Genomic DNA, 57,671 nt, shown 5'->3' on the forward strand with positions numbered 1-57,671 from the left:
TGGCTAACCTTATAATACGAAGAGGCAGGTTAGTTTAAGGTAATCTTTCTCAATCTGCATTTTTAGTGTAAGATAGGGTAATTTTCCAGGTTAATGCATCTAGCTAGCAAATATCCATTGCCTCCATTGACCCCCACCATTAGGCAGGGGATGCATGTATTTATCGTTTACCCCTTACGAAAATTCAGTCGTCAAGTGAGAATTCTTGCTAGACCGAATGCAACTGCTGCAGCAAGTCCTCCAGTAATCATTGTTTGAAAAGCACTCTTCACCGGAGAAGTTCCAGTAAATCGTCCTTTTACATATCCAAAAATCAATAAGGCGATAAGTGTGACAATAACAGAAACCATTAACGCTGTTGCAGGTTTATGAAAGATGAAATAGGGAAACAAAGGGATTAGCCCTCCGACAATATAAGAAATAGCAATGGTAATCGCACTGTTTCTAGCTCTTGTCGGCTCCGGCTTTTCTAGCCCCAATTCAAATTTCATCATAAAATCCACCCATTTTTCAGGGTTCTTTTTCATGGTTTTAGTAATCGATTTGATTTGGTCTTCTTCCAGCCCATATTCCCTGAAAATTTCAGATACTTCCTCTTCTTCACGATCAGGTAGTTCTATTACTTCGCGCCGTTCACGGGTTAGCTCAGATTCGTAATGTTCCGCATCTGTTTTTCCTGCCAAATATCCGCCAAGTCCCATTGCAATTGATCCTGCTGCAATTTCAGCGCCTCCGGCAGTGAGAATCAATGTTGTTGTATCAACAGCACCGGACAAACCAGCCGCTAATGCAAACGGTACGGTTAATCCGTCTGACATACCAATGACAACATCTCGAATCAAGTCAGATCCTGAAAAATGTTCTTCTACGTGATGTAGATGTTGATCCATTTTTTCACCTCCAATTTAACTATGTAAAACTAAAAGAATAAAAATTGATTATCACCACAAGTTTTAATTAAATGGGGGATTTAAGTTAAACAAGTGAGGCTGTCTAGGTAGAAATCCCAATTCTTATTATGCTAATAAAAACATGTAAATATCTCAGATTTAGGAGAATTTAGTTGGATTGTAATATGTTTCACTTAAACTAAAATGGTGCTTGAGTTGAAGAAGGAGTTGCGGTGGCAGCTCTTTTTTTGTTCTACTAAAAGTTCAGTCAGAAGAAAGGTTTACACTTCCAGAGCTATTATTAATGGTATCATTCCATTTATAAAAATAACAAAAACTAAAGCCATTTTTTTATTTATTATCAGAGGTTAACAATATTTATATTGTGTCAGTTCAATACTGTAAAAAGAACCAATTGTAATATGAGGTTACTCTAGATATTTAGGGGGATAAATGATCAATGGACAAGTTAAACATGTTGTTTCTTCATAGAATAGGTGTCCCAAAAACTGAGAATGTGACCTTTGAAAATTTGGATAGTATTCTTGAAAAGACTGCTAGAGCCATCCCATTTGAAAATTTGTGTGTCATCAAGAACAGGACAACTGACATTACAAAAGGGAATTTAATAAACAAAGTACTTACTCGAAATGAGGGTGGGCTGTGTTATGAACTAAATTCTATTTTTTATTTATTCTTAGTTGAGAATGGCTTCAATGCGAACCTTTTTCGGGGTGTCACATATGACCCTATCGTTCAACAGTGGAGTAAAACGGGAAGAACACATGTAGTCATTATAATAACTTACAAGGGTCAACAATATTTGGTCGATACAGGATTCGGAGGTAACTTACCATTAAAACCAGTGCCACTAAATGGGGACACAGTTAAATCGAGTAATGGCGAATTCAGAGTGGAAAAGGCCAACAATGAGTATGGCAATTACGTTTTATATATGAAGTTAAAACATAAGCACGATGATTGGAAGATTGGTTATACTTTTGATTCTACAAAAGTAGTTAAGAATCTCTTAGAACTAAATGAAGTACAAAAGATCATATTGGAGCATCCCGCATCTCCGTTTAATAAGAAACCATTAGTGACTAGGCTAACAGAACGAGGAAACATCATTATAACGGATACCTCGTTCACAGAATGGATAGATGGAAAAGTACTAACAAAAGAAATCGACAACACTATGTTCAACGAGCTGATTAAAGGGAATTTTGGCATGGAAAGTCATTGAAACCCACTTAAACTTATCTAGCATTATGGGACTAAGTGGTGCTTTTGTTAAGGGTGATGGTCACTTAGGTGATCCTTTTTTTTTGATCTAACGGATTAGTCCATCGAAAAAAGAAAGCAGCTCTAAACAGGATAATTGTGTTTTAAAGTTATATTAGAATTATTTTGTAATGAAATTAACATATTGTTGTGATGAGTCTGTTATACCTTTCTAGTATAGTGAACCTATCAACTCACACTAGGAGGAAACAATCATGCTAAAGAAATTAATTATAGCCGTTACCATTCTAGCTTCTTGTGGCTCTTTGTTCGCCGCCAAGGGTGAAAAAGCGGAAGCAGCTACTTATAATTATCATACAGCAGCCATTTCAATTGCAAAATCTAATATTGGAGTTCCTTATCGATGGGGAGGGATCAGCCCAAGCGGATTTGACTGTTCAGGACTTGTGAAATATTCTTACGGAAAAGCGGGAAGAACACTCTATCGCACTGCTGCTCAAATGTACTATGGAAACGGATATCGGCCATCTAATTTGCAGATAGGTGATTTACTGTTCTATGCTCCTACCAAAGCAAGTGCCCCAACTCATGTTGCCATCTATATAGGATACGGGAAAATGATCATGGCATCCTCCTCAAAAGGGGTCATTATCACCTACACAAGCAACCCATATTGGCATTCTAGATATATTGGAGCAAAGCGAGTGTAAAGATCATCGGTGACGATGGTCTCTTTTTTTATTTAATATTTTTTTCTTTTCTGAAAATCCTATCCTAAAATAGGGTAATTGAAATTTTTACTTTGTTCTTAGAGGTGGTATATCCATGAGAAGAGATAGCTGGATGGAATAACACATTTCATTGATAGTAATCACCAAAGTTAAAAATTTCCACTACAGCTACCACAAAAATGAATAGGAATTAATTCATTCATTTTGAGGAAAATTAATAAAGTTACGTTCTGAATTAAAGTGATAAAATGGTAAAAAAGGACCATTCCCAGGACTTGATAATTCTTGAATTCCTGGTCATGTCTAACAGAAAAATTCAAAATTTAAACAAAGGGGTTAAAAACATGGCAAAGTCTTTTAGAGATATGGTCACAGAAGCACGAAATAATGTCCAAGGAATTTCATCTCAGGAGGCAAGAGAAAAAATAAATAAAAATCCGAACACATTGGTTATTGATGTGCAGGATGCAGCTGATGCGGGAGCATGTGGGCTTATTCCGAGTAGTGCTAATATTTCGTTAGGAATGCTCCCAATAAGAGCAGATTTGCTAGTACCGGAGCATCTGCGTGATGAAAGGTTAGCGGATAGAAAACGTCCTGTTATCATCACCTGTGGAGCTGGAGGACAGGCAGCACTAGGTGCCTATCTCTTAAAACAGATGGGGTTTGAAGATGTTGCTTTTATAGAAGGCGGAACAACTGCTTGGAAAGAAGCAGGATTTGAAGTCGAGTAGTTTTTTATACACTTTTAAAAAATCAAGAATTAGCGGGCATGGTAGTGCTCGTCTTTTTTATGGTCGATATTGTGAATGATTGCACTTAAAATCTAAACGAGAATATAAAGCGTCTTGAACAAATTGGTGTTCCTCTTGTAAAGGTTGTTCTACTAACGTGGCCGATTAGTGGAAGAATGATTTACACAAATGCCCAACCAATTTGGAAGGGCATTTGTGGTCATTTTTGTTTCGCGCGCTCTGTTCTATTAGGTGCAAGTGGAGGTTGTTCTAACCATCTGTTTTTTACCATAATATCAAACCAGCTTTTTGTAACCATTAGATTTTGTAAAATGGTTGACTCGTAAGTGGTGACAAGGTCTGTTCTCATAGATAATGCCAGCCCTGCCCCATGATAATTTTGTGCAGCTTGAAATAAAAATCCCATGTGATACATTAATAATTTTTCGGAAAATGGAGAGTCAGTTGACATTGAAACTTCTGTTTCCCAAGATTTTGGAACTGGTAGGTTATCCGCTTGCATAATCTTTGCAAAAGCTTTTATTTGTCCATCAGCAGTTTTTACAGAATCCTTTAAAAATTTTTTAACTTCTTTCGATTTCGCTACCTGGCTGAATGCAATAGAAAGAGTTTTTGCCATAATACTTTTTTTGAGGTTTAAAGAAATACTTATGATTTCCGTTGCTGAAAGTGTTCTGCCTTTCCCAAAATAACCATCTTTGAAATCTTTGCTTAATATATATTCAGGATGGTCATACGAATAATATAAAGGGTCTCTTTGGAAAAGTCCTTTTTCAAGCAATAACTCAATAGTTTGATGATATAGTTTTTTAGCATCGTTATCGCATGCGTCGTAAAAATCCCTTAGGTCTTTTCTTACAGAAATGCCTAATGCAGTACTGTGCCCTAATAATCCATGTATAGTCATTATGTTTAAATAATTCAAGCAAAATGCATCCGTAAACAATCTCTGTTTTCCTACAAACAGGTCGGTTTCATTAAATCCAATTGGAACAGGAAACCCTTCATTTTCAATAAAAGTTTTCATCTGTTTCTTCTGTTTTTCGAATGTCTGAATAGCATCATGAAAAACCGCTTTTATTGCCTCATCTTCAATAATTGAGTACATATATCTATTTACTACATCTGTGGCTGTTCCGTTAATATACTCACCCCATAAGGAACCTATTTCAGAAGATGTAAGTTTTAATTTTTCCGTTTCCACATCATCACCTCCAAAGTATTATTTGCAATTTCAGAAGTGAGTATGATTTTCTTAGTTTATTTGGAGGAATAAACATATGTAGTTGATAGAAGAATTGCGGACAGAACAGGATCGGAAAATTGGGTATTACTGAAAACTGGCCGCTGCTTATGGGCAGTATAAGTATAATCGATCTTTTAAACCTTCTGAGATTTCTTTTGGCATTTCCCTGACCTTGATATCCTCACCTAGAAAAAGCAGCCAATTTGTTATTTCGGTCAATTCTTCGGGCTTACTAACATTAATAAAAGTCCTTAGAATGGCTGTGGATTGATAAGGATTCGTATAGGAAATTGAAACTTTTAAAGGGTGGTATTTTTTGAACTGGGCAATCGCTGTTGGACCAAGTTCAAGGACAAGATTGATTACTTCTTCCTGCTGACCTAGAATTTCTAAAATCTTTTTCTTACTTAATCTTTTTTTGGTCGGGTAGGGTTCGACCTGGGTGAGATTGTCGACAGGAAAAATCTGCTTCTTTTCTTCCTTTAAGTCAAAGCCTTCAATCAGCCAAAGGCTTTTTTCCTGATAAAGGTGCAAGAGATAAATTGGATAAGACTTGATTACCTTCTCTTCTTGAATGGTAACCAATAAATACCGATCCAAAAGAAGGATTTGAATGAGTTTTTCTAACATGGGATGAGGGAGGTCTGACAGATCAAGAAGGTCAGGATTCTTAGGGTTGGTCCCTTCAAATAGCAAGATTTGATTTAAAAGAACAAGGTCCTCTTGCTGATATTCTGAAAGCAGGCCTAGTAATTTTTCAGCTAAAGACTGACGACTCTTTAGATAGGGGAGTTGTTGATTTCTTGTGGCCATAAAGGCAATAAAAAGAGCTTTGACCTCATTATCTGTAAAGTGAACATCGGGGAGGACAGAGTTGTGCATGACAAAATAACCCCCATCCCTTCCGACTTCAGCGACAAGAGGCATTCCCATGGTCTCAATTTCTCTGATATCTCTAATAGCTGTCGAACGAGAGATATTAAATTCTTGCATGATTTCAGAAATGGTAAAGTGGGAGCGGTTGTTGATATACCGCATGATCACATTAATCCGTTCAACTTTTTTCATTAGGACTCCTAAACAGTATCATTTTTTGACATGATTTAAGGCTATGATATATCTATCAAGTGAAGAAGACAAATCATTTGATTAATTTAAAAAAAAGGAAGGTTTTGAATATGGCAGATTATACCCTTGTAGAAAAAGACAGCTTTACCGTTTTAGGTTTTGGAACGGAACTTAAGAGCGATTACAGAGACTTTGCTGGCATAAACAAGGAAAAATCAGACTTTTGGCAGGCCTTCAGCCAAGATGGAAGGCTTGACGCTTTAAAGACAAGAGCCACAAATGACTACGTTTTTGCCGTTAACGAAGCAGTGAATAATAAGATGATGCATTATGCTGGCGTCATGATAGAGGCTTCTGAACCAGCACCAGAAGAAGCCAGAGTTATCCAATTTCCTAAGGGGGAATACCTAGTAGTTAAAGGGGAAGCGAAGTCGGCTGATGAATTGAATAATAAACTTACTGGCATTGCTTTTGGTCAAGTCTTGCCAGAAGCAAAGAATTTTACCTATGTCGGCGGGCCAAACGCAATGGTTGAGATGGGGCAGCGAAACGGCTTAATTTTTGGTGAATTCTGGATTCCTGTTGTTAGGAAATAAATAGAGAGCTGGAGGGATGGAAATGTCTTATATCATTGATTTTAAAAATGTGTCTACGGTTGGTTTCGAATCTTCACCTGTAGTAGAAGCGCTTGCTGGTTTACGTGCTAATGAAGCCCGTTACTTTATGAATAAATATAAGCATGAATTTACGGTTGAGCCAGCTAGTGAAAGCCAGGAGACCCTTGATTATGTGAACCGGATTTTGAAAGAAGAACGTGATATTGAGTTTGCGGCCAAACCTTTAGAAACGTCGCGTTTTCAAGTGGAAAATATTAAATTTGCCTATGTCTTTTATGAGGACGGTCTTGGGATCAACGTTATGTATACGGTTGATGACCCTAAGAAGCGGGCCGTTGGTTTTAAGCTTTCTGAGGGGATGGAGGTACCAAAGGAGTTAGAAGGGAAGTTTAAGTTTGCTAGGCAGAAGTCTAAACTAGCTGGAACCATTCGGGGCTCATATTTTGTAATAAAAGGAGAATATTAAAAGAGCAAGTGGAGAAATCCAACCATTTTATGTATTTTCTCATCCTTTTTCTTCATTAAAATGAGTGAAAGCTATTTTCTCTTTAGGAAATAAAATAGCTTTCACCCTCAACAATCCCAATCCCTTCAATGCTTTAATCTATTGGACCAATAATCACTGGCAATCTTAATAAGTTCTTTAGCAGGATTACTTAAATAGGTGCCTTTTTTATAAGAGGCACATACTTCCCAAACAGGTTTTTGTTTGATTAAAAAATAAGAGACGTTAGAGTTAGGTTGGGCATAAGCCATTGGAATGATGGAACAGCATATTCCTTCAGCAACCATATTGTATAAGTTATGGCCGCTCCTTGTTTCTAACAATATATTTGGATTAAAATCTTCGTCGGTAGAGAGATGATCATAAATTTCTCGAAGAGTGGATCCTTTTTGCATTAGGGCAAAGGTATCGTTTTTAAAACGGTATAAGCTTATTTCGGGCAGTTTATCACCAAGTTTTCCTCCTATATGGGAAAGGGGATGCGCTTTTGGAACGGCTAAAATAATATCTTCCGAACAGAAATAGATATATTCATCATTGGTTTTTTGTGAATGTTGCAAGGTTAAAAATCCAATATCAAGATTCCCCATGGATATTTCATGCTGTTGTTGTTTCACCGGCATTTCAATGGGTTCCACTTTTATATTTGGATACTTTTTATAAAAAGCAGGATAGATAGAAGCAAACATTTCAGGACCGCGTTCAGGAGTTAAGCCAATACTAAGCTTTCCTTTTTTTATATCCAGTAGATCATTAATTTGGTTATAGGTATCTTTTTTCAAACGTACCATTTTTTTGGCATTCTTAATATAAATTTCTCCTGCCTGTGTTGGATGCCAATTGGTTCTTGAACGAACAAAAAGCTGCGTTCCCAGCTCTTTTTCTAATTTTAAGAGCTGCTGATTTAATGCTGATTGTGTGATAAATAGTTTTTCGGCCGCTTTTGTAATATTGTTTTCCTCAGCGATTTTAATCATATATTCCACCTGTTTTAAATCCATATGAAATTCTCCTTATTACTCTTAGTTTTTTTAATAGAATTCTAAAAATAACCACTTTTACTTTATTTATGATCTAAGAGTACAATGGTTTTAAGAATAGAACAAGAGTTTAGGAGGAGTCGCAGTGGGAAATCGTTATATAAAAATCAATGAGAATGATAACGTTGCCATTACGGTAAATGCCATCCCAGCAGGCACCATTGTCATGGATGCTATTCCAGCAAATCAGGATATTGCTCAAGGGCATAAAATTGCCTTATGCAATATTGGAGAAGGTGAACCGATCATTCGATATGGCGTCACATTAGGATATGCCTTACATTCTATTAAAAAGGGCGACTGGATCAATGAACATATGTTGAAGCTCCCAATCCCTCCAGCATTGGATGAGATGGAGTTTGCAACCAATTTGATTAAAGATCTGCCAGAACCGCCAGTTAGAACGTTTATGGGGTATCCAAACAAAAACCGTGGGTATGCAGGCACAAGAAATATATTGGGAATTGTTACTACTGTTCAATGTGTAACAGGTATTTTAAATAACGCGGTAAAGCGAATCAAACAAGAACTTCTTCCAAAGTATCCAAATGTAGATGATGTGGTAGAGATCAATCATACCTATGGATGCGGTGTCGCCATCAATGCCCCTGAAGCAAAAATCCCGATTCGAATGCTGCAAAACATGGTCAAACATCCGAATTTCGGTGGAGAGACGATGATCATCTCTTTAGGATGTGAAAAACTAACATTAGAAATGTTGTTGGATGAGGAATATAACACTCCCGACAATGTAGTAATATTTCAAAATGAAATGGGCCATCAGGCTATCATGGCAGAAATAATTCGAATGGCAGAAAACAAATTGAAAAAATTGAATGAAAGAGTTCGTGTTGAGTTGCCTCTATCTGAGTTATGCATTGGATTACAATGCGGTGGAAGTGATGCTTTCTCAGGTGTAACAGCGAACCCTTCCGCAGGTTTTGCTGCCGATATGTTAGTCAATGCAGGTGCGACCGTTATGTTTTCTGAAGTAACTGAGGTCCGTGACGGCGTCCATATTATTGCAGAGCGTTGTGTGAACGAAGAAGTTGGCAAAAAATTAGCTGATGAGATGAAATGGTATGATCAATACCTAAATAATGGTCAAGTCGACCGTTCAGCGAATCCAACACCTGGAAATAAAAAGGGTGGTCTATCAAATATTGTGGAAAAAGCAATGGGTTCGATTGCTAAATCTGGTAAATCTCCGATTGTAGAAGTTCTTTCACCAGGAGAACGACCAACGAAAAAGGGGATGATTTTTGCTGCCACCCCAGCCAGTGACTTTGTATGTGGCTCTTGCCAGTTATCTAGTGGAATTACACTCCAAGTTTTTATGACAGGACGAGGAACTCCGTATGGATTAGCAACTGCTCCAGTGATTAAAGTATGTTCAAGAAATGACATGAAAGATATGTGGCAAGACTTAATTGATGTGAATGCAGGGCCAATTGCTACAGGTGAAGCAACCATTCAAGAAATTGGAACTCTATTATTCAATGAAATTATCGATGTTGCCAGCGGAAGAAAACAAACTTTTGCAGAAGAATACGAAATTTATAATGATTTTACCCTGTTCAATCCAGCACCAATAACCTGATTAAAGGATGAATACTTTTTGATTGGCTGATCAACATATGCTATTACCTTTTGAAAAGAGGTATTGAAATGGAGAAATTATTCAGAGGTATAAACATCCCAAGAATGATTAAAATCAAAAGAAAAGCTTATCAAGGTTGAAAAATCGGAAGAGTATTTAAAATCCCTTCATATCCGCCAGGTGAGGGTACGGATACATCAGGATATTGCTAGTATCGAGGTAGAACCGGCTTATATGAAGATAATTCTTGAAAATCATGACTCGATTGAAAGAAAACTTCAAGAATTCGGTTACAAATATATAACGTTGGATTTAATTGGTTATCAGAGCGGCAGCATGAACAAAGTTCTTGGTGGAAAATAAGTTAACTTATTTTCCCTCTACTCGATTATATAAATTGTGTAGGGTACTACTAGACAAACTGTGAAGCCTCTTTTGCTATGTTGGGAAACCCAATAAGGCAAAAGAGGCTATTTTCATGGAGGTCATGCAAACAACCACAGGATATTCGTTTAGGAAGGTATAAGTTCACAAATGAGAGAAACGTGAAAGAATCGTTTGAAATGTTTATATGAGCGAAAGTTTCAAGTATAATGAACCATATTCAGATTATGCATATGATATTTCTTTGAGAGAAATCTATAGATAAGCGGGATAAAAATAAATAAACGAGGTCTATACATGAGTGAAACCAGATTTGACGATTATAAATTAAGTGTTGAAATCAAAAGATCTTTGAGGATATTAAAATACGAAGCTCCGACAGAAGTTCAGAGCAAAGTGATTCCATTAGCTTTGGAAAAACATGATCTTGTTGTAAAATCGCAAACAGGCAGCGGCAAGACTGCGTCCTTTGGAATTCCTCTTTGCGAAATGATTGAATGGGAAGAAAAATCGCCACAGGCCATAATTCTTACCCCGACCAGAGAGCTGGCTGCTCAGGTTCGCGAAGACATTACGAATATCGGAAGGTTTAAAAGGCTCAAAGCAATGGCAGTTTACGGAAAAGAACCTTTTACGAAACAAAAGGAAGAGTTGAAACAAAAAACCCATGTAGTTGTTGGTACCCCAGGACGTGTGTTGGATCATATTGAAAGAGGAACCTTGGTTTTAGATAAAATTAAGTATCTAATTATTGATGAAGCAGATGAAATGCTTAATATGGGTTTTATTGATGAAGTAGAAGCAATTATAAATGAACTCCCTTTAAACAGAGTAACTATGGTTTTTTCGGCAACATTGCCTAAAGATGTTGAAAATCTCTGCTATAAATATATGGAAAATCCTATTAATGTCGAGATTGAGGCTGCCGGGATTACGACGGATACAATAGAACATCGTCTAATCGAAGTGATGGATGATGAAAAAATTACACTCCTGAAAGGCATTACCGTGGTTGAAAATCCAGACAGCTGCCTTATTTTTTGCCGAACAAAAGAACACGTCGAAACTGTCTTTGCCGAATTGGAAGAAGCTCATTATTCTTGTGAAAGACTCCATGGCGGATTAGAACAACAAGATCGATTTGCAGTAATGGACGGTTTCAAAATGGGGAATTTCCGTTATTTAGTTGCCACCGACGTAGCTGCACGTGGAATTGATATTGACAATGTGACACTTGTTATCAACTATGATGTTCCAATGGAAAAAGAGAGTTATGTCCACCGAACAGGCCGTACCGGTCGCGCAGGTAATAAAGGAAAAGCGATTACGTTTGCGACACCTTATGAAGGGAAATTCGTCAAAGACATTGAACGGTATATTGGCTTTGAAATTCCCATAATGGATGCACCCAAGCCACATGAAATTGCTGGTAAGAAGGCTGCTTTCGAAGAAAAAATCAGCGGCCGTCGAGTCGTAAGAAATAATAAAACAGCAAGAATAAACCAAGATATCATGAAACTATATTTTAGCGGTGGAAAAAAGAAGAAGATCCGAGCAGTAGATTTGGTTGGAACGATTGCGAAAATTCCAGGAGTAACTGCAGATGATATTGGGATAATTACAATCCAAGATCAAATGTCCTATGTTGATATACTGAATGGAAAAGGCTCGCTCGTTTTACAAGCGATGGAGAACGCAACCATAAAGGGAAAGAAGTTAAAAGTGAGTAAAGCCCTTAAATAATCAAAACAAGCAAGGATGTTCCGCCACACATAAAAAGGTTAGATTATAGGTGTTTTTTGAGGGATGTCTCTCGTATAACCGTTGGCCATTTTATAAGAGAGACGTCTATTTCTTTCTACAATACGTCTTTCTTCTCTAAACGACATCACAGCACCACATAGGTACATGTGCATAAGATGATAAGTGCACAATAATGGAGGTGTGATGTTCAAACATGAGGTTTTTCAACCCTTATAGACAATATACGCCTGTTACGGCTTATCTAGCAGATAGACCCATTTATGTAAATGGGACGGAAGTAAATACACTGGGCTATCCTGTTCTACAATTTTTCCCGAATAACGCACAGTATCCATTCGTATATTTACCGATATCGGAGTTTACAAGAATAGGAGCAAGGGTTCATTGGGACGAAAAACAAATGGCTTTTCATGTAACGAGTGATTATGATGCATTAAAAGCTCAAAATGAACATTTAATGCAAAAGCTAATGGAACTAAAAAGGCTCGTAAGGAATCAGGATTTACGGGCTGATAGCCAAAACTGGCAAATGCATTTAGGGGACCAGGGAAATACAAATTATTCGACCGCCACATTGCCCGTGGAGATGACCTTAAAGAAAGATCCATTTAAAAATGCTTCATCCCTGTTTAGTGTAGACCAAAATCAGCTGTATTCTGTGGAACGGATTGAGAAAAAAATTCTTTCTGCAACCAACTTGGACACCTATCAAGAGAAGTGGGATTTTTCAACAGAAAACCAGGATGCTTTTCTTGATTTGATTGCAAAAGATGGAGTGATATACGCTTCCACCATGAATAAACTTTATGCTATTCAGGATAACGGCACCTCTTCGCAGATTTTATGGAGTATTGATACGTTTGCCAATCGGCTTTTAATAGACCAAAATACATTATTTTTTTACACCCGAAACACTGCGGGTCTTGAAGGAATTGGAGCTGTTGATGCCAAAAACGGTCAAAGTAAATGGAATTATACCCTTAAAACAAATGAACAAATAGCAGGTGTTTTGGCTGCAGGTGGCAACCGCCTGTATGCCAATATACGGAACCCGGTTCAAATGACTTCAAAAATGTATGCGTTTGATTCTGCTTCGAGCACTGTACTTTGGACATTGGATGTTGCTGCAGGGGCGTCCATCTACGGAGCTCCTGTATATAAAGAGGAAAAGCTTTATTTGGATTTGAAAAATACAACAAGGAATATTCTAGCTATTGATGCAGCAACAGGAAGGACTTTGTGGAAGTTTAGCCCAACAGGTATCTTTACGCAGCCCCTTTCTGTAACAACTGATTCGGTCATTGTCCTTGATGATACGAATATTTACGCAATTGATAAAAATACAGGAATCCAAAAATGGAAGACCCTATATGCCGAGCAGTTTGTTGCAGGCGGACTTCAGACCATTAGAGGTTCAGATGGAATGGTCGTTGCATCAGACAAAATCATATTGGAGAATTACAACAAAATAAAATTCTTTAATACAACCAATGGACAGCTTATTTATTCAACCCTTCAGCTTTCTACTCCTACTGGCGGTGTTGGCGTACGGCCAATAGGCGTCATCGATGACACCATTTTTGTAACAGAGTCTAATCAAATCCTTTACACGTACGCAGTGCCAAAACCAACCCAAATAGATACAGTCAAGCCAACGGCAACGATTGATTTACAAGCATTGAACCAGCTTTCTGTTCAAGATGGGAAATATCAAATTAACATACCGGTTGCAATCAGCGAAGATGCAGATATGGATGTAACGATTGTCGATGAAAGTGGGCAGTCAGTTCAAACAATCGGATGGGGACGTCACCTGAAGGGGACATCTAATTTCTATTGGGATGGAAAAAATAGCAGGGGCTTTAACGTAATCCGTGGAAATTACCATCCTGTAGTCAAGCTCATAGATCTCGCTGGAAATACGAATATGTATGATGCGCGTGACAAGGTCATTCAAATAACGGAAGGTTTTGGTTTAACTGTAAAAAATTCAAATCTCCGTACGGCAGCAGACACACAAAGTACCATCCTAACGACCATCCCTGCTGGTTCTGAGGTGATCATAACAGGTGAAACGGGTGATTGGTATCAGGTAGAGTACAGGATAATCAGCTCAGTACTGAACGGATTTATCTTCAAACCATTAATAAAAGTTCCATCCAATCAGGAGATCCAAGCGATTGACAATGCTAAGACCAGGACAAACGCCAACGTGAGAACCTCTGCTGGAACCCAGTATGCGTCAAAAATTGTACTGCCGATGAATACAGATATTAAAATTATTTCCGCGCTCGGGGACTGGTATTTAGTAGAGTATAAGAAAGACACCATTTATTCAGATCAGGGTTATGTAGCTAAATATATTGTTACTCTTCCCATTGTAACAACTTTTGTTTACACCGTTGTTTCCGGCGATACTCTCTGGAAGATCGCCCAGAAGTATGGTGTAACGGTTGACTCGATAGTCAAAGCCAATAATCTCGATGTAAACCAACCCATTTATATTGGGCAAAAATTGACCATTGTGAAATAAATCTATTGAGAAAGAGAGCTAAGGCTCTCTTTTTTCAATTAATACATTGGTTAGTACATATTCAAGGTAGAGTGGGAATAAACTTACAAGAATAATAGATGTATCATTAAATGGATATAGAAGGTGACAAGCATGGAAGCGATCGTCTTAGCTGCTGGTTATTCCTGTCGAGCGAATGCGTATAAAATGACTTTGCCATTGGGGCATAGGTCTGTGTTAGAGCAAACGATTTCTAAATTTGAAGGAATATGCAGCAGGGTCATCATTGTAGCCGGGTTTAAAGCGGAAATCATCCAAGAGGAAATGGCAAAAATCCGCCATAAAAATGCCTTTTCATTTAAGCTGAAGTATGTTTATAATGAAAACTTTCATCAAGGAATGTTTACTTCCATTCAAAAGGGTTGCAACGAAGTTAATGCCACGACCTTCTTTATTACACCCGGAGATTGTCCGCTTGTAAAAAATGAGACCGTTCTTCTATTAGCAGAACACAAAGGAAACGTAGTGATTCCCAGCTTTCAGTATAAAGGGGGCCACCCTATCAAATTATCAAAACAAGTGAAACAGAAAATTCTCGGAACCAATTCAGAAAGTAATTTGCGTGCGGTCCTTAATGGGTACGAAAAAGAATACGTGAATGTAGATGACCAGGGAGTAATAATGGATGTTGATACGCAGGAGGATTACCAAAAAGCCATTGATTATTATTTTGGCTCTTTTTCGTAAACTTTGATGCTCTTAAGGCACAAAGAATCGGATACTCCAAGCGTCATGTGTCTCACCAGAGGAGAGTTTGGACAGGATAGGAAGAAATTCCGGTAGCTATTATTTTAAAGCCTAAATTACTATCTTTGGCTTCCAGTCATAAAGCCCTATTAGGATTTTCAAGTAAAATACACATTTTTTGTGGAACAAGTTTATAGGTTGATAACCAAAGAATATAATGTTGATGTAAAATTAATTTGTAGGGAGTGCATTTTATGTATCCTAGTCATATACATCAATACTATAATATTCCATATATTCAAGATGGTTATCTATCTGCTGCTCCATTCCAATCAGATTACTATTCGACCCATGATCCAAGACATTTTGGCGGGTTTCAACCTCCGTCTGCTCCACCTCCTGGTCTTCATGCTCCAACTCCACCACCATCAGGTCATCATGATCTTGAAGCTGGACCACCAACATCTCCACCCCCATCTGTTGTTCCTCAACAAACGCAACATGCAGGAGCATTTGCAGTAGACCCAGGCAGTATGGTCAGATGTTTACACAGATATACCTATGTTTGGTTAAGAGGTTTTGAGCAATTTTGGTTTTATCCGACATTTATTGGTCGACACTCTGTTTCAGGATATCGTTGGACTGGATCTAGATGGGTAAATTTCGGAATTAGCCTAAGGCAAATTCAATCGTTTACTTGCGTATAATGAAATTTTGTAAGTGAAACCAAACCAGACTCGCTACTGTTGAGCGAGTTTTGTTTTTTCTTGTTCCAACCTAAATCAAAGACAGTTATTCAATTGTATTTTTCATTGCATTGGACATAATTGAGCCTTTATTTATATTACTTGAATGTTGCCTTTTTATAATAATGACAAATAAGCTTGCTAATACACAGAAAACTCCTGCCAAGAAGAATGCCCACGTATAAGTGTTGAAAAATTTATAGATTAGCCCCCCTCCATAGGCAGCTGTAGCAGCACCTGCCTGATGAGATGCATAAATCCAACCATAAACGATTCCACTTTTTTTCGTGCCGAAAATTTGTCTTGAGATAATAATAGTTGGTGGTATTCCAAAACTAATACAGTAAGAAACAAAATGGGTACCAATTAAACGGCTTGTTGAAAGCCCGCAAATAAAGAAACTATATGTTAAAGTTGGAGTGGATTTAGATTGTTTGACTTTATAATTGACTTTATATTTGATTTATTAGGTCCATTCTTCGCTGGAAGTAGTACAGTTTTAAATACAAAAAAAATTGACAAAAACATCGAAATATTAAAACACCAAGATTGGTTTAAAAGGATATATGAAGATGAAAAGTATCATAAACTTTTTTTTACAAATAAATATGTAAGAGCTTATTTGCAAAGCAATTTTCGAGTAAAAAAAATTGTTCGGAATGAGAAAAATCAAAAAAAGTTTTTGAATTTGCTCGATATTCAATTGAGAAGGTAATTTACATTGTTTATTGAACAAACTGGGTGCTTATGTTTAACTGCTTCAAGAGTTAAAGATTGGGATGGCTGCCGCGATCCTTTTTTTGATTATTGCACTAAAGGTGCAGGATGTTGAAGATGGGATATGTAAAGAAGCATATCCCTAAATGTTATTTAATAACTATTTTCAATGAAATATACCGTATAAAAATTTACTAACCCAAAACGCAAGTAAAATCCAAATCAGAATGAATAATCCGCCAACAAACCAGTTTTTTGGTTTCCCATTTTTCCTAAGTTCTTCAGCCTTTTCTCTGTTTTCTTTAATAATGTAAGGTGGTATTAATTTTAGTGCTAATGAAATGCCCAGCGGAACAATAATTAGGTCGTCGAGATAACCCAATACAGGAATGAAGTCAGGGATTAAATCGATAGGACTAAAGGCATAAGCAACTACACATATAGCAACCAATTTAGCGTACCAAGGAACTCTATGATCTTTGTATGATAAATAAAGTACGAATAAATTTTGTTTCAGTTTTCTTGCGTATTTTTTTAACTTTGTTAAAGTATTTTGTTGCTCCATCTAACTCCCCCTTGTATCTATTAAAACATTTAGGAGCGATGAACTAAAGAGGGGAATATCAATTGTTGTCGATACTAATGCTTCTCTCTCTGAAGTCGCTAATTATTATACAGAAGAGTTTGCCAAAAGGGACATCAGAGCTTTAGAAATGCCGGCTATTCAGGGAAATTCCTTAGATTTAGAAACTTCTACTGAAGCAAATGGAATCTGGGAGACCCAAAGCTCTACCAAGTTATAGTCTATCTTAGTTCGAAGCCACCATTAACTTCAGTTGAAATTAGCGTTTTAGGAAACTCAATGTTATTTCTCCCTAAATAAATCCACTGTCCTTGGTTTTCTAACACATTTAACACATTGCTATTTTAAAAGTAAGCTTGTGAAGAAGTGTCCTTAAACTATCGAGGGCATTTGTTTAAGAAGAATGGGGACCTAAACAAATAAAGGTTCACCTATTACTATATAAAAGTCTACATTTATTTTTACAGAGACTAAATTTTAAATTCAATCCCGTTTTCTATATATATTGTGTTTTGTATTCCGGTTAGGTTTGCCACATATTCAAATACATTTTTGGCTGTGCCTATGATTATCTCGCTCAGTCCTAAGTTGTCAAACACGCGTGCATAGCAGCGGATAATCAACGTATCATTTTCGTTTAACAGATGAAAATAGACGGTTTCCTTATGTATTTTCGAAAAACAATGGATAAATAGATATTCATCTGTTGGTTCGATTCCTTTTAACAAAAGTTCTTTTTGAACTATTCGTTTGATTTCCGCGGTTTGTTTATCTGATAAATTTATTCTCATAACAGCACACCATCTTATTTATTGATTTGCATTCCACAATTATTATTATACGAAAGAGCGCGACACCTGTCACAAAAGAAATAGATTGCTGTAACAATCCTGTTTTCATATTGTGTTAACTGGGCATTTAGTTGAACAATCATCATTAGCTTTTTTTCATAATCGGTCCAGATCGTGGAGGATTGGTAAATTTCAGTTCTTCAAATAATAAGATTATTAGAAGAAGGAAAGTTATGTGTAATTAGTGATGTAAGTTTATGTCTTTTATGTAATAATTATATTTTGTAAAAGTATAAATTTACAATTCATACATAGTGAAAGTGGGAATCAAAATGGCAACAGGAACACATACAGTAGAAATTCCAGTAGAAGTACAAGCAGTTTGGGATTATGTCAGTGATCTTGAAAAATGGGCAACGACAGTACCAGCCTATAAAGAACATGAAGTCATAAATGACAAGCAATCTATTTGGACATTTGAAGGTAGTGTGAAAGGTATTAAAAAAACAATCCAAGCGCAGGTAGATATTACCGAATGGAATGAACCGTCAAATATTAAGTTTGAACTAAAAGGTTTATCAGATAATTTTACAGGAAGCGGTCACTTTACCTCAGAAGATGTTAATGGTAAAACAACAATGACTTGTAGGGTGGAAGTCCATGCAGGCGGATTATCGGGTGCGGTGTTAACACCAATTATAAAATGGGCTGTTCCCAAAGTAGCATCTCGTTTAACAGAATCTATCGCACGTAAAATTGCAGTATTCTCATAGTTGTCAAGGATTGAAAATCTCTTCATAAGCAAAGGTGTTAACAATCTGATATATTAATGTAATGATAAAGAGTAAATTAGGAGGCGGATAAAAATGGAGAAGGTAACACCATTTTTAATGTTTCAAGATGGCAACGCAGAAGAAGCGATGAATTTTTATACATCCATCTTTGAGGATTCTCAAATTACAAACATTGTTAGATATGGGGCTAATGAAGCTGGACCAGAAGGCACGGTAATGCAGGCTACTTTTACCTTAAAAGGACAAGAATTTATGTGTATTGACAGTTATTTAAAACATCAATTCTCCTTTACACCTTCTTTCTCAATCTTTGTTACTTGTAATACAGAAGAAGAACTTGATAATTTTTATGAAAAACTTAATGAAGGTGGACAAGCACTTATGCCTTTAAATAATTATGGTTTCAGTAAAAAGTTTGGTTGGGTAAATGACCGCTTCGGGGTTTCGTGGCAACTAAATCTTCCTATGTAAATGTTTTCGGGAAATTAATAAATAAAAAAATACATTAGGTATAGGGGTATTACTTCCAAAAGGGTAATACCTAATTTTATCTAAAGGCTTTATTTTATTGATACCCGATTGATTTGAAACTCGCCTGATAATATATCTCATTTGGGCAATGCTCATTCTATGAGGATGTCGTTCAGTTACAAAAATAGCGGGGGCCTTATCTTGGCGGTTGTCCAGGTAGCGTTTCAACCAAATCTCACATCGAATATAAAAATAGGAGTGGTAGTTGCGTCTCCTTTTTCATGTTCCACAAACGGGAAGATTAGTTGAAAAAGGAATGACAAATAAAAAACAAAACTTGCTACTGTGGAGCAAGTTTTGTTTTTCATGTTCCAACATAAATCAAAGATAGTTATTCAATTGTATTTTTCGTTGCATTGTACATATTGGCTACGTGTTCATCGACTTTATCTCTTGACATTCGTAGTCGTTCTACTGAAGTACCATATCCAATTTCTTGTTTACCCTCTTCTAATCCTTTAAAAATCCCATCTGCGAATTCTTCTAACGGTTCTCCATGAGTATGCAACCCTGCTCCGCCTAAATCTGTATTCACTGCCGGAGGAGCAACTTCAATAACTTCTACAGATGAGTCAGAAAGCTGGTGACGTAGACTCATTGTAAATGAATGAAGTGCCGCTTTCGTTGCTGAATAGATTGGCGCAATGGCAAACGGAGTAAAAGCTAACCCAGATGTGACGTTAATGATAGTCGCCTCTTCTTTTTTAGCAAAAAATGGAGCAAACAGCATAGACAAATGAAAAGGTGCTTCAATGTTGGTTGTGATTTCTTTATTGAAATAACTCCAATCGTTCTTCGCATCTGCTTTTAATACATTAAAACGTTGTTGAATCCCTGCGTTGTTTACTAACACATTCACTTCTGGATAGTTCTCTGTTACCCAATCAAACAATGATACACGCTCAGATTCAGTGTTCAAATCACTTACATGAGTAATAAGGTCCGGGAATTTTTCTTTCGCATTTTGAAGTACATTTTCACGTCGTCCAGTAACGATGACTTTATTTCCAGCTTTTATAAAGCGCTCTGTGAAAGCTAATCCTATTCCAGCACTTCCACCTGTAATAAGGATTGTATTTCCTGAAAGTTTCATTTTAGTTCCTCTTTTCCAAATATTTATTTCACTTAATAAAAACATTTTTTCATTATAATGTAAGTTAATTCTGTAATATTGCATTTTGCTGCAGCTATGCTAATTGAACATGTTTCATCGGGAGACCTCCAATTTTTATCTTTCCTTGTCAACAGGACTATAATACGACTTAAACCATGGTTTAAGTCAACAAAAAAACTAAAAAATATTTGATTTTGTACAAGTTAAAGAATTCAGACATATAGTCACAATGTGAAAAGGTGAACTTAAACTAACGAGTACTTATATTTAAGAGGGGATGGCTGCAGCATTCCGTTTTCTTATTATGCTTACGGGAAGATTTGTTGGAGAAGGTATTTGTTATCGAATATTGAATAATTAGTTACATATACAAAAAAAGTAAAAGTTTTAGATATGGGTTAATTAATGTAAAGGAGGAATTAAATTGAGTGAACTTAAACTGATTACTACTTACAAAAATGAGCTTAATAATTACTCATTGGAACATCTAAGATATAAATCTGAAGAGACAGTTTGGTCTATTGGGCAAATGTATGACCATTTAATCCTTGTTGCCCATGAGTATCTAGATAATATGGAAACATGTGCCACCTTAAATGATGAACACCCCCTTGGGAAAACGGAGTTTGGTGAGCATTTATATAAAATCGGAGGGTTTCCACCAATTAAAATTAAATTACCAGATGAACTAAATACTCCACCTAATAATTCAGATAGCAAAGATGATCTTATTAGTAGAATGGATCAAGTAATTCGAAGGTTGAGCCAATGGGAATCGAAAGTGGATACTATAAACCCAAATTATAAAGTCGAGCATGGAGGGTTCGGCTGGCTGAATGCAAGGGAATGGTATGATTTGGTTGGTATGCATTTTCGTCATCACCTACGCCAAAAAGATGAGTTAGAACAAAAGCTTGTTAAGTGACGGGTATAAGTTGAGGATAGGATTGTTTTGGATAACCTGTTTTCTTATTTAAGTAAAGGATGCGTTTATATAAGAGTATTATAGTTGTGTAACGGGTTCCGTTAACTATCGCAAACACTAAAAATGTAATGTAAAAGGAAATGAATGTTGAGTTCAAAGTGTATAAAAAATAAGCGGTATAATTCCGGCTAAATTGGGAAATACCCATATTTTCTTAAAAATAAGGGGAGTTTTTCCGTTAATATTATCCAAATCTTTGGATTTTGACTTTTTTAGAACAGTTAATCGGAATATCTCCTCTTATATCCTCTTCTAAAGCTTCCCCTATTTACATTAGCAGGAAATACTCCGCCTATGAATTTCCATACCTACACGAAATCGATACGGAGATGGCGGAAATGGTTTGCATTCGCAATCCGAAGAATGAGCAATTAAAAGCAAAAAATTTCTAATGTTTTTTAATCTCTCTTTAAAACTATCCAATGAGGTACTTAACTGGTCGAAAAACTGTAAACTTGAAAACGCTTTTAATTAGTGATATTCTTTAATAAATATTTTTGTTCGGTGAATTTCGTCTTGATGATCACTGAGAGCAAGGATAGTAATATTTTGTGTGTGTAACATACTAGGAGGCAACCAAAAAATGGAAAATGGAAAAGTAAAATGGTTTAACAGCGAAAAAGGCTTCGGATTCATCGAGCGCGAAGGTGGAGAAGATGTGTTTGTTCACTTCTCGGCTATCCAAGGCGAAGGCTTCAAAACTCTTGAAGAAGGTCAATCAGTTACTTTTGACGTTGAGCAAGGTAACCGTGGACCTCAAGCGGCTAACGTTCATAAAGCTTAATCCAAAAAATAATTAACAGACTCCTCTTTGGAGTCTGTTTTTTTATGCATAAAATAAAGAACCCTACTTAAGAATGAGTGGGGAAACTGAAAACAGTAAATCAAATGGTAAAAAGCGTGTAACATATAAATATTGAAAAACCTAATTCGAGCGGTCTGTTTTTCATAATCGACTAAAGTGACCACAGAAGATGTTGTTGTAACAAGTCAGGGTATTGAAGAATCTGGTAATAATGTTGTAGGACAAACGGATCTAAATAATGATTTTAAAACTGTTGAATGAGTTAAAGGGTTTGCTAAGTGCATCTGTTGGAAGTGGACCATTTTTATCATTTGTATTGTTCGCCATACAATTATAATGTTGTCTGTTTTTTTTGTGCGTGTTAAGATGTTTGAAATCTAGTTGGAGGATTTTAGAAATAGAATTAGCTTTCTAGAAAGGGTTAAATGATGTTAAGGTCTATTAAAAAGTAACTGAAAATTCAGGGTATTTTAGAGTAAAGGAATCTATTAAACTTAAAAAATAATTGTCAATACACAAATAAAAAAGGAATGATTATAATTGAAAAATAAATTTGCTGAGAGAACTCATTTAGTAAAACCTTCTGAGACACGTGAAATATTGAAAATAACAGAAAGACCAGAAATCATCTCTTTTGCGGGAGGACTGCCAGCTCCAGAGTTGTTTCCTGTAGAAGCTCTTAAGGTTGCATGCAATGCTGTATTGAATGAAGAAGGTGAGGCTTCTCTTCAATATAGTACGACTGAAGGATATATTCCTTTAAGAGAAGCTATTTGTCAAAGGATGAAAGTTATTGGGATTAACTCAACTATTGAAAATGTTCTTATCACTTCAGGATCCCAGCAGGCAATCGACCTTACTGGAAGATTATTTATCAATGAGGGAGATACTATTATTTGTGAAAGCCCAACCTATCTTGCAGCAATTAACGTATTCAAGTCATATAATGCCAAATTTGTTGAAGTAGCTATGGATGATGAAGGTATGGTTATGGAAGAGTTAGAGAAAAAGCTACTAGAGCATCCTAACACAAAATTTATCTATACGATTCCAGATTTCCAAAACCCTACAGGCCGCACATTAAAGCTCGAAAGACGAAAGAGAATGATCGAGCTCGCTAATCAATATGATGTACTGATTGTAGAGGATAATCCCTATGGAGCCATTAGATTTGCGGGAGAGGCCCTCCCACCTGTGAAACATTTTGACACAGAGAGCAGAGTAATTTATATAAGTACCTTCTCTAAAATTTTTACTCCCGGTCTTCGACTTGGATGGATTTGTCCAGGCGAACGTTTTATTGATAAGTATGTTTCTTTTAAACAAACAGCTGACTTGCATACTGACAGCTTTGCTCAAAGAATTACAGCTAAGTATTTGGAACTTTACAATATCGAAGAGCACATTAATAAAATCAAAGCTGTTTATAAAGAAAGATGCACAGCTATGTTATCTTGTATCAATGAATTTTTTCCGAAAAATATAAACTATAGTATGCCAGAAGGTGGATTATTTATTTGGATAGAGCTTCCTGAGTCTGTTGATTCTGGGAAATTATTCGCTAGATGTTTGGAAAATAATGTTGCGTTTGTTCCTGGAGTCCCATTTTTTCCGAATGGTACAAAGAAAAGCACTTTACGGTTAAATTACTCGAATATGCCTAAAGAGAAAATTATTGAAGGGATTAAGCGAATGGGAGAAGTGCTGTATCGTGAAATAGAAAAAGAAACAACTCTTATAGGATATTCGAAAAAAATGAATTGAAAAGAATCAGAATCCTACACGGATACTCATCAATAGGTACAAAAGGTATAATTGTTTTAATAAGAGCCACATTCAAATTATTGGATTAGAAAAAGGATGCGTATCATGCCAATTAATTCTTTTGAAAACTATCCGATGAGCTGGAAGCCATCGATTGATAAAATGAAAAGGCCAATTTATCAAGCACTTGCAGGGCAATTGGAACTGGATATATTAAACGGAATTTTATTACCTGGAACAAAACTTCCTCCACAGCGAGAATTGGCTGATTATTTGGATTTAAATTTGAGTACCATTTCAAAAGCTTTTAAAGTTTGTGAGTTAAAGGGATTGTTAAGTGCATCTGTTGGAAGTGGCACATTTGTATCGTATGATGCGTTATCGAATGCGTATTTACTTGAAGATACAAAGCCGAAGCATTTAATTGAAATGGGAGCAACCCTGCCTGATCATGCTTCTTACAAGCCTCTGCTGTATCAACTAAAAAGTATGCTGCAAGAGACAGATTATGAAAAGTGGTTTGGTTATGGTCGGGCAGGCGAGAGTCTTTGGCAAAAGGATGCCGCTTTAAAGCTAATCAGAAGAGGTGGGTTTGAAACAACCGTTGATCACATTTTATTTGCAAATGGGGGGCAAAATGCGATTGCTGCTACATTGGCAAGTCTCTGTAAGCCTGGAGATCGCATTGGTGTGGACCATCATACGTACCCAGGCTTAAAAACTGTTGCAGCAATGCTTAGTGTGCAAATCGTACCGATCAAATCAGAAAATTATGAAATGAGTCCATCTTCCTTTGAATATGCGTGTAAAAATGAGAATATTAAAGGCATTTACTTGATCCCAGATTATCACAATCCGACGGCTTCTTTTATGTCTGTTGAGAATCGAAAAATGATTGCAGCTATTGCCAAAAAGTATAAACAGTTCGTTATTGAGGATGCATCGTACCATCTTCTCAACAAAAAACCACTTCCAGCAGTCGCATCATTTGCCCCAGAACAGGTCATCTATATTGCAAGTTTATCTAAAACATTAGCACCAGGGTTACGACTAGCTTATGTAGCCGTACCGAGTCAATATAAGGAGCCAATTTCAAAGGCACTTTATAATTTAAATATAACCGTTTCCCCGCTATTAGCAGAACTGACAGCACGTACAATTGTATCGAATCAATTTGAAGTCTTAATTGAGGGTCATCGACAACAAACTATTCGCAGAAACCAAATGGTCAATCGATATTTGGGTGACTATACGTGCATCGGTGATGAAACAGGCATCTTTCGGTGGTTGCTATTACCAGGTAAGATTACTGGTGCTGAATTTGAAACGTTAGCTGCCCAGCAAGGAGTACAAGTGTATGCGGCTGAACGTTTTGTAGTTGGTAATAGTTGTCCCGAGCGGGCTGTAAGGATTTCTGTCTGTGCACCAGAAACGCTTGAAGAGCTTAAGCAAGGATTGATGATCCTTAAACGTTTGTTAACCGATCATACCTAATATTGTTTGCCATACAATTATAATATTGTATGGTTTTTTTGTGCGTGTTATGATGATTCAAATCTAATTGGAGGTTTATAAGCAATAGAATTAGTTTTCTAGAAAGGTAGGTTAGATGGTGGTAAACAAGGATAGTGTAAAAGCATTACAAAGCGGAAGTAATTCTTCAGAAAAACAAAAAACGTTATACCAGCGTACATTATTCGTTGTTAGTATTTCACAAATTTTTGGAGGTGCAGGTTTAGCTGCAGGAGTAACGGTGGGGGCACTGCTTGCTCAGCAAATGCTCGGTACGGATGCATTTGCTGGAGTTCCTTCCGCTTTACTTACTTTAGGGTCAGCAGGAGCAGCTTTATTTGTTGGGAGACTTTCGCAGGCGTTTGGCCGCCGTACAGGTCTGACAGCAGGTTTTATGATCGGTGGACTTGGAGCAATAGGTGTCATAATGGCAGCAATCATAAATAGTGTTCTCCTTCTATTTACTTCCCTGCTAGTTTATGGAGCAGGAACAGCAACAAATTTACAAGCTCGTTATGCAGGTACGGACTTAGCGAATAGCAAACAGCGGGGGACTGCTATTAGTATTACGATGGTTTTTACAACCTTTGGTGCAGTTGCTGGTCCAAATTTAGTGAATGTGATGGGGAATTTCGCTCTTTCTATTGGTGTACCATCACTTGCCGGTCCTTTCATTTTAGGAGCGGCAGCCTATATCTGTGCAGGTCTTGTCCTTTTCATCATGCTTCGTCCAGATCCGTTAGTTATCGCAAGAACGATAGAAGCGACCAACCAAAAACGTAGTGACAAAGGATATTTGGTAACATCTGAACAGATCGAAAACAAAAGGGGCATCATCGTTGGTGCAACAATTATGGTTCTTACTCAAATTGTAATGGTAGCTATTATGACTATGACGCCTGTTCATATGATGCATCATGGACATGGCTTGGGGGCAGTGGGTCTTGTTATTGGCTTTCATATAGCTGCCATGTATCTCCCTTCACTGATTACAGGTGCCCTTGTTGATAAGTTGGGGCGTACGGCAATGGCTATTGCTTCTGGAACTACGTTGCTTCTGGCAGGTTTAACAGCAGCATCTTCATCAGGAGATTCTATGATTGTTCTCGTAATGGCTCTTTCTTTACTTGGATTGGGATGGAATTTTGGCTTGATTAGTGGGACTGCATTGATTGTTGATTCAACTGAAACTTCCACACGGGCTAAAACCCAAGGTACAGTGGATGTTTTAATCGCTTTGTCAGGAGCTGCAGGCGGAGCCTTGTCGGGAATAATTGTGGCCGGTTCAAGTTATGCAACATTATCACTTATTGGAGGGATTTTGTCTTTATTACTAATTCCGGTGGTGATATGGTCTCGTGGAGGTGAAAAATAAGTTGGGCTAAAAGGTAAATAGGTATTTCGAGGGGATGAACCGGGGCCATGAAGTTCATGTACGGTAATGTCTAGCTATTTAAAAAAACGAAACTCTCCTCAATTTAATTATAGCATATAAAAAATGGCCAATATAGACTTTTTGTTCTCCATTACAACTGCTAAAATTCAATAGAAACTTAGTGAAATTTGGTAGTTAGGAGAGATTTCGAATGAGTTCTTTTGTTCTCGGTTTTCAGGAAATGGAAAAAACAGAGCTTTTGATCGTTGGTGGAAAAGGGTTAAATTTAGGGAAATTATCCAAAATTCAAGGATTACAAGTACCAGAAGGATTTTGTGTGACAACAGCGGGATATCAAAAAGCCATTGAACAAAACGAAACGTTTCAAGCTTTGTTGAATCAACTAATACAGCTAAAAGTAGAGGATCGAGATCAAATTGGTGAAATCAGCAGGAAGATTCGCCAACTCCTTATAGAAGTAGAAATTCCTTCCGATGTTGTAAAAGCCGTTGCTTACTATCTCTCCCAGTTTGGCGAGGAACATGCTTATGCAGTGCGTTCTAGTGCGACTGCTGAAGATTTACCACATGCCTCTTTTGCTGGCCAACACGACACCTATTTAAATATCATCGGAAAAGATGCTATCTTGCAGCATATCAGCAAGTGTTGGGCTTCCCTGTTTACGGATCGTGCTGTGATTTATCGAAATCAAAACGGATTTGACCATCGCAAGGTTTCTTTATCCGTTATCGTTCAAAGAATGGTTTTCCCACAGGCTTCAGGGACTTTGTTTACCGCTGATCCGATTACTTCTAACCGAAAGCTGCTATCCATCGATGCCAGTTTTGGACTTGGAGAAGCACTGGTCTCTGGCTTGGTCTCTGCCGATTGTTATAAAGTACGGGAAGAAGAAATCGTAGATAAGAGGATAGCAGCCAAAAAATTGGCTATCTATGGACGAAAAGAAGGCGGAACAGAGACAAAGCAGATCAATCTTGATCAGCAAAAGACTCAAACACTTACTGACAAGCAAATTTTACAACTAGCACGCATCGGAAGACAGATCGAAGCCTATTTTGGCTGCCCGCAAGATATCGAATGGTGTTTGGTTGATGATACTTTTTATATGGTCCAGAGCCGTCCAATCACTACGCTTTTCCCCATCCCAGAAGTGAGTGATCAAGAAAATCACGTCTATGTATCTGTCGGTCATCAACAAATGATGACAGACCCCATCAAACCATTGGGATTGTCTTTTTTCCTGTTAACGACTCCTGCACCCATGCGAAAAGCCGGCGGAAGGCTGTTTGTTGATGTCACAAATCAACTGGCTTCGCCACTCAGTAGAAACAATTTATTAAATGCCATGGGACAACACGATCCGCTCATGAAAGACGCACTAATGAACACACTTAAGCGAGGAGATTTTATCAAATCGTTGCCAAATGATAATAAAGCACCGAGTCCCACTAGAGGCAATATAGATATGCTGGCACAAATCGAAAACAACCCATCAATCGTTACTGATTTGATTAATCGTAGTCAAACATCGATTGAAGAGTTAAAACACAACATCCAAACGAAATCAGGAATAGATTTATTTAATTTTATTTTAGAAGATATTCAGGAATTAAAGAAGATATTATTTGACCCACAAAGTTCAGCTGTATTTATGGCTGCTATCAATGCTTCAACATGGATCAATGAAAAAATGAACGAGTGGTTAGGTGAAAAAAACGCAGCAGATGCGCTTTCTCAATCTGTACCAAACAATATTACTTCGGAAATGGGTCTGGCACTTTTGGACGTTGCAGATATGATTCGTCCTTATCCAGAAGTAATGGATTATTTGCAACATGTAAAAGATGATATCTTTTTGGAAGAACTGGTTAAGTTTGATGGTGGACAGGAAGCTATAGACGCCTTCTACGCTTTTCTCAACAAATACGGAATGCGATGTGCCGGAGAAATCGATATTACGAAAACTCGTTGGAGTGAAAAACCAATTACACTTGTCCCCATGATTCTTGGTAACATCAAAAACTTTGAGCCTAATGCCAGCAATCGAAAATTTGAGCAAGGACGGCAGAAAGCTTTGAAAAAAGAACAAGAGTTATTAGACCGATTGAAGCAATTACCGGATGGTGAACAAAAAGCTAAAGAAGCAAAGCGAATGATCGACCTTATCCGGAATTTCATCGGGTATCGTGAATATCCAAAATACGGCATGATTAATCGCTACTTCATTTATAAGCAGGCTTTACTGAAAGAAGCAGAACAACTCGTGAAAGCGGGCGTGATTCAAGAAAAAGAAGATATATACTATCTCACTTTTGAAGAACTCGCCGAAGCTGTTCGCACAAAAAAATCAGATTACCAGATCATCAATAAGCGCAAAGAGGATTATAAATTATATGAAAAACTGACTCCCCCGCGTGTGATCACATCTGATGGTGAAATCATGACAGGTAAGTACAAACGAGAAAATCTCCCAGCTGAAGCGATTGTAGGTCTGCCTGTTTCTTCCGGAGTGATAGAGGGACGTGCACGTGTCATCTTAAACATGGGAGAGGCTGATCTAGAAGATGGAGATATATTAGTCACCACCTTTACTGACCCCAGCTGGACACCATTATTTGTATCCATAAAAGGCCTAGTCACTGAAGTTGGTGGACTGATGACCCATGGAGCAGTTGTCGCACGTGAATATGGCTTACCAGCAGTGGTCGGGGTGGAAAATGCCACCAAACTGATCAAAGAAGGGCAACGAATTCGGGTGCATGGAACAGAAGGGTTTATCGAAATATTGTAATTGCTGAACACCTTACAATATCTAAAATTATTAATAAGCAGAAAATATGCAGGTTTAAATTTATCTCTTGTATATTTCTGCTTTTTTTTATACAAAAAACCTAGTGCAATAAATAAAGTAGTCACATTAAAGTTTCCAAAGACAAACAACGAAATACTTGTAAGAAATTAATCATAAAATATCATTTTCAAATATAAAATCGTAGGAAGAGGTTTCTATTGATCATGTGTGCGCTATAAAAAATGCGTCGAAGGGTGTTGTTGGAATGAATCTAAAAGACATAAGCACCTCAGTGCCCAAAAAGGACCATAAAGGGAAAGTATCGGGCCAGTTGGCTTATATTAGTGATGTGAAAGTGGAAAACATGGTTTATGGTGTTTTGGTTCGCTCACCGATTGCTTTTGGAAAAATCAAATCCATTCATTTACCAAACCTTCCGGAAGGATATGAAGCCATTGGGGCAGAACATATCCCTGGACCGAATTATGTGAAAATTATCCAAGAAGATCAGCCCATTTTTGCCAATGAATGGGTCAATTATATTGGTGAGCCAATTCTTATGCTTGTAGGAGATGACCTGGATACCCTGTATCGTTTGTTAGAAAAAGTGAAGATTGAATTTGAAGAACATCAGGCCATTTATACATTGGACGATGCCATCCAACAAAAATCAGTATCCGGAGTGGTGATGGCAAGCTATGAATTTGGCGAGGGATTAGAGACCATTTCAGTGATCGAGCAGGGAGCCTATCAAATCATCGAAGAAGAATATGATACGGGCTATCAGGAGCATGTCTACCTTGAGCCACAAGGAATGCTTGCCATTTATAAGGAGGATGAAATTGTCGTCCAGGGTTCCATGCAATGTCTTTATTATATAAAAAATGCCTTGCTAAGCGCTTTAGCCTGTGGTGACGATGAAGTCAGAGTGGTCCAAAGCCCTACTGGCGGAGGCTTTGGCGGCAAGGAAGAGTTTCCTTCGATGATGGCGTGTCATGTAGCTGTTGCGGCAAAAACCGTCAAAAAATCGGTCATGCTCGTGTTCGACCGCTCTGAGGATATGCTGGTTACGACAAAAAGGCATCCGTCCAAACTCAAATACCGAACGGCCCTTGATAAGGAAGGAAACATCTTGAGCATGTGTGTAGATGTTTTTCTGGATGGAGGAGCGAATGCAGGATTGAGCTCTGTCGTGCTGCAGCGTGCCTTAATAAACAGTGCCGGTGTGTATAAAATTCCGCATTTTCATGCAAAAGGTTATGTCTTAAAAACTAATACTGTTCCTAACGGTGCTTTCAGAGGCTTCGGTGCTCCACAAAGCTTTGCCGGAATTGAAAGTCATATAGCACATCTTAGTAAACTAGCAAACATCGAACCACTTGAATATAAACGAAAATACCTCGTCAAACAAGGAGACCCCACCATCACCAAAGGAAATTTCCGCGACCCCATATTAATGGAAGAAATGATAGAGGACTTGCTAAACACTTCTGAGTACAAAAAGAGAAAAAGGGAGTTTCAGCGTCTGAATCAACAAAATCAGCGCTATAAAAAAGGAATCGGAACTTCGCTATTTCTCCATGGATGCGGATTTACAGGCAGCGGTGAAAGAGATCATATAAAAGCAACGGTGAAGCTGATTAAATCAAAAGACGCTAAGGTTATGCTGAAAATCTCCAATTCTGATATGGGACAAGGAATATATACCACGTTGAGTAAAATTGTCGCTAAAGAACTCAACCTCCCGTTTGAAAGAGTTTTGTATCCTAATCCCGATACCAAAGAGGTTCCCGACTCTGGTCCGACCGTAGCCTCCAGGACGACAATGATTGTCGGAAAATTGCTTGAACGTGCCGCCCAAAAACTGAAGGCTCAGTGGCAAACAGGGGTGGAACAAGAAGTAGTGGAGAACTATGTTCATCGTGAAATGATTCCTTGGAACGAGAAAACCTTCACTGGAGATGCCTACCCGGCTTATTCATGGGGAGTGAATATCGTGGAAGTAGAAGTGGATACGTTAACAGGAAATGTAAAGTTGGAAAAAGTATACGCCAATTATGAAGTGGGGAAGGTCATCGATGACCGGATTATGAAAGGTCAAATTGACGGTGGTTTAGCTCAAGGATTAGCGTACGGTTATTTAGAAAAGATGACGTCTCATCTTGGTAAGATCCAACAAAAAAGCATCTCGGATTATGGACCGCCGACTTCATTGGACGTTGTACCCATCGAAAGCAAGGTCTTTAATAACCCCTATGCGGATGGTCCATATGGAGCGAAGGGCGCAGGGGAATTGACCTTAATCGGCGGCGCTCCAGCCGTTCAAGCGGCAATTGAGGATGCGCTGAAAACTTCATTTAAACAAATTCCCATTACACCGGAAGTCATTATGGAAAGTCTGTGGATGAGAGAAGGTGAACAAGGTTGATAAAATTTACCCTGAATGGAAGAACGGTAGAAACGGATGTCCCAGCCACAACAAGATTACTAGATTTTATAAGAGATGAGTTTGAGTTAATCGGTACAAAGGAAGGCTGCGGTGAGGGAGAATGCGGAGCCTGTAGTGTTTTTGTGAATAGCCTCCTGCAAAACAGCTGCCTGATCCCAATTGGCTCGATAGAGGGAGCCGATATTCAAACGATAGAAGGGATCATGGAAACGGAACAATTTAAGATTCTAGATGAATGCTATTCTATTGCCGGAGGAGTGCAATGCGGGTACTGCATTCCTGGGATGGTTATGGCAAGTGCCGCCTTATTATCCAAAAACCCTCATCCTTCAGAGGATGAAATTCGTGAGGGGATTTCCGGAAATCTATGCAGATGTACGGGCTACAATATGATTGTGGATGCGATCAACCTGGCAGCTAAAAAAGGGGACGGCTTATGGGAGAAAAAATAACCGCCTATCGATTCGATCGTCTAGACCAAACGTTGAGCCAATTGAATAAAGAAGACTGTGCAATCATGGCCGGAGGCACCGATGTCATGGTCCTGCACAAAAGTCGAAGAGGAGTACCTCCGAAAATCCTTAAACCACTTATTTTTATTGATCATCTTTATGAACTGAAACGTGTGTATCAAAATCAAAAGGATCTTCACATTGGTGCCTGCTGTACCTATAGCGAATTACTGGAAGACCCGTTCATTCCTTTTGCCTTAAAGGACGCAATCAAAACCATTGCGGCACCGGCCATTCGAAACAGAGGGACATTGGGAGGAAATATTTGCAACGCTTCTCCGGCTGGCGACACCCTGCCATTATTATATGTCTACAACGCAAAACTTTTGCTGCGCTCCGTTACCGGTGATCGCATCGTCACGATTAGCGATTTTATTCAAGGTCCACGAAGGGTCGGTCGGAATCAAAATGAAATTTTGGCTGAAATTATTTTGCCTTCCATATTCGAAGAAGGTGCTTACGTCGTTTTTGAGAAAGTCGGCAACCGCAATGCCGATGCCATTGCCAAAGTATCGTTTGCAGGATATATCCGGATAAATGGCGAGGTAATAGATGATGTCCGTTTTGCCTTTGGGGCGGTCGGGCCTACAATGGTACGTTCCATTGATATTGAAAAGAAACTGCTTGGTAAGACCATACCACTAGCCGATGCAGACATCGCTCAGGTTGTGGCAGACTTCGATAAGATCATAAAACCAATCGACGATCAGCGCTCGACTGCTTTATATAGAAAAACAGTCGCCTTAAATCTTTTACGTTATTTTCTAAGTAGGAAGCAATATCAACCGAATTAACGGTTATAAAAGGGGGGAGCTGTTCATGCTATTGATGGAAAAAGTGGCCTTGCTAACGCGTCAGAACGAAACCTTTGCTCTAGCTATGATCATTGAATCAAAGGGCTCGACTCCTAGGCATGTTGGAAAAATGATTGTATACCGTGATGGTACAATTGAAGGCACTATCGGAGGTGGCTTGGCTGAACACTTTATCATTGAAGATAGTGTAAAAGCAATCCAAAATGGCCAATCGAAAATCGTTGAATACAAATTGAATAATCAGGCAAAAGACGGGATTCAAATGAATTGTGGCGGCACGTTGCGGGTATTTATTGAAATTTATACAAGCAGGCCTGAACTCGTTATAGCTGGAGCCGGACATTTAGGCTATGCGTTGGCAAAACTCGCTGATTTCCTCGAATATCCTTATTGCATTGTAGATGATCGCATGGGTTATTGTACGAAGGAACGTTTTCCTAATGCAACTCACCTATTTGTAAACGAGGATATTGGAAAGGCAATATTTGCAGCGAACCTTAATGAAAAGTCCTATGTGGTCATTGTGACAAAAGACGGAGATGATATGGTTTTAAAAGCAGCCCTGCAATTTCCGATTGCCTATGTTGGAATGGTCGCCAGCAAACGCAAGGTCATAAGAATTTTTGAAAAATTAAAAAGTGAAGGAGTCACACAAGAACAATTGGAGCAGGTTCATTCTCCTATCGGTTTGGAGATGGGATCGGAAACAACAGAAGAAATTGCCATTAGTATTATCAGTGAAATTATCAAAGTAAGCAAGGAAAAAAAGCCTATAAAAGTGAAACAATTAAATGGATAAGCGTAAAGAATGAAAAGGTTCCTAAAATTAGTAAAGGGTTCCGTTTTCGGTGCACTTTGGCTGCCGGCAATTTATTTTTTTCAAAAACAAGGGGCAGTTTAGCGACAGTAATGGAGGGTCTAGCCATGGGCATTAGGAATTATCTGATCGAAGGCGTTTCCGGCACCGGCAAAACTTCGGTCTGCAAAGAATTGCAGCGGCGCGGTTACCATGCCATTAATGGTGACCGTGAATTGGCTTATCAAGGCGATCCGGAAACTGGTACACGTACGGATGGCGTCACGCACGAGCACCACATTTGGCATGTAGATAAAGTAAAAGCTTTGGTCGCCAACCAGGATGAGGCGGTAACATTTTTCTGCGGTGGTTCTAGGAACTTTTCGAAATTCATAGATCTATTTGACGGCGTGTTTGTCCTCGAGGTCGACCTTGACACATTGAACCGGCGGCTTGACGAGCGACCTGAAAATGAGTGGGGCGGAAAGAAAACGGAACGGGAACTCATTGTGCGATTGCACCAAACGAAAGAAGACATTCCCAAAAACGGAATTATAATCGACGCCACCGCACCGATCGAGCACGTCGTTGACAAGATCGTCCGTCAAAGTGAAGAAAAGAAACGCCAACCACAGTAACTTATGGTCGCTCACGGACAGCCCAATACACCGGTGCACCTGGATTCGAATAGTCCTCCACTGCGCTAACCGGGTGCTTTAGTTCAATAAGAACGGGTAATTTATAACAAAGAAAACTCGCTATTTTTGGGGCGAGTTTTGCTTTTTTATATGCCATTTACGATATCAAAAAGGCTGTCATTTCGGTGCATTTTTTTAGAAAAGCACCTCAAAACGGTACCCTTTACAAAATTAGGGGACCTTTTTGGTGGGAAATAAATTACTTTAATTAATTGAAAATAAAAGTAGAACAGAGCAGTTCCAAAATTTCCTCAGGCGAATAACCACGTACATCCCTTTGGAAAAAATACGAATCGCTGCTCAAAGCCATAAGCACCATATCAGCTTTAAATGCACTGTGCGAATAGGTCTGTTCGTTTGCTTCCATTTCGTTAAATAGATCGACCATGATTTGATGTAATTCAGCATATAAAGGGCTTTGGCTCCGAGTCTTAAGTGGGTTCGTTGACTTTGCTTCCTCGACACCTGTAAGCAGTTGTGCTTTTTTTTCCCTAAAACGTATAAAAAAGCTGAGTACTTCTTTCAGTCTTTGATTGGGCGGTACTTGACCGTTCTCCTTCAAGTATACTTCAATATCCTCGAAAAAAAGATCAACACTATCTTTAATTAAATCCAGGCATAACTCCCCTTTGTTTCGGTAACGGCGATAAAGTGTGCCTGGACCAATTTGTGCTTCTGTGGCAATTTGATTCATACTAACGTGTTCAACACCAAATTTCTCAAAAAGCCTATGAGCTGTATCTAATATAAGCTGACGATTCTTTGCTGCATCACGTCGTTCAGTCCGAGTGCGGGAGGTGTTCTCGTCATTTATCATGCTATCTATCACATCCTAAAAAATTCAATACATATCTAGAACTTGACAAGCGGAGAGGTCTCCATTTAGTATGAAGAGGAGAATTCTCCGTTTAATAGTAATCCAAAAAGGAGGAATATACAACCTATGCAAAATCAAAATAAGAAATCCGCATTGTTAGTCATGGATTTGCAAAATGGTATTGTATCCCGTTTCGCAGAAAATGCAGATGTTCTTCATCCATTTCAAAAAGCAATTGAAGCGGCTCGTCAAAACCATATTCCAGTTATTTTTATTCGAGTGGGGTTTAGCGAGGGGTATCCAGAAGTTAGCCCACAAAATAAAGCATTCTTAGCCATTTCTAAAAATGGCGGAATGACCATTTCTGATTCAGCCACACAAATTCACGAATCTATTCAGCCTAAACCAAATGAACCAGTTATTACAAAGTACCGATTTAGTGCATTTGCCGGCAGCAATCTAGAAGTCATTCTTCGTTCTCAACAAATCAACACACTTGTCCTTTGCGGCATTTCTACAAGTGGAGTCGTATTATCCACATTAAGGGAAGCGGGGGATAAAGATTTTGCCATGACCGTGCTTTCAGATGCATGTCTCGATACAGATACTGAGGTTCACCGCGTTCTCATCGAAAAGGTATTTCCACGCCAAGCAGATGTTCAGACTGTGGACACTTGGATTAGTACTTTAAATTAACTTAATCAATCCTTGAGAAAATCGAGTAAAACCAACAAGCGCCTCTTCACCTAAAGAGGTGCTTGTTGGCTTTTTAAAACACAGGAAAGGACAGCTTCCATTTATGCCAATTTGGAAAAGGAATTTAATTGTATGTTGGTTTGGGATGTTTATGTCCAGTATAGGGATGAGCCAAATCGCACCAGTATTGCCTTTATATATTAACTATCTCGGTGTTCATAATACGGCTTTAATTGCCAAATATTCGGGATTTGCGTTTGGGGCAACCTTTATCATTTCAGCTGTGTTTTCACCTATTTGGGGAAGTGCGTCGGATAAATACGGGCGTAAACTCATGCTCATGCGGGCAAGCCTCGGGATGGGAATCGTTATTGGATGTATGGGGTTTGCACAAAATGTTTTTGAACTCATTGGATTAAGATTATTATTAGGTGTGATTGCCGGGTTTGGTTCTGCCTGTACGGCTTTGATTGCGACTCAAACAGATAAAGAACATGCAGGATTTGCTCTGGGTACACTTTCAACGGCAGGTACAGCAGGTTCATTGATTGGTCCGATGGTTGGTGGTTATTTGGAAGAGAGCACTGGATTGCAAAATGTATTTTTTATAACAGGAGGCTTGCTGGTTATTTCATTTATTGCCACTGCTTTATTTGTAAAGGAATCTTTTAACCGCCTAGAAAAAAAAGTACTTCCTATAAAAAAAATATGGAGTCAGGTTCCAGAAAAAAGTTTAACTATCACTTTGTTTGTCACCTTTTTTATACTAACATTGGCTCTTTATTCTATTGAACCGATCATTACAATCTATGTTACTTTATTAACAAAGAACTCTAGCCATGTTGCTTTGTTAGCTGGTTTGACATTCTCGGCCTCGGGACTGGCAAGTATCTTGGCAGCTCCAAGACTTGGTAAATTATCGGATAAACTTGGAGCACAACATGTCATCTTTGCTGCACTTATTTTGGCAGGATTGATATTTATCCCGCAAGCCTTTGTTAAAAATCCCTGGCAGTTAATGGTGCTAAGATTTATTTTAGGATTGGCATCAGCAGGATTAATGCCTTCGGTAAATACTTTGCTTAAGAAAATTACCCCAGATTTCCTTACGGGTCGAGTGTTTGGCATTACCATGTCAGCAGGGTATTTAGGGGTATTTGGAGGATCCATTTTAGGTGGACAGACGGCGGCTTACTTTGGAATCAGATCTGTGTTTCTAATTACGGGTGCCTTATTACTAATGAATGCTGTTTGGGTTTATTATAATGTCCTAAATAAAATGAATCGTAAAGAAAAAACATCGTACTAAGCGGCTTTAGCTCTATACACTATAGAGCTGGGGCCGTTTTTTCGTTTTGGAATGCTAAGTATACTTGAACATTCATTTTCAGAAAATAAATATATCAGTAAATCATAGGCGGGAGATTTGAATGTTACTCAATTATAAATTAAACTTAAATTAGTAACATTGAAGGGGTAATGATGAGTTGGAAACAGTCGATGCACTTAGAGACCTAGAACAAATAAATTCCTTAAAAGATTACCTTAAAAAACATTCCGATCGGGATTACTTGTTGTTTGTTTTTGGAATCAATACAGGCCTAAAAATATCTGAACTGCTTTTGATAAAGGTGAAGGAGCTTTTTAATAGCGAGGGAGAAATCAAAGATTTTTATCATTACTCTGAAATGGAGAGCGAAAGGAGGAAATCCGTATTTTTAAATAAAAAGGTGAAGGAAGCGGTCGTGTCTTACTTAAACCAGGTCAACAAGGAAGAACAGATTTATTTATTCCAATCCCGAAAGTTTAAACAACCGATTACTCGACAACAGGCCTATCGAATTATCCATGAAGCCGCTGCAAAGGTAGGCATAGAAGGAAAAATTGGGACAAATTCATTGGCAAAGACCTTTGGATTTCATGCGTTCAAACAAGGTGTCTCGATTGCACTTTTACAAAAACACTTTAACCATTCTACACCTGCAGAGACACTAAAATTTTTAGGAATAACAAAAGAAGAAATGATTTCCACTCAAATCGATGTCAATTTATAAGTTCAAATGATTCATAGGAGGTTTACGAGTAATTAAGTAGAGCTAAATTTGAAAAAGAAAGTGGAAGAGAGGAAAAATATGGAGAAAAACAAATTACATAAACCTAATAAACTAAAATTGATCCTGCGAGGATTAATGGTCATAATCGGGGGTTTTATCGCTGCATACGGACTAGAAACGGTCTTAATTCCAAACAACGTATCGGATGGGGGAGTGACGGGTCTTAGTATCGTTGGATCAGAACTATTTGATTTACCGTTAGGAGTTTTAATCGCCATTATAAACCTTCCTTTTATCTGGTTAGGATATAAACAAATCGGAAAAAGTTTTGCACTTTTTTCAATCATCGGAATTGTTTCACTAGCTGTCGGTACAAGTCTCTTGCACCATACCCCAGCTATTATTGAAGGGGATACGTTGTTAATTACCGTTGTTGGCGGTATTATCCTTGGATTTGGGATGGGCTTGGCCTTGCGTAATGGCGGGGCATTAGATGGGATTGATATGCTTGCCGTTCTCCTATCGCGAAAATTACCGTTTGGTACAAGTGATCTCATTCTATTCTTGAACATATTTGTGTTTATTTTTGTTTCCTTTGTATTTGGTCTACAAGGGGCGATTCTTTCGGCCATTGCTTACTTTATTGCTTCGAAAGTCATTCACATTGTGGAAGAAGGCTTAAGTGGTTCGAAAACCTTCCAAATTATCACCACTCAACCAGTATTAATGGTAGATACCATCCGAGACCGTTTAGGGCGAAGTGCAACGTATAAAGAAGCATACGGCGGTTTTTCCCATGAAAAGTTTAAAGAAATCACATGTGTCATTAACCGTTTAGAAGAAACCAAACTAAAGGAAATCATCAATGAGATAGACCCAAAAGCCTTTGTTACCGTATACGACGTAGCAGAAGTGAAGGGTGGTAATTTTAGAAAGCATAATATTCATTAAACTAGCTGCCTAATGTAGAAGCACAAAAATACTATAAAATCCCTCAAAATTGCAAAAACGCCTTCAAAATTTCTAATTTGAAGGCGTTTTTTTGATGTTTGACACTAAAAATGCCCTCAAATTCGAATAATGGAAATTCGCTTTACCTAACATATCTCGATATTGTAGAAGTGTTGAGGACAGGTGGCTTTTACATAAAGCCTCCGCAAAGAACAAGGTGATGAAAGGGTGTCATAAACTTTTCACAAATTATTGAAAAACATATGACCATTTTCATCATTTATTTATATATCAAGTAAAGAAGAAATTTTTTTAAAAAGAAAGGCAGTGGTTAAAGATGGCAAGGTTTAGAATGGTCCGTACTGATTTTTGGAAGAATCCGATTGTTTCAGAAGAGATGTCACCGGAGGATAAATATTTTTACCTCTATCTGCTTACGAATCCACATACAACTCAAATTGGTATCTATAAGATTACGAAAAAACAAATGGCATTTGATTTGGGCTATTCGATTGATAGTGTTCATTCGTTAATGGAGCGATTCATCGAGCTTTACAAGTTAATTCGTTATAATCCCGTAACGAGAGAACTCGCGATTAAATATTGGGGAAAAGATAATCTGCATAAAGGTGGAAAACCGGTGATGGACTGTATTTATTCCGAGTTAAAGGAAGTAGAGGATCTCTCACTAATTAAATATGTTGCCGAATCCATTCAAAAACAGGATATTCGCAGCCTATATGAATCTTTTTGTGAACAAGAAGAGAGGTTTTTTGGTAACGAAGCTAGCTGCCAAGATGAAAATGAAACATATCCAGACTCGGAATGTGAGGAACTTGACGATACGTCGACGTACCGTTATACGATAGGGGGACAAAAAGAAAAAGAAAAAGAAAATAAAAAAGAAAAAAAACAACAAGAAGCTTTTCAGCCAAATATAGAGAATAATCATGAAACAGTGAATCATCAAAAATCTGTAGATGCAAAAGAAATCATTGAGTTTTGGGACCAAAATGGATTTGGTTTTACGAATATAAATGCGAAACAGCAGCTGTTATTTTGGTTAGATGATTCTAGTTTTCTAAAGCCGAAAGAAGTGATATTAAAAGCGATGAATATAGCATGTGCCAATAACAAACGAAGGCTTAGTTATGTCATTGGGATTCTCAAAAACTGGGAAAATGAATCGTTACTGACTGTAGAAGAAATAGATTCGTATCAGGAGAACCAAAAGCTTGTACCCAAGCATAGGCAATCTACCCAATCTACCGGAAGACAAATCCCAAGTGGTTTCGAACTCAATCTAACGGCAGGTGAAGAAGCTTAATAAAGGCAGATTATTTACTTAAGGATACTGTAATCCAACCTGAACAGCTAGCAGGTCACTGAAATTTCTAAATCCCTAAAAAACATGGCGAAGGATTGACCATATATCACAATTAGACTTAGAACAAGCGGATCATCAGAAGGTAGCAGAAATGTTTCGAAACAATGTTTTAGGTTTTTCATAAAGTTTGCATTTACTCACTTTAGGGAGGCGGATAGAAAAATTGACTAAGGTAGTACTCAGTGTTATTATATAGTGGTAGTAAGTATTACTTAATATCTGTTACACCAAATAGCTGAATCACAAAAGAGTGATTCAAAAATTTTATTTCACTATTCTGTAATACAGATTATTGCCGTGAAAGTACTAAGAAGAAAGAAGTAGAAAAATATGAATAAAATTACAGAAATGCTTAAAGGTGTGCTTGAGGGGTGCGTGCTAGAAATTATCAGCCGTGGCGAAACCTACGGCTATGAAATCACGCAGCAGCTACGGGCACTGGGCTTTAGCGACATTGTGGAGGGAACAGTTTACACGATCACGATGCGGCTCGAAAAAAATAAACTCGTGGATATTGAGAAAAAGTCATCAACGATGGGCCCACCGCGCAAATTTTATCGGCTCAATAAAGCTGGTCAGCAAGAACTGGAAAATTTCTGGGCCAAATGGAACTTTGTCTCAAGCAAACTAAACGAATTAAAGCAATATAAAGGAGAACAAACATGAGTATTTTAGCTGAAAAAAACTCAACGAGGCGATTAAATAATAGAACTTTGCTGAACAGCTTAGTATCTTAAAGGAGACTACAATGAACTTTTTAGAAAAAATAACAGGTAGCGATATGACTAAAGAAATGAAAGGTTTTGAAGCACGATCAAAAGCCTTGCCAGCTGAATATCAAACTACTTGGAATGAAATTAAAAGTAATCTATGGATTCACGGAGATTTCACCGGTCGTAATCTGATGCCGATTCTTGACAGTGCTCTTGAACTGCTTGAAGTTACATCAGCCGACGGCCAGAGCGTCGAAGAAGTACTAGGGGATGATATCAAAGGCTTCTGCGCAGCGCTTATTGGTGATGAAGGCGCAAAATCTTATAGAGATAAATGGCGTGACCAACTCAACAAGAATGTAGCAAGAAAATTAGGAGGTCTGAAATGAGTATCAAAAAAATCATCGAAGGCAAACAAGAATGGAGAGCCCATGTTTCGCGCGTAAAAGCACTTCCGAAAGATTACCAAATTGTCTATAAAGAGATCCAAAAATATCTCTTCAAAGTCGGTCCTGTTGAGCTAAACGAAGGTATCGGACTGCTCTCGGAAATTCTCAGCTTCTTTGAAGAAGGTGCAGCTGATAGGAAAGGTGTGCTTGAAGTCACAGGAACAGACGTTGCTGCTTTCTGCGATGCGCTGATTGAAGATTCAAAAACTTACGCTGATCTCTATCAAGAATCGGTCAATCAAAAAGTCGATAAGGCTATGAAAAAATAGAAGGAACGTAGTACTTAGGCAAAATTCTATCGAACTTTTGCCTAAGTACTGTGCTAACCTCCCAAACTCGAAAGTATATGTAATAGTGAGTAGAGCCTTTTTTAGGCTCTTTTATATTATTAACAGGGTACATTTAAGCCAATAAGTCAACTTCTATCCTGTGCGATTTTTTCATTCATATTTTAGTGGGAAACTTTGTAGCGCTTCATTTTACAGCTTCAGCGTAGAACAAATAACAGGTGTAAGGGTCCGGGAAACCGTTCCGGATATTGGCGAAAGTAAGAAGTTATTTTTGTTTGTACTAATATAAGGCCTGACAGTGAAAGGCTGATTCGCCGTGGATTTCGTATTGCCTATCGTCTTAAAGCAACCTGGTATGTCTCGGACCGGCGCAGTGTCTTTAGAAAACTGGTAAGTGAGATGAATGAAAAAAATACAACTCAAGTAATTATTGGACAATCTGCTCGTACCCGTTATGAGGAAATAATAAAGGGTGCTGTTTTTCAACGATTGTTAAGAGAGGTACGACATATGGATGTATTGGTGGTAGCAGACCAACATAAACAAAAATAGATCCGATTTATTTTTTATTACCATATTGGTTTGTAGATCAGGATGAATACTTAACACAGTAAATGTAACGTAAAAAGTTTTTGACAAATGGGAAAGAGATTTAAATCTTTCCCATATACTTTTCATTTTTTTACACCATCTGGATAATTTTTAACATAATGCTTGTCACCAAGATGTTTAAAATCCTCAACGGTTTTTTGTAATTCAACGATAAGTACTCGCTTTACCTCACTCATACTTGTGTAAAAAGTATATTCCTTCTCCCCATCCGGGTTTATCCCAGCTAGGGAGTTTGAAGCCACTATCCGTCGATGTTCGTCCACTAATTTATCTATCGCTTCCACTACATGCTGTGTATATTTTGCTATTTCTTTATGTTCTGTTTTTAATTGATCTTGAAGCTCTTTAATTTGTTTGTCCACTGTGTGCCCCCACTTTGCGTGTTATTAAAAATATTTTTCCCATTAATGCTCTTAATAATAAGTTGGGAATCACCTATTGTCGAAAAAAAGAAAAAAACGGTAAGATTTTTAAGAGATTCTTTATTATGAAATGAGATTTTAAGTATTTAATGTTTCCTTTTTTCCTCCGGTTGCCAAACAATGATTCATTTCCGCTAATTGCCTGTGTATTTATCACACACCCGAATGAGGGGACAAATCATATGATACATTAGGCTTTGAAATCATAATGCTGCAAGCACAACTACCATAAAGAACAGTAATATTGGGGGAAATGCTTTTTCAAAAAAGAACATCAGGGGGGACATTTTGAAGACATTATTATTAGAGAACATTTTAACTGCCATGAACATACAGCCTAATGTAAAGCAAAAAGGTATACGGATCAAGACGGTTACTGATGACAGATCTGAAATAGGGAGCCATACGTTATATTTTCGTTTCAACAATAGAGAGGTGCCTGTTGAAAGGATAAAGAATTACAAGAATGTATTTATCGTTACAGATACTTCATTTTCACATATGGAAAGATTAAATTCTGAGCAAATCATTATGGTAAAGGATCTCAAAGACAGTTTCTTTAAATTCACTTCGTATTACAGGCATCTGTTCAACATTCCTGTCGTCGCCATTACAGGTACATGTGGAAAGTCTACAACGAAGGAAATGCTAAAACACATATTAGAAGATACACACAATGTCCAGGCAACCATATCCAGCAAAAATGCCGATTATTATAACCTTTCTTATTTATTGGGTATGGATGAAAATACGGATGTGGCAGTGTTTGAAACAGCCGTATCTAAAAAAGGGGATATGACGGAGTCTTGTAAGTATTTTTACCCGACGATGGGGATAATGACAATGATTGATGTAGATCATACGGATAAAATTCGATCATTTGATAATTATCTAGCAGAAAAGGCAAAAATAATGGAAGGTATGAACAATGAAGGGATTCTCATACTAAACTCGGACGACCCCTATCTTTCCTCCATCAATACTTCTAAATTTAAGGGAGAGATTATCACATTCGGAAAAAACAAGAATGCTAGTTTTAGGATTAAGAGGTATCAATACCATTCATCCGGCATGATGTTTTGGATGGAATATAAGCAAAGGGATTACAAAGGATATATACCGGGTCTTGGGGAGCATAGTGTATATAATGCAGTTGCTGCATTAGCCGCAGCTTCTATGTTAGGAGTAGAAATTCCCTATGCTTTAAAGAGATTAGCATCTTATCATCACATGAGATCCCATTTTGAAATAATGGAAGGACGAAATCAAATTACATTGGTGGATGATACGTGGAAGTCCAATCCTGCCTCCTTAAGAAAAGGATTAGAAACATTAAGCAAGATCGCCTTGCCAACCCAAAGAAAAATTGCTGTTCTAGGAAGAATGTGCTCACTGGGAAAATATGCAGATGAAGAATACGAAAAGGCAGGACATTTAGTCGCTGCTTTGGGGGTCGATATTCTCATTACCAAAGGGTTTATTGCAAAAGATTTTCAAAAGCCTGCTATAGAGGCAGGAGTGAATCCGGATCATGTTTATCATTTTTCAGATGCAGATGAAATGAAGAGGTTTTTTGATTCATTTTTACTCCCAAATGACATTGTTTATTTTAAAACAAACGCGAATGATTCAGACATGGATGATGTCATTGAATATTTAAGAAGTTAAAATGGTTGAAACTTTCCATAAAAAAAGCAGCTTTCCTTTCATGAATGGCAATCCAATTGTTTACAATTGGAGGTGCTGTCCATGAGCGGCAAGCTGTTTTTTTAAGATTTATGTTTATTTTTATCAGCTAGATATTTAGCATACAATATCGTATTTTTAGCTACATCTAATTCAAGACTGTAAATATTAGGTGGACCTGGTCTCCAATTCACTTCAAAAAGCCATAGTTTTTGGTTTTCATCTATTCCAACGTCAATTCCTAATTCATCCAACTCATCGTCATACAAAGAATCAAAATGATTGGAAAAACTGATCGCAAACTGTTCAAGATACTTTTTAATATCATACCAAGAGTCTGCAAACTCTTGTTGTAAAAAAATATCCAGGTAAGTACTATAACCACCACTCCCCATATTAGAAGTTATGGTCCCTAAACGCCCGATCCTTGGATAGATAGAAGTAATCACCCATTTTCCTTGTCCATTTTTTTGTACATGCAACCGGAAATCAAAAACATGACCCGATTTTGTTTGACTTGTAATAAACTGTTGAATGACGTAATCTTTTTCTTGTACTTTATGAGATAACCAGTCTAACAATTGTTTTTCATTAATAGATGATTCTACCCCTGCATCATTGATTTTGTAATGATTGGATCCATCTTTTTCAATAAAAACAATGCCGCCTCCTTGATGCCCAGATAACGGTTTAATAATTACTTTTTGATAACGTTTTATCATGTCAAAAAATATCTGAACGTTCGTTAATTCATAAAAAGGAATAAGGTAATGTTTATATTTGTTTGCTCTTTTAATTCTGTTATAAACCGATAATTTGTCCCCAATCGAATGACTTGTAAACGGAATCCTATCATACAAATAATCAAAGATATGTTTAGTTTTCTCACTTGCAAGATAGCTTGCATTATAAATGACATCAGGGAAAGGAAACTCCTTTTCAACCCATTGTCCATTTTCATAGGATTTTCCTAAAATTTTATGCTGTTTGATATTCACTTTTCCTAGGGTAAAGTAAAAAAAGGTTACACCTTCTGCTTTTGCTACAGCGGCATAAGCAAATGCTTTCTTTACTTTATTTGGATCTCTACGATGATGAAGCATGCCTATTAGCGTCATTTTACTTCTTTTTCACCTCTCCAAATACCTTTTCTCATAAAAAGACTAAAATATTAATAGCTTACGATGAACGTCATACTCATTAGTTGTCACTGAGTACTTTAAATTGGGTCAAGGTCAAAATGGATATTGCTGGCTGCTTGCATGGCAATACTTTTCGCTTCTGCTTTATTATTTGAGGATGCCAAAATGTATCCGCAACGATCTCCCATGGATATTGGCGGACGTACGATCTGACCTTGTCGGGGTTTGATATATACCTCTTCTACGCCGGCAATTTGAGAGCTGAGTTCTTTCCCCGTTACCCTATTTACTTTCCCTCTAGACTCAACTGTTAAATAATGCGCATAAACATACTTACTGTGTTTTTTAGTCAGGCTAGGCTCATTTCCTAACATTAATTGAATAGTTTCCTCTACTAAATTAATACCATATCCGACCTCAATGATTCGATTCATCGCTCCACCAGAAATTCTTGGATTAATTTCAATCAATTTCCATACCCCATTGACTAAACGCATTTCAAGGTGACAGGCACCATTTCTCATCTGAAAAGCTTGTAAAATGGAATTTACTGAGTGAAAAATATTACGGTACATTCTTTGATTGATATCTGGTAGTAAACTATATCCGGTTACGATAAATCGGTGAAAAAGAGTAATCTGTTGTTCGATGATCGCTACAATATGAACTTTGCCATTGTGAACTAAAACTTCAACTAAATATTGGGGTCCTTTAAGATATTCCTCCAGTAAAATCTGTTCATTTCTTTTTAGTAATTCTTGTATGGCCAGCTTTAACTGGTTCACGTTATTTGCCAACATAACATCTTTGGAGCCGGCAGATGTGGGAGACTTAACAATAAGAGGCAAATGGTCCTTGGCTAAATCAATAAAGTACTCTAAGGAATAATCATCTGGATTATAAAGTTCATAATGGGGAGAATTTGGATGTCTTTTAAGAAGCTCACGAGTTAGAACTTTATTTTCCATTTTTAAAATGGCATCCGAAGAGACTACAGTGGAGCAAAATTCTTCTGATAGGGTTGCTGCTAGATGGACGAAAGAATGTACAAAACTCATAATGGCTTTTATTTGTTTACCTTGTTTTTGTAAATTGTTTATGTTTTTTCTTATTTCGACATGATTTGATAAATCGACTAAAATCATTTGATGGACTTCGGGAAATTCGGTTCTTTGTTGAAGGTATTTTTGTCTATTGGTGAATAACACTGTAAAATATCCAAGTCTTTCAGCAGCTTTTATTGCTTCTCTACTGGATCCATGTTTGTTAGTTTCAATAAATACAATAGTTCGCATAAGCCTTGTCATCCTATCTTTACTGGTTTTTTAATGAAGGATTTAGTTTCCCAGTTATATTTTGAATTACATGATAAGTACAGTTTATTATATTGTCTTAAGACAACCATGGTTTGGACAAACGTCATCATTCTTAAGACAAATAAATGAATGAATTTGTAAAAATGTAAAATGTGATTTTGTATAAGCAAAACTCACTTCACAACAGCGTGTGGTTGTTTATCGAAATATGATTTCTTAAAAATAGGGGAGTATAAAATATATCCCTCCGTTTATGGGATTGAAGGGCTAAAACAAGAGTTAGAAAATTCTAAACTACTTTATGGAGGTTATCAGCGGCTATACAAGTACAGATAGCTATAATTGAACAACATAAAAAGCAACCCATCTTGTTTAAGAGATCATTGCTAAGGAGGAAATTAAATGGCAGAAATTAAATATGAAATCATCCAAACGATTGCCGTAATCTCAGAATCTGCAAAAGGATGGAAGAAAGAACTCAATCTGATTAGTTGGAATGGACGGGAACCCAAATATGATCTCCGTGACTGGTCCGACAATCATGAGAAAATGGGAAAAGGGATCACGTTATCTAATGATGAATTAACTAACCTGAAGGAAATTCTTAACTCTCTTTAACCTTTTAAGTATTATGGCATCATTTTGGGTGCTTTTTCGGTATGGTTAGAAATTACGATTCTATTGAATATTAAGATATTGGTTAATTGTAATTTTATTATGTAAACTACTATCCTCTTGGGTGGAAAAAATCGAGTTAAAGGGAGCAAAATAATTATCTTTAATGGTAATTACTTAGCTCCCTTTTTTTGCAATGATATTTTATTTTTCTCCTATTTCAAATCCATTACGACACATAGCCCAATCGGAATGTTTATAAGGCAATGACGACAATCATAATCATCCAAGGAGCTTGCACGACCAAAGTCCGACTCCACTTGTTATAGAATCAGAGAGCAATTGACGACTGCAAATGAATAGAATGAGAGAACAATGTACTCTATAGGAACTATAAACGACCGTGAATCATAAAAATGAGGTAAGAGGGTAGTCAATAGAGCTTATAGACGACCATAAATTAAAAATACGAGGTAAGAGGGTAGCCAATAGAGCTTATAGACGACCATAAATTAAAAATACGAGGTAACAGGGTAGTCAATAGAGCTTATAGACGACCATAAATTAAAAATCCAAAGTAAAAGGGTAGCCAATAGAGCTCATTGACTGCTGTAAATCGAAAATTTGAGGCAATAAGGTAGTCAATAACCATTTTTATTACAATTTGTAAATAAATATAGATTAAATTGTTGAGGTACACCAGCCAATATACCCCAACAATTTAATACACATTCTTATGCAAATTCCTGTAATAATAACATTAAATTGCTAATGACAAACTAGATTTATCCTTCTACAAATCTTGAGAGTTTGGAGATCAATGGTGGAAACCATTGTCGTACTTTGTGTCATGTGGTATTGGTCCATCCAAGGAATCCAGATAGGAGACAGCCTGTTTGAGGTTCAGCATGAACAATTGTGCCAAGTCCATGGAAAATCCATTTCGAACCACAATACGCATAATCGTTACTTCTTCCATGTCTGGAGGTAAAGGATAGGCAGGCACTTGCCAGCCGAATATACGCAATTGTCGAGACAAGTCATAAAGATTCCAGTTGGATGTGTGTCCTTCTTTCAATTTCCATGCAAATACTGGAATATCTGAGCCATCTGTCAGTAGTTCAAAAGCTCCCATATCAAGAATCTCTTTGCTGAGGAATTGCGCCACTGCCTGAGAAGTCTTTTGCACCTCATAGTATCCATCCTTGCCTAAACGCAGAAAGTTATAGTATTGTAGGAGTACTTGTGCACCGGGACGAGAGAAATTCAGGGCAAACGTTGGCATATTACCGCCTAAATAGGACACTCGAAAGATGAGTTCCTCAGGGAGATCTTCAACCTCACGCCAAATGATCCATCCAAGACCCGGGTAAACCAATCCATATTTATGTCCGGAAACATTGATGGACTTCACCCTTGGCAAGCGAAAATCCCAGACTAAGTCTGGTTGAAGGAAAGGTGCAATAAATCCTCCTGAAGCAGCGTCAATATGAATCGGAATATCGAGCCCCGTTTTGGCTTGATGCTCGTCCAAGGCTTTCGCAATGGCTGCGACTGGTTCGTAAATACCGGTATAGGTCTCCCCAAAAATCGGAACCACACCGATAGTATTTTCGTCTACAGCAGAAAGTACTCCCTCAGGGTCCAAATGAGGATGATCTTGGCTAATGTTTACATAACGCGGTTCAACCTCCCAATAGTTGGCGAACTTTTCCCAAACCACCTGAACGGCAGAACTAAATACGATATTTGGCCGGTCAATTGGCTTCCCATGTTTTTTTCGTTCGTTTTGCCAGCGCCGCTTTAACGCAAGGCCCCCGAGCATACACGCTTCCGACGAACCTGTTGTCGAAACGCCTATCGTATTATGAGGGTCGGGCGAATTCCAGAGATCGGCTAAAATTCGAACACAGCGTTCCTCTATCGCTGCTGTCTGCGGGTATTCATCCTTATCAATCATGTTCTTGTCAACTGATTGGGCATATAAACGTTCTGCGGCTGGCTCCATCCAAGTGGTAACGAATGTTGCAAGATTAAGACGGGCATTTCCATCTAGGGCGATTTCATCGTGAATAATTTGATACGCGGTTTCAGGTAACATGCTTTGATCACGCATACGAAAACGCGGAACGGCCTCTTCTCCTTTACGGACGAAAAGGGGATTGATAGAAAATTCATTAGACAACATCCTTTGCTCGATTTGCGTACGGCGCGGGTGCCAATGTGGCATATAGGATCCACACTCCTTCATAGGAATTAGATTTCTTCTATTGTTTTGTCAATAAATGCCTTAAAATATGCATCACGCATTGATTCGTCATCGGTAATATAACCATCCAAAAAATTAGTTAAATTGAAGCGTTCACATAATTGTAGAAAACCATTAGTAAAGACAGAATTATGGTGAAAAAGCAGTGTGTTCTAATTTGATAGAAGGGAGGTAGAATGAATGTCAAAACCATAATAACATTAGATAATTTTGAAATTTAGATTCCATTTCTATTAAATCTGCAAACTTCCCCATTCATTTTCATCATTTTATATCCACTATCATGTCATCTTTTCATACCTTCCTGTTAAAATGCTGAACCGAGTTACTCTTTGAATAAATAGGTAAATGGGAATGTTGCCTGTTAAAATAATAAAAAAGGAGCGGTACTATGAATGCAGTGCTTAGTAAGATTGCAAAAGGCATTACGGTGTGTTCTTCAGAGGTTTTCCCAAATTCAGACGACGACTATTTCAACTTTGTTTATATTGGAAAGATATTTTTGGTAGCTGATTCATATTGTATGAATCCTGATTGTTCATGCGAAGAAACAGTTCTTAATTTTGTTCAGGTTTATCCGAGAGAAGATAGGAAACCGAATAGTTTCATCATAAGGTATAAACTTAGCGGCAGAGGATATAAAATTCATGACCATGGGAATTTCACAAGACGAGAAATAAAGGCCGTTGTTAGGTATTTTACCGCTGACGAGATAATCTTGGACCTATTAAATGAGCGATACAAGGAAATGAAGGAAAAAGCAAAAGAAATAATTAGTTAAACGTGGATCTTTTCCTTGAATTAGTATTTTAAAAAACTTTCCCCCATTTCCTTATTTGTTACTAAGATTGACTATCATATTGATAGTCATTTTTTTGATTATATTAATCTATTTAAAATTTCATTTACCTGTCATTACTCAACTAGTTTATAATATAAGGATGTCCAAATTGGTTAGTAGAAGTCAAAACCATCCGGCGTTTAAAAGATTTAAGTAGGTGATTACAATCGATGTTATTGAAACAAGGGTGAGAAGTTTTATTGAAGATATCCAACACCCTAAACAAAAAAAGAAAATAAATATTAATGATTTAGAAATTCAGTTGCGTAAGCGTTTGGATGATTATTTTGAAAGGGATGGTTATTCGTCGTTTTATCGTACCATCGAAACATTACAATCCGAAGGACAACTGATCCCGATTCAAAATAATCAATACAATGGTAGAACACCAGCACTTGCCCTTTATTATTGGGTAAATATAAAAGTTCAAGCAGCCAAATGGGATCGTCTCCTGATGATGAAATTAAGTGATCAGTTTGATTTTTCCTATTATGAACGGCATCCCGAATGGCAAACAGAAGAGGAATGGGGGCGAATCCAAAATCTATATACGTTCCTAAGCTCCAGTCAGGAACGGGAAATCGTTTCGGTCGAAGAAAGAAGCCTCGAGCTATTTGGTCATGAAAAATTCTTACTAGATGGAGAAAGTTTTCCTGCCGGAAAAGGTTTTCTAGCTAGAATTGGGGTATCAGAAGAGCAACTTAAAATGGTACGCTACGGGGAGCCTTTTGTATTTTGGATCAAACAAGGGAAAGAACTCAAAGATATTCAGCGGGTCTTGATTGTTGAGAATCTATCTTTCTTTCATACTTCCATTAAATTATTGGAAGCAAATGACCTCGATTATGAACCTGAACTGATTATTTATGGTGAAGGGACGAAGATTGAACGAAGTTTTTCCTTCTTCTTTCGAATGTTTCCAACTAAACCCTATCTTTTCTATTACGCAGGAGATCTTGATGCTGCAGGATACGGGATTCTTATTCGCCTGATTGAAAAATACCCAGATTGCTGTATCCAGCCAGCCCTAAAAATTTATCGAAAAATGCTAGATTGCCTTGAACAAAGGAATGACCAGAAAGACGGCCAAACACAAAGTACCCAATACCGTGATCTATTTTTTCAATGGTTTACTGACGACGAGCAAGCGCTATTATGGCAATTATGGCAGGAAAATAAACGGATCGCTCAAGAAGTTTTAACAATTGAATCATGGAGGAGATGGATGTGAACGAATCATGGGAAGGATTCGGCAAGCGTTTGCAACGGTTAAACCCATTGTTTGAGCTTGGGAGAGGAATGGAAGTAGGGGAGCTGAAACCCCATATCCAAACCATTCTGATGCAAGTGCTCCTCACCATTTTTTATCGAGAATTAAATGATGATGATCATAGACGAAAAGCAGATATCAAGTATATGGTGCAAGATTCCATCAAACAAATGAGGCTCTTAGCAGACGATAAGCAAATGGAACGGATAACAAGCGGGCTTTTATATCAGGGGAAAGAAGAATATAGTAAACCGTTTGAAGCCTTATATTACGATGAAATAAGACAATCCTGGGAAACGCAAACTTTCCGCTATGTCACAATGGATGAATTATATACGAATTTAGAAATGGGCGGTTCCATTGTTTACAAACTCACGGATGTTGCTCAGGAAATGATTTTTATGAGCAGGGAAATGGCGGAGGAGTTCTCCATCACCATTTAACAACTCTATAGTATGCAGTTGATTAAAAACGGTAATTTTCGCAAAGCTACTCGAAACCTCGATCACCTCATTTCACGAGTAAACCGCTTAATGGCCAATGAATTTACCTTTCAAAAGGAAATGATTAACAATCCCAAAATCTTATTAATGGAAGAAGAATGGCAAAGGGCAGACAATCGTGTGGAAATTGAAAAGCAATTTGAAGAAGAGAAAAATCATTTCCGGACCATCACTAGTATGATAGAAAAAACAAAACGAAGAAATGAAGAAGATGATTTGGTTCAGAAGGAACTCGTTCTTCTTCAAGAAAAAATTGGCCATACAAGGCAATTGCATGATCGTTTCGCCAAGTTAGTGATTCAAAATATTTCCTATGAGATGAGATTAAAAGCGGAGAACCCTTCATTGTTCTGGGAAAATAGCCTAGTTTCTTTTCGTGAGCATTTTTATGAAAATTGGTTCATGAAGGAAGGCGTTCAAGGTTTTAACGAAATAGAACGAGTACTTTCACCTTTATTTTCACCGAAGAATGAGTTTATTTTGCCGCTCGATTGGATTTGGGGCGAACAAGAATTTAATGAAACTCCAACGACGGAAGTTATAATCGAAGATGAGGTGGAAGATAGCATTACTCGTCAGCGCGTAACAAACTGGGACTCTGTTATTAAGGCATGGAGTTATGTTTTTCAATATTTACAAACATACGGAGAGTTTTCATTAGCTAATTTAGTAGAGTTACCATTAGAAGTACAGGATTTATGGTTTGAAGAATCGGAAACGATTGATTTATGGATGATGTTTGATAAAAAGCCGCTGAAGGTGCAAGTACTGTATCGAAAAGAAGATACCTTAAGCGATGAGAGGGAAATTCTTCTTTATAAACTAATGATGGAGTATCCGCAATTTCAAGTATTTGAAGGCTCAAAGCTTTTTACATCATTTGATCATCGAGCAGAGCCTTTCACCTGGTACAGAATGAAAATAACTCCTTTTAAAATATGTGTACAGGAGGAGAAAGAATGAATGCAGAAACGATCAAAAAGGCTTCGGCCGTCTATTTTACTCTATTAAAAGAAAAAGTAATCGACGAGAATAGTGAACACTTCGAGGCTTATTTTAATCCGGAAGTGAGGCAGACCGTTCTTTTATTAGCGGACGAATCTGGTACCTATATCATTGAATCACCCAAGCGTATCCAATTAGTGGTCCAGCCAACCGGCTCTGTCTTTGCGACGAATTTCACTCATTTGAAAGAAAAACATCGGCAAGTTGAAACGAAGAAGCACTTTCATTTGATGAGCGTTGTCATTATGTCATTTTTGGCAGCAATCGACCGCAACCAAGCGGCAAAAATTCGCACAAAGCGGGAAGGAATCAGCTATTACGCATTAGAGCGGCAAGTGAACGACCTCATTATGAATTGGGATAGCATTCTTAAAGCGAAACCTGCATTTGGAGAAGAAGAACGAATTGATATGCAGGAAGTGGTGACCACTTGGAAATACATGGAGGTCGACACGGAGGATTATACTGTTAAAAAAGGCAATAGACGAACCAGAATTGGGCTAATTGCCGGTGCGATGCGTTTATTAGAGACGGAGGGGTTAGTTGTCATCCTTGACCGTGACGATATACCAAAGGCCATTCCAAAACAAGAGCTTTTTGAGCGAATTGAGTACTTGTATCATGATTATGATCGTTATGAATTATTTAAAAAATTAATGACTTCAGAGGAGGTTGAGCATGCCGAAAATCCATCGAATTAGAATTGTTGGCCTCAAGTATGATGGCATGCAAAAGCAATACAAAGATACTACTTTTAATTTCCATAATGATGAGACATCCACAAATGGCCTCATTGCCATGATGAATGGGGGCGGGAAAGGTGTGTTCCTGCAAACGATTTTCCAGATACTGAAACCTGGAACTTCGTGGGGAAAACAAAACAACCGTTATTATCAGCAGTTCTTCTTTAATAATAAAGAACAATTTATTCCATATACCTTTCATGTTCTTATTCAATGGGAATTGGACGGTGCTGACCGCAGGCATCTAGTCACAGGAGGAATGTTCTCAGCTGAACAGCGGATTTCGATGAGTGAAGAAAGTGGAAATGAAAGTAAGACATTGGAACAGGAAGCAAAGATCCTTCCTAATATTACTTTTTATACAAGAGAATTTGACCGGAAAGAAGAGGCAGCACTTGAGCATATTCCACTCTATGAAAATGATGAGGTTGCTGAAACAGAAAGCTTGAAGGATTATTTAAAATGGAATGGATATGACGTTTACCGAGATACGAAGAAGCACTATCGCATCCTTGATACATACGGAATTAATCGTAAAGATTGGGATATTATGAAGGACATCAACAAGGATGAGGGGGGCGTTGGGAAATACTTTGAGGGAGCTGAGGATGATTATTCCCTGTTTCAAAAAAGAATTATTCCGACTGTTAGTCAAGTCTTACATCGAACGGAACATCAAAAGAATGATCTTGTGGAGATTTTCAAGAGCCAGGCAAGTATTGCGAAGGACCTGCCTGTTCTGTTAAAAAGAGAGCAAGCACATAAAGAGTTTTTAGAAGACATTGTTCCATTTGAAGAGCACCTTGCTAAGGGAGTAGAACATAAAGAAATTGTTCAGGAAAGTATAAAGGTAGGAAGACAGCTGCTTGGGGCTTTAGAGCATATGAAACAAACGGAAGAGGATGCACTGCTTACTTTAGAAAAGGATATTGAAAAATTAATAGTGAGGCAAGCAGATTTACGTTTTCAAAAAGATAACTTAGAGTATGCAAAAGCTCACAAAGAGGTAATGGATTGGGAAAAGAAATTAGTCGAAGAACGGACCAAGCATACTTCATTACTAGAGCTTGCGAAAGAAAAGCAGGAACGAAAAGAACAATTTGCATTTCAACTTTTATTGAAAGAGTGGTTTGAAAACGAACATAGCATTCTCTCTCTTTCACAGCAGATCGAGAAACTGGAACAAAATAGTGGCTTAGAGCAAGTGAATCAAAGAATGGAAGAAATCAAAAAAGAAACAAGCTCGCAATGGGAACATGCATATCTCTCTATTCAAGAGGCGGTTAAGCAATATGCGGGGTATCAAAAGTTCCTCAATAAAAAAGGAACGGAGCTTTCGCGGCAGGATAAACAAAAGACAAAAGACATTGCGCAGCTTAGTACGGAAATTGATTTTCTCTATACGGATTTACATAACTTTGAATCGAAGGAAGCGGCACTTGTTCAAGAATTTGGCGACCGCTTAACCTATGATTTAAAGGGACTGATCGAAAACTTAAATAAACAAATGGAAGACAAAAAGGTTAAGTTAGAAGAGCTCCAAGCAAAAGAGAAAGAATCTAGTGAAAGGCAAAATCAACTTGCCACTTCACATGGGACACTGGTCCAATCCATTCAGTTTTCAGAAGAAAAATGTGCAGAATTAAAGGTTGCAAATGAAGAGCAAAAGCAAAAAGAAATAAAACTACTAGATAAGCTTCATAGTCTATTAGATGGTGTCACGTCGCCGTTTACTCATTCTCTCTTATCGAAGTATGTAATACAGATAGAAGAAATGCTGGTCCATAACCGTGAACAAGGGGAACAAATAAAAAAAGACCTCTGGGAAACACAACTTGACCATTCCTTAAATGATGAGCATTTCTGGATTGCCAATAAAGATGTAAAAGAATTAAAAGAATGGATCGATGAGAAGACGGGCATTGATGTATTTTATGGAACTCATTTTCTTCAATCATTAAGTACAGATGAAATGACAAACTACCTTTTGATGTACCCGCTCCTTCCCTACGGTTTGGTCGTCAGCCAACATCAATGGCAAAAAATTAATCAGCAGGTACTTTCCGGCAGGATGTTTAAAAGTCCTGTTCCCATTTTCTTGCGTGAGGAAATGACCCGTGAAAATCAGCAACTATCCTTTGTGATTTTAAATGGAACCGAGAGAGACCTATTAACAGATAAACATCTATTTACCAACTGGAAAATAAAGATTGCGAAACAAATAGAAGAAAAGAAAGACACGCTTGTTGAAATTGAAAAAACAGAAACTTCTTTACGTCGAATTTTGAAAGAAATCGATCGTTTTTTATTAGGCGAGCTATCAAGTGATATCGAAAGAGCACTCCATCAAGAACAGAACGCTCTTCATTCAAAGAAATCACAATTACAGGAAATCATCACACAAGAAGAAAAAGAAAAGGAATTACAGCTTCAGCTCAAAGAACAGCTTGAAGACACGAAGCGAAAAATAGAGAAGCATTCAAAAGATGTTCATACATTAGAGGTTTTTGACCAAGGAAAGACCCTATATCAAGAAAATAAACGAGTGAAACTAGAGAAAGAGAAGCTAAAGGATGCGCTAAGCTCGGAGCAGCAAGAAATTGTAAAGGAACACCAAGATATCGTTGACCTGCAAAACAAGTGGAATCAAACGTATCTAGAATGGAAACTTACAATCGAACAAACTATTAAAGAGATATCTTTCTTTATTGAAGGGGCAGCTTTTCCTGCTGATGAAAAAGCAGATCCATGTGAAGAGGTTCCACGCCTATCTCCACATTTATTAAAAGAGATAACTGGAAGTATCGAAGAGCTAAAACAGCTCCAAAAGTCTAAGGAAGAACAGGCAAGAGAATTACTTGTGATTCAAGCAAGAAGAGAAACCGAACAAAAGCAGCAAAAGAAATTAGAGAAAAAACTCGATTCGCTAAATAAAGATTGGAATCAAGCTCCAGAACCAGAGGAACCTATCAGTATATTAGAAAATA

The 57,671-nt window shown here is 37.7% G+C and carries 52 protein-coding genes and 2 pseudogenes (1 of these 54 running past the window's edge); 40 read left to right on the forward strand and 14 right to left on the reverse strand.

Going from position 1 to position 57,671, the window contains the following annotated elements:
- Positions 1 to 191: 191 nt before the first annotated feature.
- Complete coding sequence (locus tag CVD27_RS02670; protein WP_101646355.1) at positions 192 to 890, reverse strand: VIT1/CCC1 transporter family protein; 699 nt, start codon at positions 888 to 890, stop codon at positions 192 to 194.
- A 460-nt stretch (positions 891 to 1,350) separates the two neighbouring features.
- On the opposite strand from CVD27_RS02670, the gene CVD27_RS02675 reads away from it, so the two are divergent.
- The 3 genes from CVD27_RS02675 to CVD27_RS02685 all read left to right on the forward strand — a co-directional run bounded on the left by CVD27_RS02675 (position 1,351) and on the right by CVD27_RS02685 (position 3,600).
- A complete protein-coding gene (locus CVD27_RS02675) occupies positions 1,351 to 2,136 on the forward strand; it encodes an arylamine N-acetyltransferase family protein (protein ID WP_101646356.1) in 786 nt (261 codons plus the stop codon).
- A gap of 253 nt (positions 2,137 to 2,389) precedes the next feature.
- Positions 2,390 to 2,845, forward strand: a complete 456-nt coding sequence (locus CVD27_RS02680) for a C40 family peptidase (RefSeq protein ID WP_101646357.1) — start codon at positions 2,390 to 2,392, stop codon at positions 2,843 to 2,845.
- Between the two features lie 365 nt (positions 2,846 to 3,210).
- The gene (locus tag CVD27_RS02685) at positions 3,211 to 3,600 is read left to right on the forward strand and encodes a rhodanese-like domain-containing protein (protein ID WP_101646639.1); all 390 of its coding nucleotides are present in this window, start codon (positions 3,211 to 3,213) and stop codon (positions 3,598 to 3,600) included.
- A 220-nt stretch (positions 3,601 to 3,820) separates the two neighbouring features.
- Here CVD27_RS02685 and CVD27_RS02690 read toward each other — a convergent pair whose 3' ends face one another.
- Positions 3,821 to 4,825: a DUF3231 family protein gene (locus tag CVD27_RS02690; protein WP_101646358.1), complete on the reverse strand. Its 1,005-nt coding sequence runs from the start codon at positions 4,823 to 4,825 to the stop codon at positions 3,821 to 3,823.
- A gap of 147 nt (positions 4,826 to 4,972) precedes the next feature.
- Positions 4,973 to 5,935: a helix-turn-helix transcriptional regulator gene (locus CVD27_RS02695; RefSeq protein WP_101646359.1), complete on the reverse strand. Its 963-nt coding sequence runs from the start codon at positions 5,933 to 5,935 to the stop codon at positions 4,973 to 4,975.
- A gap of 110 nt (positions 5,936 to 6,045) precedes the next feature.
- Here CVD27_RS02695 and CVD27_RS02700 point away from each other — a divergent pair, with 110 nt between their 5' ends.
- On the forward strand, positions 6,046 to 6,531 hold the full coding sequence (locus CVD27_RS02700) for a GyrI-like domain-containing protein (protein WP_101646360.1): 486 nt from the start codon (positions 6,046 to 6,048) through the stop codon (positions 6,529 to 6,531).
- Positions 6,532 to 6,553: 22 nt separating this feature from the next.
- Positions 6,554 to 7,018, forward strand: a complete 465-nt coding sequence (locus CVD27_RS02705) for a phage tail protein (protein WP_101646361.1) — start codon at positions 6,554 to 6,556, stop codon at positions 7,016 to 7,018.
- A 125-nt stretch (positions 7,019 to 7,143) separates the two neighbouring features.
- Here CVD27_RS02705 and CVD27_RS02710 read toward each other — a convergent pair whose 3' ends face one another.
- Positions 7,144 to 8,058 carry a LysR family transcriptional regulator gene (locus CVD27_RS02710; RefSeq protein WP_101646362.1) on the reverse strand — a complete coding sequence of 305 codons (915 nt, stop codon included), beginning with the start codon at positions 8,056 to 8,058 and terminating at the stop codon, positions 7,144 to 7,146.
- A 124-nt stretch (positions 8,059 to 8,182) separates the two neighbouring features.
- Between CVD27_RS02710 and garD the strand changes: the two genes are divergently transcribed.
- The 5 genes from garD (at position 8,183) to CVD27_RS02735 (ending at position 15,104) form a co-directional block, all read left to right on the forward strand.
- Positions 8,183 to 9,697: a galactarate dehydratase gene (garD, locus tag CVD27_RS02715; RefSeq protein WP_101646363.1), complete on the forward strand. Its 1,515-nt coding sequence runs from the start codon at positions 8,183 to 8,185 to the stop codon at positions 9,695 to 9,697.
- 180 nt (positions 9,698 to 9,877) lie between these two features.
- Entirely contained in the window at positions 9,878 to 10,060 is a 183-nt protein-coding gene (locus CVD27_RS02720; protein WP_374703036.1) for a hypothetical protein, read from the forward strand.
- 318 nt (positions 10,061 to 10,378) lie between these two features.
- Positions 10,379 to 11,824, forward strand: coding sequence for a DEAD/DEAH box helicase (locus CVD27_RS02725; protein ID WP_101646364.1), 1,446 nt, complete (start codon positions 10,379 to 10,381; stop codon positions 11,822 to 11,824).
- Between the two features lie 214 nt (positions 11,825 to 12,038).
- Positions 12,039 to 14,378 (forward strand): outer membrane protein assembly factor BamB family protein, encoded by a 2,340-nt coding sequence (locus CVD27_RS02730; RefSeq protein WP_101646365.1) that lies wholly within the window; start codon positions 12,039 to 12,041, stop codon positions 14,376 to 14,378.
- Positions 14,379 to 14,510: 132 nt separating this feature from the next.
- Entirely contained in the window at positions 14,511 to 15,104 is a 594-nt protein-coding gene (locus CVD27_RS02735) for a nucleotidyltransferase family protein (protein WP_101646366.1), read from the forward strand.
- A gap of 261 nt (positions 15,105 to 15,365) precedes the next feature.
- On the opposite strand, the gene CVD27_RS28975 is transcribed toward CVD27_RS02735, so the two are convergent.
- From CVD27_RS28975 to CVD27_RS02760, 4 genes and pseudogenes are all read right to left on the reverse strand, one after another.
- Entirely contained in the window at positions 15,366 to 15,617 is a 252-nt protein-coding gene (locus CVD27_RS28975; protein WP_180960125.1) for a hypothetical protein, read from the reverse strand.
- 279 nt (positions 15,618 to 15,896) lie between these two features.
- Positions 15,897 to 16,262 (reverse strand): annotated as a pseudogene (locus tag CVD27_RS28585) (MFS transporter); the annotation flags it as partial.
- A gap of 471 nt (positions 16,263 to 16,733) precedes the next feature.
- The gene (locus tag CVD27_RS02755; protein WP_101646368.1) at positions 16,734 to 17,132 is read right to left on the reverse strand and encodes a YkvA family protein; all 399 of its coding nucleotides are present in this window, start codon (positions 17,130 to 17,132) and stop codon (positions 16,734 to 16,736) included.
- 488 nt (positions 17,133 to 17,620) lie between these two features.
- Positions 17,621 to 17,941, reverse strand: a complete 321-nt coding sequence (locus CVD27_RS02760; protein WP_101646369.1) for a hypothetical protein — start codon at positions 17,939 to 17,941, stop codon at positions 17,621 to 17,623.
- 332 nt (positions 17,942 to 18,273) lie between these two features.
- Between CVD27_RS02760 and CVD27_RS02765 the strand changes: the two genes are divergently transcribed.
- Positions 18,274 to 18,714 (forward strand): CoxG family protein, encoded by a 441-nt coding sequence (locus tag CVD27_RS02765; RefSeq protein WP_101646370.1) that lies wholly within the window; start codon positions 18,274 to 18,276, stop codon positions 18,712 to 18,714.
- 93 nt (positions 18,715 to 18,807) lie between these two features.
- A complete protein-coding gene (locus CVD27_RS02770; RefSeq protein ID WP_101646371.1) occupies positions 18,808 to 19,206 on the forward strand; it encodes a VOC family protein in 399 nt (132 codons plus the stop codon).
- A 391-nt stretch (positions 19,207 to 19,597) separates the two neighbouring features.
- Here the strand turns inward: CVD27_RS02770 and CVD27_RS02780 are convergent, their stop codons facing one another.
- A complete protein-coding gene (locus tag CVD27_RS02780) occupies positions 19,598 to 20,359 on the reverse strand; it encodes an SDR family oxidoreductase (RefSeq protein WP_101646372.1) in 762 nt (253 codons plus the stop codon).
- Between the two features lie 445 nt (positions 20,360 to 20,804).
- Between CVD27_RS02780 and CVD27_RS02785 the strand changes: the two genes are divergently transcribed.
- The 11 genes from CVD27_RS02785 (at position 20,805) to CVD27_RS02835 (ending at position 34,843) form a co-directional block, all read left to right on the forward strand.
- Positions 20,805 to 21,305, forward strand: coding sequence for a DinB family protein (locus CVD27_RS02785; RefSeq protein WP_101646373.1), 501 nt, complete (start codon positions 20,805 to 20,807; stop codon positions 21,303 to 21,305).
- 643 nt (positions 21,306 to 21,948) lie between these two features.
- Positions 21,949 to 22,149, forward strand: a complete 201-nt coding sequence (locus CVD27_RS02790; protein ID WP_101646374.1) for a cold-shock protein — start codon at positions 21,949 to 21,951, stop codon at positions 22,147 to 22,149.
- A gap of 561 nt (positions 22,150 to 22,710) precedes the next feature.
- Positions 22,711 to 23,934, forward strand: coding sequence for an aminotransferase-like domain-containing protein (locus CVD27_RS02795; protein ID WP_101646375.1), 1,224 nt, complete (start codon positions 22,711 to 22,713; stop codon positions 23,932 to 23,934).
- A gap of 105 nt (positions 23,935 to 24,039) precedes the next feature.
- Positions 24,040 to 25,428 carry an aminotransferase-like domain-containing protein gene (locus CVD27_RS02800; RefSeq protein ID WP_142384068.1) on the forward strand — a complete coding sequence of 463 codons (1,389 nt, stop codon included), beginning with the start codon at positions 24,040 to 24,042 and terminating at the stop codon, positions 25,426 to 25,428.
- A gap of 115 nt (positions 25,429 to 25,543) precedes the next feature.
- Positions 25,544 to 26,821, forward strand: a complete 1,278-nt coding sequence (locus tag CVD27_RS02805) for an MFS transporter (protein WP_101646377.1) — start codon at positions 25,544 to 25,546, stop codon at positions 26,819 to 26,821.
- A 211-nt stretch (positions 26,822 to 27,032) separates the two neighbouring features.
- Complete coding sequence (ppsA, locus tag CVD27_RS02810; RefSeq protein WP_101646378.1) at positions 27,033 to 29,633, forward strand: phosphoenolpyruvate synthase; 2,601 nt, start codon at positions 27,033 to 27,035, stop codon at positions 29,631 to 29,633.
- Positions 29,634 to 29,898: 265 nt separating this feature from the next.
- Positions 29,899 to 32,061, forward strand: coding sequence for a xanthine dehydrogenase family protein molybdopterin-binding subunit (locus CVD27_RS02815; RefSeq protein ID WP_101646379.1), 2,163 nt, complete (start codon positions 29,899 to 29,901; stop codon positions 32,059 to 32,061).
- The gene (locus CVD27_RS02820; RefSeq protein ID WP_101646380.1) at positions 32,058 to 32,534 is read left to right on the forward strand and encodes a (2Fe-2S)-binding protein; all 477 of its coding nucleotides are present in this window, start codon (positions 32,058 to 32,060) and stop codon (positions 32,532 to 32,534) included. The genes CVD27_RS02815 and CVD27_RS02820 overlap by 4 nt, the downstream gene beginning before the upstream one ends.
- The gene (locus CVD27_RS02825; RefSeq protein WP_101646381.1) at positions 32,519 to 33,388 is read left to right on the forward strand and encodes an FAD binding domain-containing protein; all 870 of its coding nucleotides are present in this window, start codon (positions 32,519 to 32,521) and stop codon (positions 33,386 to 33,388) included. Before CVD27_RS02820 ends, CVD27_RS02825 begins: the two co-directional genes overlap by 16 nt.
- A 25-nt stretch (positions 33,389 to 33,413) precedes the next feature.
- Positions 33,414 to 34,208 (forward strand): XdhC family protein, encoded by a 795-nt coding sequence (locus CVD27_RS02830; protein WP_101646382.1) that lies wholly within the window; start codon positions 33,414 to 33,416, stop codon positions 34,206 to 34,208.
- A 125-nt stretch (positions 34,209 to 34,333) separates the two neighbouring features.
- The gene (locus tag CVD27_RS02835; RefSeq protein WP_101646383.1) at positions 34,334 to 34,843 is read left to right on the forward strand and encodes an AAA family ATPase; all 510 of its coding nucleotides are present in this window, start codon (positions 34,334 to 34,336) and stop codon (positions 34,841 to 34,843) included.
- Between the two features lie 268 nt (positions 34,844 to 35,111).
- Here the strand turns inward: CVD27_RS02835 and CVD27_RS02840 are convergent, their stop codons facing one another.
- Positions 35,112 to 35,720 carry a TetR/AcrR family transcriptional regulator gene (locus tag CVD27_RS02840; protein ID WP_101646384.1) on the reverse strand — a complete coding sequence of 203 codons (609 nt, stop codon included), beginning with the start codon at positions 35,718 to 35,720 and terminating at the stop codon, positions 35,112 to 35,114.
- A gap of 126 nt (positions 35,721 to 35,846) precedes the next feature.
- Between CVD27_RS02840 and CVD27_RS02845 the strand changes: the two genes are divergently transcribed.
- From CVD27_RS02845 to CVD27_RS28980, 9 genes and pseudogenes are all read left to right on the forward strand, one after another.
- A complete protein-coding gene (locus tag CVD27_RS02845; RefSeq protein ID WP_101646385.1) occupies positions 35,847 to 36,416 on the forward strand; it encodes a cysteine hydrolase family protein in 570 nt (189 codons plus the stop codon).
- Between the two features lie 103 nt (positions 36,417 to 36,519).
- Positions 36,520 to 37,725 carry a multidrug efflux MFS transporter gene (locus tag CVD27_RS02850; RefSeq protein WP_101646386.1) on the forward strand — a complete coding sequence of 402 codons (1,206 nt, stop codon included), beginning with the start codon at positions 36,520 to 36,522 and terminating at the stop codon, positions 37,723 to 37,725.
- A 178-nt stretch (positions 37,726 to 37,903) separates the two neighbouring features.
- Positions 37,904 to 38,470, forward strand: coding sequence for a tyrosine-type recombinase/integrase (locus CVD27_RS02855; protein WP_101646387.1), 567 nt, complete (start codon positions 37,904 to 37,906; stop codon positions 38,468 to 38,470).
- A 78-nt stretch (positions 38,471 to 38,548) separates the two neighbouring features.
- Positions 38,549 to 39,421, forward strand: a complete 873-nt coding sequence (locus CVD27_RS02860; RefSeq protein ID WP_101646641.1) for a YitT family protein — start codon at positions 38,549 to 38,551, stop codon at positions 39,419 to 39,421.
- 337 nt (positions 39,422 to 39,758) lie between these two features.
- Complete coding sequence (locus CVD27_RS02865; RefSeq protein WP_257984238.1) at positions 39,759 to 40,748, forward strand: DnaD domain protein; 990 nt, start codon at positions 39,759 to 39,761, stop codon at positions 40,746 to 40,748.
- 390 nt (positions 40,749 to 41,138) lie between these two features.
- Entirely contained in the window at positions 41,139 to 41,474 is a 336-nt protein-coding gene (locus tag CVD27_RS02870) for a PadR family transcriptional regulator (protein ID WP_101646389.1), read from the forward strand.
- Between the two features lie 82 nt (positions 41,475 to 41,556).
- Positions 41,557 to 41,910, forward strand: coding sequence for a DUF1048 domain-containing protein (locus tag CVD27_RS02875; RefSeq protein ID WP_101646390.1), 354 nt, complete (start codon positions 41,557 to 41,559; stop codon positions 41,908 to 41,910).
- Entirely contained in the window at positions 41,907 to 42,239 is a 333-nt protein-coding gene (locus tag CVD27_RS02880) for a DUF1048 domain-containing protein (protein ID WP_101646391.1), read from the forward strand. Before CVD27_RS02875 ends, CVD27_RS02880 begins: the two co-directional genes overlap by 4 nt.
- A gap of 282 nt (positions 42,240 to 42,521) precedes the next feature.
- Positions 42,522 to 42,812: pseudogene (locus CVD27_RS28980) on the forward strand (histidine kinase); the annotation flags it as partial.
- A gap of 122 nt (positions 42,813 to 42,934) precedes the next feature.
- On the opposite strand, the gene CVD27_RS02890 reads toward CVD27_RS28980, so the two are convergent.
- Complete coding sequence (locus tag CVD27_RS02890; protein ID WP_101646392.1) at positions 42,935 to 43,234, reverse strand: hypothetical protein; 300 nt, start codon at positions 43,232 to 43,234, stop codon at positions 42,935 to 42,937.
- A gap of 348 nt (positions 43,235 to 43,582) precedes the next feature.
- Between CVD27_RS02890 and CVD27_RS02895 the strand changes: the two genes are divergently transcribed.
- A complete protein-coding gene (locus CVD27_RS02895; protein WP_101646393.1) occupies positions 43,583 to 44,962 on the forward strand; it encodes a Mur ligase family protein in 1,380 nt (459 codons plus the stop codon).
- A gap of 101 nt (positions 44,963 to 45,063) precedes the next feature.
- On the opposite strand, the gene CVD27_RS02900 is transcribed toward CVD27_RS02895, so the two are convergent.
- Both CVD27_RS02900 and CVD27_RS02905 read right to left on the reverse strand, forming a co-directional pair.
- Positions 45,064 to 46,098, reverse strand: a complete 1,035-nt coding sequence (locus tag CVD27_RS02900) for a YheC/YheD family endospore coat-associated protein (protein ID WP_101646394.1) — start codon at positions 46,096 to 46,098, stop codon at positions 45,064 to 45,066.
- A 101-nt stretch (positions 46,099 to 46,199) separates the two neighbouring features.
- Complete coding sequence (locus CVD27_RS02905; RefSeq protein WP_101646395.1) at positions 46,200 to 47,417, reverse strand: ATP-grasp domain-containing protein; 1,218 nt, start codon at positions 47,415 to 47,417, stop codon at positions 46,200 to 46,202.
- A gap of 423 nt (positions 47,418 to 47,840) precedes the next feature.
- Here CVD27_RS02905 and CVD27_RS02910 point away from each other — a divergent pair, with 423 nt between their 5' ends.
- Positions 47,841 to 48,056: a YdbC family protein gene (locus CVD27_RS02910; RefSeq protein ID WP_101646396.1), complete on the forward strand. Its 216-nt coding sequence runs from the start codon at positions 47,841 to 47,843 to the stop codon at positions 48,054 to 48,056.
- An 814-nt stretch (positions 48,057 to 48,870) separates the two neighbouring features.
- Here the strand turns inward: CVD27_RS02910 and CVD27_RS02915 are convergent.
- Positions 48,871 to 50,283, reverse strand: coding sequence for a glutamate decarboxylase (locus CVD27_RS02915; protein WP_101646397.1), 1,413 nt, complete (start codon positions 50,281 to 50,283; stop codon positions 48,871 to 48,873).
- 430 nt (positions 50,284 to 50,713) lie between these two features.
- Between CVD27_RS02915 and CVD27_RS02920 the strand changes: the two genes are divergently transcribed.
- From CVD27_RS02920 to CVD27_RS02940, 6 genes are all read left to right on the forward strand, one after another.
- The gene (locus CVD27_RS02920) at positions 50,714 to 51,103 is read left to right on the forward strand and encodes a hypothetical protein (RefSeq protein ID WP_101646398.1); all 390 of its coding nucleotides are present in this window, start codon (positions 50,714 to 50,716) and stop codon (positions 51,101 to 51,103) included.
- A gap of 217 nt (positions 51,104 to 51,320) precedes the next feature.
- On the forward strand, positions 51,321 to 52,394 hold the full coding sequence (locus CVD27_RS02925) for a Wadjet anti-phage system protein JetD domain-containing protein (protein ID WP_101646399.1): 1,074 nt from the start codon (positions 51,321 to 51,323) through the stop codon (positions 52,392 to 52,394).
- A complete protein-coding gene (locus CVD27_RS28600; protein ID WP_257984240.1) occupies positions 52,391 to 52,876 on the forward strand; it encodes a hypothetical protein in 486 nt (161 codons plus the stop codon). The genes CVD27_RS02925 and CVD27_RS28600 overlap by 4 nt, the downstream gene beginning before the upstream one ends.
- Positions 52,877 to 52,888: 12 nt before the next feature.
- Entirely contained in the window at positions 52,889 to 53,899 is a 1,011-nt protein-coding gene (locus CVD27_RS02930; protein ID WP_257984241.1) for a hypothetical protein, read from the forward strand.
- On the forward strand, positions 53,896 to 54,642 hold the full coding sequence (locus CVD27_RS02935) for a DUF6063 family protein (protein WP_101646400.1): 747 nt from the start codon (positions 53,896 to 53,898) through the stop codon (positions 54,640 to 54,642). The genes CVD27_RS02930 and CVD27_RS02935 overlap by 4 nt, the downstream gene beginning before the upstream one ends.
- Positions 54,620 to 57,671: the 5' portion of a hypothetical protein gene (locus CVD27_RS02940; RefSeq protein ID WP_101646401.1), read on the forward strand. 1,418 nt of this gene lie beyond the right edge of the window; only the first 3,052 of its 4,470 coding nucleotides appear in the window; its start codon is at positions 54,620 to 54,622; the stop codon falls past the right edge of the window. Before CVD27_RS02935 ends, CVD27_RS02940 begins: the two co-directional genes overlap by 23 nt.

The organism is Neobacillus cucumis (assembly GCF_002860255.1).
Taxonomy (GTDB): Bacteria; Bacillota; Bacilli; order Bacillales; family Cytobacillaceae; genus Neobacillus; species Neobacillus cucumis_A.

Excerpts from the sequence above, each read along its gene's own strand:
- CVD27_RS02705 (WP_101646361.1), top strand. The coding sequence starts at position 6,554 with ATGTCTTATATCATTGATTTTAAAAATGTGTCTACGGTTGGTTTCGAA.
- CVD27_RS02670 (WP_101646355.1), bottom strand. The coding sequence starts at position 890 with ATGGATCAACATCTACATCACGTAGAAGAACATTTTTCAGGATCTGAC.
- CVD27_RS02880 (WP_101646391.1), top strand. The coding sequence starts at position 41,907 with ATGAGTATCAAAAAAATCATCGAAGGCAAACAAGAATGGAGAGCCCAT.
- CVD27_RS02840 (WP_101646384.1), bottom strand. The coding sequence starts at position 35,720 with ATGATAAATGACGAGAACACCTCCCGCACTCGGACTGAACGACGTGAT.
- CVD27_RS02680 (WP_101646357.1), top strand. The coding sequence starts at position 2,390 with ATGCTAAAGAAATTAATTATAGCCGTTACCATTCTAGCTTCTTGTGGC.
- CVD27_RS02860 (WP_101646641.1), top strand. The coding sequence starts at position 38,549 with ATGGAGAAAAACAAATTACATAAACCTAATAAACTAAAATTGATCCTG.
- CVD27_RS02710 (WP_101646362.1), bottom strand. The coding sequence starts at position 8,058 with ATGGATTTAAAACAGGTGGAATATATGATTAAAATCGCTGAGGAAAAC.
- CVD27_RS28975 (WP_180960125.1), bottom strand. The coding sequence starts at position 15,617 with ATGCTCCTGCATGTTGCGTTTGTTGAGGAACAACAGATGGGGGTGGAG.
- CVD27_RS02905 (WP_101646395.1), bottom strand. The coding sequence starts at position 47,417 with ATGCGAACTATTGTATTTATTGAAACTAACAAACATGGATCCAGTAGA.
- ppsA (WP_101646378.1), top strand. The coding sequence starts at position 27,033 with ATGAGTTCTTTTGTTCTCGGTTTTCAGGAAATGGAAAAAACAGAGCTT.
- CVD27_RS02685 (WP_101646639.1), top strand. The coding sequence starts at position 3,211 with ATGGCAAAGTCTTTTAGAGATATGGTCACAGAAGCACGAAATAATGTC.
- CVD27_RS02675 (WP_101646356.1), top strand. The coding sequence starts at position 1,351 with ATGGACAAGTTAAACATGTTGTTTCTTCATAGAATAGGTGTCCCAAAA.
- CVD27_RS02930 (WP_257984241.1), top strand. The coding sequence starts at position 52,889 with ATGCAGTTGATTAAAAACGGTAATTTTCGCAAAGCTACTCGAAACCTC.
- CVD27_RS02875 (WP_101646390.1), top strand. The coding sequence starts at position 41,557 with ATGAACTTTTTAGAAAAAATAACAGGTAGCGATATGACTAAAGAAATG.
- CVD27_RS02765 (WP_101646370.1), top strand. The coding sequence starts at position 18,274 with ATGGCAACAGGAACACATACAGTAGAAATTCCAGTAGAAGTACAAGCA.
- CVD27_RS02870 (WP_101646389.1), top strand. The coding sequence starts at position 41,139 with ATGAATAAAATTACAGAAATGCTTAAAGGTGTGCTTGAGGGGTGCGTG.
- CVD27_RS02850 (WP_101646386.1), top strand. The coding sequence starts at position 36,520 with ATGCCAATTTGGAAAAGGAATTTAATTGTATGTTGGTTTGGGATGTTT.
- CVD27_RS02790 (WP_101646374.1), top strand. The coding sequence starts at position 21,949 with ATGGAAAATGGAAAAGTAAAATGGTTTAACAGCGAAAAAGGCTTCGGA.
- CVD27_RS02835 (WP_101646383.1), top strand. The coding sequence starts at position 34,334 with ATGGGCATTAGGAATTATCTGATCGAAGGCGTTTCCGGCACCGGCAAA.
- CVD27_RS02695 (WP_101646359.1), bottom strand. The coding sequence starts at position 5,935 with ATGAAAAAAGTTGAACGGATTAATGTGATCATGCGGTATATCAACAAC.
- CVD27_RS02915 (WP_101646397.1), bottom strand. The coding sequence starts at position 50,283 with ATGCCACATTGGCACCCGCGCCGTACGCAAATCGAGCAAAGGATGTTG.
- CVD27_RS02825 (WP_101646381.1), top strand. The coding sequence starts at position 32,519 with ATGGGAGAAAAAATAACCGCCTATCGATTCGATCGTCTAGACCAAACG.
- CVD27_RS02800 (WP_142384068.1), top strand. The coding sequence starts at position 24,040 with ATGCCAATTAATTCTTTTGAAAACTATCCGATGAGCTGGAAGCCATCG.
- CVD27_RS02780 (WP_101646372.1), bottom strand. The coding sequence starts at position 20,359 with ATGAAACTTTCAGGAAATACAATCCTTATTACAGGTGGAAGTGCTGGA.
- CVD27_RS02805 (WP_101646377.1), top strand. The coding sequence starts at position 25,544 with ATGGTGGTAAACAAGGATAGTGTAAAAGCATTACAAAGCGGAAGTAAT.
- CVD27_RS02910 (WP_101646396.1), top strand. The coding sequence starts at position 47,841 with ATGGCAGAAATTAAATATGAAATCATCCAAACGATTGCCGTAATCTCA.
- CVD27_RS02900 (WP_101646394.1), bottom strand. The coding sequence starts at position 46,098 with ATGACGCTAATAGGCATGCTTCATCATCGTAGAGATCCAAATAAAGTA.
- CVD27_RS02830 (WP_101646382.1), top strand. The coding sequence starts at position 33,414 with ATGCTATTGATGGAAAAAGTGGCCTTGCTAACGCGTCAGAACGAAACC.
- CVD27_RS02735 (WP_101646366.1), top strand. The coding sequence starts at position 14,511 with ATGGAAGCGATCGTCTTAGCTGCTGGTTATTCCTGTCGAGCGAATGCG.
- CVD27_RS02755 (WP_101646368.1), bottom strand. The coding sequence starts at position 17,132 with ATGGAGCAACAAAATACTTTAACAAAGTTAAAAAAATACGCAAGAAAA.
- CVD27_RS02760 (WP_101646369.1), bottom strand. The coding sequence starts at position 17,941 with ATGAGAATAAATTTATCAGATAAACAAACCGCGGAAATCAAACGAATA.
- CVD27_RS02770 (WP_101646371.1), top strand. The coding sequence starts at position 18,808 with ATGGAGAAGGTAACACCATTTTTAATGTTTCAAGATGGCAACGCAGAA.
- CVD27_RS02725 (WP_101646364.1), top strand. The coding sequence starts at position 10,379 with ATGAGTGAAACCAGATTTGACGATTATAAATTAAGTGTTGAAATCAAA.
- CVD27_RS02815 (WP_101646379.1), top strand. The coding sequence starts at position 29,899 with ATGAATCTAAAAGACATAAGCACCTCAGTGCCCAAAAAGGACCATAAA.
- CVD27_RS02845 (WP_101646385.1), top strand. The coding sequence starts at position 35,847 with ATGCAAAATCAAAATAAGAAATCCGCATTGTTAGTCATGGATTTGCAA.
- CVD27_RS02700 (WP_101646360.1), top strand. The coding sequence starts at position 6,046 with ATGGCAGATTATACCCTTGTAGAAAAAGACAGCTTTACCGTTTTAGGT.
- CVD27_RS02935 (WP_101646400.1), top strand. The coding sequence starts at position 53,896 with ATGAATGCAGAAACGATCAAAAAGGCTTCGGCCGTCTATTTTACTCTA.
- CVD27_RS02865 (WP_257984238.1), top strand. The coding sequence starts at position 39,759 with ATGGCAAGGTTTAGAATGGTCCGTACTGATTTTTGGAAGAATCCGATT.
- CVD27_RS02730 (WP_101646365.1), top strand. The coding sequence starts at position 12,039 with ATGAGGTTTTTCAACCCTTATAGACAATATACGCCTGTTACGGCTTAT.
- CVD27_RS02920 (WP_101646398.1), top strand. The coding sequence starts at position 50,714 with ATGAATGCAGTGCTTAGTAAGATTGCAAAAGGCATTACGGTGTGTTCT.